The sequence below is a fragment of the Streptomyces sp. NPDC058326 genome (assembly GCF_042879855.1).
Lineage (GTDB): Bacteria > Actinomycetota > Actinomycetes > Streptomycetales > Streptomycetaceae > Streptomyces.
This window is the reverse complement of the sequence record NZ_JBHVZO010000003.1, coordinates 498,196-554,125: the sequence shown is the minus strand read 5'-3', so window position 1 is coordinate 554,125 and position 55,930 is coordinate 498,196. Positions and strand designations below refer to the sequence as shown.

Annotated in this window: 49 protein-coding genes and 1 tRNA gene (1 of these 50 cut by a window edge); 13 read left to right on the top strand and 37 right to left on the bottom strand. The window is 72.9% G+C overall.

Going from position 1 to position 55,930, the window contains the following annotated elements; genetic code table 11:
• Window positions 1-1,427, bottom strand: partial view of an aldehyde dehydrogenase family protein gene (locus ACFVYX_RS08205; protein WP_389680515.1) — the 5' portion only. The gene continues 31 nt to the left of window position 1, outside the view; only the first 1,427 of its 1,458 coding nucleotides appear in the window; its start codon is at window positions 1,425-1,427; its stop codon lies beyond the left edge, outside the window.
• Window positions 1,428-1,511: 84 nt separating this feature from the next.
• The gene (locus tag ACFVYX_RS08200; protein ID WP_389680514.1) at window positions 1,512-2,384 is read right to left on the bottom strand and encodes a helix-turn-helix domain-containing protein; all 873 of its coding nucleotides are present in this window, start codon (window positions 2,382-2,384) and stop codon (window positions 1,512-1,514) included.
• A 308-nt stretch (window positions 2,385-2,692) separates the two neighbouring features.
• On the opposite strand from ACFVYX_RS08200, the gene ACFVYX_RS08195 reads away from it, so the two are divergent.
• A complete protein-coding gene (locus tag ACFVYX_RS08195; protein WP_389680513.1) occupies window positions 2,693-3,190 on the top strand; it encodes an ATP-binding protein in 498 nt (165 codons plus the stop codon).
• A gap of 194 nt (window positions 3,191-3,384) precedes the next feature.
• On the opposite strand, the gene ACFVYX_RS08190 is transcribed toward ACFVYX_RS08195, so the two are convergent.
• Both ACFVYX_RS08190 and rpmG read right to left on the bottom strand, forming a co-directional pair.
• Window positions 3,385-3,597: a DUF397 domain-containing protein gene (locus tag ACFVYX_RS08190; RefSeq protein WP_173861569.1), complete on the bottom strand. Its 213-nt coding sequence runs from the start codon at window positions 3,595-3,597 to the stop codon at window positions 3,385-3,387.
• Window positions 3,598-3,799: 202 nt separating this feature from the next.
• The gene (rpmG, locus tag ACFVYX_RS08185) at window positions 3,800-3,964 is read right to left on the bottom strand and encodes a 50S ribosomal protein L33 (RefSeq protein ID WP_389680512.1); all 165 of its coding nucleotides are present in this window, start codon (window positions 3,962-3,964) and stop codon (window positions 3,800-3,802) included.
• A 63-nt stretch (window positions 3,965-4,027) separates the two neighbouring features.
• Between rpmG and rpmB the strand changes: the two genes are divergently transcribed.
• Together rpmB and rpsN are read left to right on the top strand one after the other, a co-directional pair.
• Window positions 4,028-4,264, top strand: coding sequence for a 50S ribosomal protein L28 (rpmB, locus tag ACFVYX_RS08180; RefSeq protein ID WP_389680511.1), 237 nt, complete (start codon window positions 4,028-4,030; stop codon window positions 4,262-4,264).
• Window positions 4,264-4,569: a 30S ribosomal protein S14 gene (rpsN, locus tag ACFVYX_RS08175; protein ID WP_389680510.1), complete on the top strand. Its 306-nt coding sequence runs from the start codon at window positions 4,264-4,266 to the stop codon at window positions 4,567-4,569. The genes rpmB and rpsN overlap by 1 nt, the downstream gene beginning before the upstream one ends.
• Window positions 4,570-4,704: 135 nt before the next feature.
• Here the strand turns inward: rpsN and ACFVYX_RS08170 are convergent, their stop codons facing one another.
• The 5 genes from ACFVYX_RS08170 to ACFVYX_RS08150 form a co-directional block, all read right to left on the bottom strand.
• On the bottom strand, window positions 4,705-5,487 hold the full coding sequence (locus tag ACFVYX_RS08170; RefSeq protein ID WP_389680509.1) for a hypothetical protein: 783 nt from the start codon (window positions 5,485-5,487) through the stop codon (window positions 4,705-4,707).
• On the bottom strand, window positions 5,484-6,038 hold the full coding sequence (locus tag ACFVYX_RS08165; RefSeq protein WP_389680508.1) for a SigE family RNA polymerase sigma factor: 555 nt from the start codon (window positions 6,036-6,038) through the stop codon (window positions 5,484-5,486). The genes ACFVYX_RS08170 and ACFVYX_RS08165 overlap by 4 nt, the downstream gene beginning before the upstream one ends.
• Before the next feature lie 187 nt (window positions 6,039-6,225).
• Window positions 6,226-6,834 carry a hypothetical protein gene (locus ACFVYX_RS08160; RefSeq protein ID WP_389680507.1) on the bottom strand — a complete coding sequence of 203 codons (609 nt, stop codon included), beginning with the start codon at window positions 6,832-6,834 and terminating at the stop codon, window positions 6,226-6,228.
• A 148-nt stretch (window positions 6,835-6,982) separates the two neighbouring features.
• A complete protein-coding gene (locus ACFVYX_RS08155; RefSeq protein ID WP_389680506.1) occupies window positions 6,983-8,725 on the bottom strand; it encodes an FUSC family protein in 1,743 nt (580 codons plus the stop codon).
• A gap of 185 nt (window positions 8,726-8,910) precedes the next feature.
• A complete protein-coding gene (locus tag ACFVYX_RS08150; protein ID WP_389680505.1) occupies window positions 8,911-10,044 on the bottom strand; it encodes a DUF2786 domain-containing protein in 1,134 nt (377 codons plus the stop codon).
• A gap of 154 nt (window positions 10,045-10,198) precedes the next feature.
• Between ACFVYX_RS08150 and ACFVYX_RS08145 the strand changes: the two genes are divergently transcribed.
• On the top strand, window positions 10,199-11,053 hold the full coding sequence (locus ACFVYX_RS08145; protein ID WP_389680504.1) for an ABC transporter ATP-binding protein: 855 nt from the start codon (window positions 10,199-10,201) through the stop codon (window positions 11,051-11,053).
• Window positions 11,047-13,221 (top strand): FtsX-like permease family protein, encoded by a 2,175-nt coding sequence (locus ACFVYX_RS08140; protein ID WP_389680503.1) that lies wholly within the window; start codon window positions 11,047-11,049, stop codon window positions 13,219-13,221. Before ACFVYX_RS08145 ends, ACFVYX_RS08140 begins: the two co-directional genes overlap by 7 nt.
• A gap of 236 nt (window positions 13,222-13,457) precedes the next feature.
• Here ACFVYX_RS08140 and ACFVYX_RS08135 read toward each other — a convergent pair whose 3' ends face one another.
• Together ACFVYX_RS08135 and ACFVYX_RS08130 are read right to left on the bottom strand one after the other, a co-directional pair.
• A complete protein-coding gene (locus tag ACFVYX_RS08135; RefSeq protein WP_389680502.1) occupies window positions 13,458-14,021 on the bottom strand; it encodes a GNAT family N-acetyltransferase in 564 nt (187 codons plus the stop codon).
• A 75-nt stretch (window positions 14,022-14,096) separates the two neighbouring features.
• On the bottom strand, window positions 14,097-15,026 hold the full coding sequence (locus ACFVYX_RS08130; RefSeq protein ID WP_389680501.1) for an NADP-dependent oxidoreductase: 930 nt from the start codon (window positions 15,024-15,026) through the stop codon (window positions 14,097-14,099).
• A 152-nt stretch (window positions 15,027-15,178) separates the two neighbouring features.
• Between ACFVYX_RS08130 and ACFVYX_RS08125 the strand changes: the two genes are divergently transcribed.
• Both ACFVYX_RS08125 and ACFVYX_RS08120 read left to right on the top strand, forming a co-directional pair.
• Window positions 15,179-16,423, top strand: a complete 1,245-nt coding sequence (locus ACFVYX_RS08125) for a LuxR C-terminal-related transcriptional regulator (protein ID WP_389680500.1) — start codon at window positions 15,179-15,181, stop codon at window positions 16,421-16,423.
• A gap of 149 nt (window positions 16,424-16,572) precedes the next feature.
• The gene (locus ACFVYX_RS08120; RefSeq protein WP_389680499.1) at window positions 16,573-18,264 is read left to right on the top strand and encodes a bifunctional 3'-5' exonuclease/DNA polymerase; all 1,692 of its coding nucleotides are present in this window, start codon (window positions 16,573-16,575) and stop codon (window positions 18,262-18,264) included.
• Window positions 18,265-18,348: 84 nt separating this feature from the next.
• Here ACFVYX_RS08120 and ACFVYX_RS08115 read toward each other — a convergent pair whose 3' ends face one another.
• Together ACFVYX_RS08115 and ACFVYX_RS08110 are read right to left on the bottom strand one after the other, a co-directional pair.
• Window positions 18,349-19,650, bottom strand: a complete 1,302-nt coding sequence (locus tag ACFVYX_RS08115) for a hypothetical protein (protein WP_389680498.1) — start codon at window positions 19,648-19,650, stop codon at window positions 18,349-18,351.
• 184 nt (window positions 19,651-19,834) lie between these two features.
• The gene (locus ACFVYX_RS08110) at window positions 19,835-20,344 is read right to left on the bottom strand and encodes a SigE family RNA polymerase sigma factor (protein WP_389680497.1); all 510 of its coding nucleotides are present in this window, start codon (window positions 20,342-20,344) and stop codon (window positions 19,835-19,837) included.
• Between the two features lie 151 nt (window positions 20,345-20,495).
• Between ACFVYX_RS08110 and ACFVYX_RS08105 the strand changes: the two genes are divergently transcribed.
• Complete coding sequence (locus ACFVYX_RS08105; protein WP_389680496.1) at window positions 20,496-20,888, top strand: DUF6479 family protein; 393 nt, start codon at window positions 20,496-20,498, stop codon at window positions 20,886-20,888.
• A 59-nt stretch (window positions 20,889-20,947) separates the two neighbouring features.
• Window positions 20,948-21,424, top strand: a complete 477-nt coding sequence (locus ACFVYX_RS08100) for a sigma factor-like helix-turn-helix DNA-binding protein (RefSeq protein ID WP_389680495.1) — start codon at window positions 20,948-20,950, stop codon at window positions 21,422-21,424.
• 162 nt (window positions 21,425-21,586) lie between these two features.
• Here the strand turns inward: ACFVYX_RS08100 and ACFVYX_RS08095 are convergent, their stop codons facing one another.
• The gene (locus ACFVYX_RS08095) at window positions 21,587-22,291 is read right to left on the bottom strand and encodes a pyridoxamine 5'-phosphate oxidase family protein (protein ID WP_389680494.1); all 705 of its coding nucleotides are present in this window, start codon (window positions 22,289-22,291) and stop codon (window positions 21,587-21,589) included.
• Window positions 22,292-22,657: 366 nt separating this feature from the next.
• Between ACFVYX_RS08095 and ACFVYX_RS08090 the strand changes: the two genes are divergently transcribed.
• Window positions 22,658-24,394: a DUF262 domain-containing protein gene (locus ACFVYX_RS08090; protein ID WP_389680493.1), complete on the top strand. Its 1,737-nt coding sequence runs from the start codon at window positions 22,658-22,660 to the stop codon at window positions 24,392-24,394.
• A 45-nt stretch (window positions 24,395-24,439) separates the two neighbouring features.
• Window positions 24,440-25,702: a type II toxin-antitoxin system HipA family toxin gene (locus ACFVYX_RS08085; RefSeq protein WP_389680492.1), complete on the top strand. Its 1,263-nt coding sequence runs from the start codon at window positions 24,440-24,442 to the stop codon at window positions 25,700-25,702.
• Between the two features lie 232 nt (window positions 25,703-25,934).
• On the opposite strand, the gene ACFVYX_RS08080 is transcribed toward ACFVYX_RS08085, so the two are convergent.
• The 15 genes from ACFVYX_RS08080 to ACFVYX_RS08010 all read right to left on the bottom strand — a co-directional run bounded on the left by ACFVYX_RS08080 (window position 25,935) and on the right by ACFVYX_RS08010 (window position 45,741).
• Window positions 25,935-26,008: transfer RNA gene (locus ACFVYX_RS08080), tRNA-Thr, on the bottom strand.
• An 85-nt stretch (window positions 26,009-26,093) separates the two neighbouring features.
• On the bottom strand, window positions 26,094-27,644 hold the full coding sequence (locus tag ACFVYX_RS08075) for an alpha/beta hydrolase (RefSeq protein ID WP_389680491.1): 1,551 nt from the start codon (window positions 27,642-27,644) through the stop codon (window positions 26,094-26,096).
• 64 nt (window positions 27,645-27,708) lie between these two features.
• The gene (locus ACFVYX_RS08070; RefSeq protein ID WP_389680490.1) at window positions 27,709-28,911 is read right to left on the bottom strand and encodes a DNA polymerase III subunit delta'; all 1,203 of its coding nucleotides are present in this window, start codon (window positions 28,909-28,911) and stop codon (window positions 27,709-27,711) included.
• A gap of 132 nt (window positions 28,912-29,043) precedes the next feature.
• The gene (gene tmk, locus ACFVYX_RS08065; RefSeq protein ID WP_389680489.1) at window positions 29,044-32,514 is read right to left on the bottom strand and encodes a dTMP kinase; all 3,471 of its coding nucleotides are present in this window, start codon (window positions 32,512-32,514) and stop codon (window positions 29,044-29,046) included.
• A 130-nt stretch (window positions 32,515-32,644) separates the two neighbouring features.
• A complete protein-coding gene (gene topA / locus ACFVYX_RS08060; protein WP_389680488.1) occupies window positions 32,645-35,491 on the bottom strand; it encodes a type I DNA topoisomerase in 2,847 nt (948 codons plus the stop codon).
• 226 nt (window positions 35,492-35,717) lie between these two features.
• Window positions 35,718-35,915 (bottom strand): hypothetical protein, encoded by a 198-nt coding sequence (locus ACFVYX_RS08055; protein ID WP_389680487.1) that lies wholly within the window; start codon window positions 35,913-35,915, stop codon window positions 35,718-35,720.
• A 159-nt stretch (window positions 35,916-36,074) separates the two neighbouring features.
• Window positions 36,075-36,866 carry an ABC transporter permease gene (locus tag ACFVYX_RS08050; protein ID WP_389680486.1) on the bottom strand — a complete coding sequence of 264 codons (792 nt, stop codon included), beginning with the start codon at window positions 36,864-36,866 and terminating at the stop codon, window positions 36,075-36,077.
• 50 nt (window positions 36,867-36,916) lie between these two features.
• Window positions 36,917-37,711 carry an ABC transporter permease gene (locus tag ACFVYX_RS08045; protein WP_389680485.1) on the bottom strand — a complete coding sequence of 265 codons (795 nt, stop codon included), beginning with the start codon at window positions 37,709-37,711 and terminating at the stop codon, window positions 36,917-36,919.
• Window positions 37,708-38,718 (bottom strand): ATP-binding cassette domain-containing protein, encoded by a 1,011-nt coding sequence (locus tag ACFVYX_RS08040; RefSeq protein WP_389680484.1) that lies wholly within the window; start codon window positions 38,716-38,718, stop codon window positions 37,708-37,710. The genes ACFVYX_RS08045 and ACFVYX_RS08040 overlap by 4 nt, the downstream gene beginning before the upstream one ends.
• Before the next feature lie 79 nt (window positions 38,719-38,797).
• On the bottom strand, window positions 38,798-39,802 hold the full coding sequence (locus ACFVYX_RS08035) for an ArsR/SmtB family transcription factor (RefSeq protein WP_389680483.1): 1,005 nt from the start codon (window positions 39,800-39,802) through the stop codon (window positions 38,798-38,800).
• The gene (locus ACFVYX_RS08030) at window positions 39,799-41,349 is read right to left on the bottom strand and encodes a methyltransferase (protein WP_389680482.1); all 1,551 of its coding nucleotides are present in this window, start codon (window positions 41,347-41,349) and stop codon (window positions 39,799-39,801) included. The genes ACFVYX_RS08035 and ACFVYX_RS08030 overlap by 4 nt, the downstream gene beginning before the upstream one ends.
• Window positions 41,350-41,437: 88 nt before the next feature.
• On the bottom strand, window positions 41,438-42,163 hold the full coding sequence (locus tag ACFVYX_RS08025; protein WP_389680481.1) for a small secreted protein: 726 nt from the start codon (window positions 42,161-42,163) through the stop codon (window positions 41,438-41,440).
• A 206-nt stretch (window positions 42,164-42,369) separates the two neighbouring features.
• Window positions 42,370-44,679 carry a sodium-translocating pyrophosphatase gene (locus ACFVYX_RS08020; protein WP_389680480.1) on the bottom strand — a complete coding sequence of 770 codons (2,310 nt, stop codon included), beginning with the start codon at window positions 44,677-44,679 and terminating at the stop codon, window positions 42,370-42,372.
• 234 nt (window positions 44,680-44,913) lie between these two features.
• Window positions 44,914-45,372, bottom strand: a complete 459-nt coding sequence (locus ACFVYX_RS08015) for an ATP-binding protein (RefSeq protein WP_389680479.1) — start codon at window positions 45,370-45,372, stop codon at window positions 44,914-44,916.
• Between the two features lie 15 nt (window positions 45,373-45,387).
• Window positions 45,388-45,741, bottom strand: a complete 354-nt coding sequence (locus ACFVYX_RS08010; RefSeq protein WP_015034520.1) for an STAS domain-containing protein — start codon at window positions 45,739-45,741, stop codon at window positions 45,388-45,390.
• Between the two features lie 80 nt (window positions 45,742-45,821).
• On the opposite strand from ACFVYX_RS08010, the gene ACFVYX_RS08005 reads away from it, so the two are divergent.
• Complete coding sequence (locus tag ACFVYX_RS08005) at window positions 45,822-48,356, top strand: DEAD/DEAH box helicase (protein ID WP_389680478.1); 2,535 nt, start codon at window positions 45,822-45,824, stop codon at window positions 48,354-48,356.
• Here ACFVYX_RS08005 and ACFVYX_RS08000 read toward each other — a convergent pair.
• The 7 genes from ACFVYX_RS08000 to ssd form a co-directional block, all read right to left on the bottom strand.
• Window positions 48,241-48,732, bottom strand: a complete 492-nt coding sequence (locus ACFVYX_RS08000) for an Rv3654c family TadE-like protein (RefSeq protein ID WP_389680477.1) — start codon at window positions 48,730-48,732, stop codon at window positions 48,241-48,243. The two genes, ACFVYX_RS08005 and ACFVYX_RS08000, sit on opposite strands and share 116 nt — an antisense overlap.
• Window positions 48,684-49,067, bottom strand: a complete 384-nt coding sequence (locus tag ACFVYX_RS07995; protein ID WP_389680476.1) for a TadE family type IV pilus minor pilin — start codon at window positions 49,065-49,067, stop codon at window positions 48,684-48,686. Before ACFVYX_RS07995 ends, ACFVYX_RS08000 begins: the two co-directional genes overlap by 49 nt.
• A complete protein-coding gene (locus ACFVYX_RS07990; RefSeq protein WP_389680475.1) occupies window positions 49,054-49,260 on the bottom strand; it encodes a DUF4244 domain-containing protein in 207 nt (68 codons plus the stop codon). Before ACFVYX_RS07990 ends, ACFVYX_RS07995 begins: the two co-directional genes overlap by 14 nt.
• A 126-nt stretch (window positions 49,261-49,386) precedes the next feature.
• Window positions 49,387-50,151: a type II secretion system F family protein gene (locus ACFVYX_RS07985; protein ID WP_389680474.1), complete on the bottom strand. Its 765-nt coding sequence runs from the start codon at window positions 50,149-50,151 to the stop codon at window positions 49,387-49,389.
• Complete coding sequence (locus tag ACFVYX_RS07980) at window positions 50,148-51,125, bottom strand: type II secretion system F family protein (RefSeq protein ID WP_389680473.1); 978 nt, start codon at window positions 51,123-51,125, stop codon at window positions 50,148-50,150. The genes ACFVYX_RS07985 and ACFVYX_RS07980 overlap by 4 nt, the downstream gene beginning before the upstream one ends.
• Window positions 51,119-52,294, bottom strand: coding sequence for a TadA family conjugal transfer-associated ATPase (locus ACFVYX_RS07975; RefSeq protein ID WP_389680472.1), 1,176 nt, complete (start codon window positions 52,292-52,294; stop codon window positions 51,119-51,121). The genes ACFVYX_RS07980 and ACFVYX_RS07975 overlap by 7 nt, the downstream gene beginning before the upstream one ends.
• The gene (gene ssd / locus ACFVYX_RS07970) at window positions 52,291-53,436 is read right to left on the bottom strand and encodes a septum site-determining protein Ssd (protein WP_389680471.1); all 1,146 of its coding nucleotides are present in this window, start codon (window positions 53,434-53,436) and stop codon (window positions 52,291-52,293) included. The genes ACFVYX_RS07975 and ssd overlap by 4 nt, the downstream gene beginning before the upstream one ends.
• 450 nt (window positions 53,437-53,886) lie before the next feature.
• Here ssd and ACFVYX_RS07965 point away from each other — a divergent pair, with 450 nt between their 5' ends.
• Window positions 53,887-54,753, top strand: a complete 867-nt coding sequence (locus ACFVYX_RS07965) for an HAD-IB family hydrolase (RefSeq protein ID WP_389680470.1) — start codon at window positions 53,887-53,889, stop codon at window positions 54,751-54,753.
• Window positions 54,754-55,103: 350 nt separating this feature from the next.
• Here the strand turns inward: ACFVYX_RS07965 and ACFVYX_RS07960 are convergent, their stop codons facing one another.
• Window positions 55,104-55,922, bottom strand: coding sequence for an oxidoreductase (locus tag ACFVYX_RS07960; RefSeq protein WP_389680469.1), 819 nt, complete (start codon window positions 55,920-55,922; stop codon window positions 55,104-55,106).
• Between the last annotated feature and the right edge of the window lie 8 nt (window positions 55,923-55,930).

Here is a 55,930-nt window from a genome sequence, read left to right as displayed (position 1 = left end):
ATCGAGATCCACTTCTGGGTGGTGAAGCTCTCCACCATCGCCTCGCCGTTGAGCCGCCCGACGCCCGAGTGCTTCTCGCCCCCGAAGGGCACGATCGGCTCGTCGTGCACGGTGCCGTCGTTGATGTGGATCATGCCGGTGTGGACGCGCTTGGCGAGCCGCACACCCCGCTCGATGTCCCCGGTGTGGACGGCGCCGCTGAGCCCGTACGGCGTGTCGTTGGCGATCCGTACCGCCTCCTCCTCACCGTCGAACGGAACGATCAGGGCGACCGGGCCGAAGATCTCCTGCTGCAGGACGGGGGCGTCCGGGGCGAAGCCGGTGAGGACGGACGGGGAGACGAGGTTGCCGTCCACCGTGCCGTGCAGCAGCGCCGTCGCGCCGGCCTCCACCGTCTGGTCGACGAGCGAGGAGACGGCCTCCGCCTGCTGGGAGTTGATGAGCGGACCGATGTGGGTGGCGGGGTCGGCCGGGTCGCCGACCCGCAGGGTCTTCACCTTCGCCACGAACTTCTCGGTGAACTCCTCCTCCAGGGTGCGGTCCACCAGGATGCGGTTGGCGGCCATGCAGACCTGACCCTGGTGGACGAAGCGGCTGAAGACGGCCGCGTCCACGGCGTAGTCGACGTCGGCATCGTCGAGGACGATCAGGGCGCTGTTCCCGCCGAGCTCCAGGACGGCGTGCTTGAAGTTCTGCGCGCAGACCGTGGCGACGTGACGGCCGACCTTGTCGGAGCCGGTGAAGGAGATGACCTTCGGGATCGGGTGGGTCAGGAGCGCGTCGCCGATCTCGGCGATGTCGGTGACGACGACGTTCAGCAGACCGGCGGGCAGCCCGGCCTCCTCCAGGACCTTGGCGACGAGGGTGCCGCCGCAGATCGGGGTGTTCTGGTGCGGCTTGAGGACCACCGCGTTGCCGAGGGCGAGCGCGGGCGCGACCGACTTGATCGAGAGGAGGAAGGGAAAGTTGAAAGGCGAGATGACGCCGACGACGCCGACCGGGACGCGGTAGACGCGGTTCTCCTTGCCGTCGACCGGGGACGGCAGGATGCGGCCCTCGGGACGCAGTGCCAGCTGCACCGCCTCGCGCAGGAACTCCTTGGCGAGGTGCAGCTCGAAGGCCGCCTTGAGACGGGTGCCGCCGAGCTCGGCGACGATCGTCTCGGCTATCTCCTCCTCGCGGTCCTCGACGATCCGCAGCGCGCGCTCGAAGACGAGCCGACGCGTGTACGGGTTGGTCTCGGCCCATGCCGCCTGGGCGCGCTCGGCGGCCCGGTAGGCGCGGTCGACCTCACCTGTGGTGGCGACGGTGATCGACGCGAGCTTCTCCCCGGTGTACGGGTTGAAGTCGATGATGTCCCACGAGCCGCTGCCGGGCTTCCACTCGCCGTCGATGTACTGGTGGGCCAGGTCGGTGAAGTGCGACATGGATCGAGACCCCTCTACCCGCTCTGTCTCTCTGCGATGACAGAAGTGACGCCGGAACTGATGTCACGTCATCGTACTGATGTGTCAGATGAGTTGGAGGAGTCCCCGGAGGAGGTCGCGGCTTTCGGCCGGATCCGGACCGTCCGCCTGGAGCCGCTCCATCACCCGCTGGTACTGGGCGACCTCCTCGCGCTTGTCGAGGTAGAGGGCGCTGGTCAGCTGTTCCAGGTAGACGATGTCGGAGAGGTCGGACTCGGGGAAGCGCAGCATCGTGAAGGCGCCGCTCTCGCCCGCGTGACCGCCGAAGCTGAAGGGCATGATCTGGAGTGTGACGCCCGGATGCTCGGAGACCTCGATGAGGTGCTTCAACTGACCGCGCATGACGGACCGGTCGCCGTAGGGCCGGCGCAGGGCGGCTTCGTCGAGGACGGCGTGGAACTGGGGGGCGCGCTCGGAGACGAGGACCTTCTGCCGTTCGAGACGGAGGGCGACCCGCCGGTCGATCTCGGCGCTCGGCGCGCCGGGCATGCCCCGGGTGACGACGGCCTGGGCGTACTCCTCGGTCTGCAACAGGCCGTGGACGAACTGCACTTCGTAGACCCGGATGAGGGAGGCGGCGCCTTCGAGCCCGATGTACGTCTGGAACCAGCCGGGCAGGACGTCGCCGAAGCTGTGCCACCAGCCGGCCACGTTGGCCTCGCGGGCAAGCCCGAGGAGCGAGCCGCGCTCGGCCTCGTCCCCGACCCCGTACAGCGTGAGCAGATCCTCGACGTCCCTGGCCTTGAAGCTCACCCGTCCCAACTCCATACGGCTGATCTTGGATTCGGACGCGCGGATCGAATACCCGGCCGCCTCACGGGTGATCCCGCGGGACTCGCGCAACCGCCTCAGCTGGGAGCCCAGCAGGATGCGCCGCACCACGCTCCCGCTCGCTCCGCTCGATTCGCCTGCGGTCACGGCTCTCAGCCTCCCCTTTACGGTGTCGAGCCCCCGTCGAGCCCCGGATTCTGCCACCAAACGCTTCAGCGCGTACACATTCGATTACGGAAAGGCGGCGACTTCCGGGCAGTCCCGGAAAGTTACCCGTAACCGCGCGGACGACTTATGCACAGATTAGGCGCGGGGACGGACAGGTCCGGCGCGTGCACGTGCATCTGCCCTTGCATCCAGTGGGCGCATTCGGAACCATGGACCCCGCGCAGCCGCGTACTCGTTCGTGTTGTCGTGTTGTCGCACCACAGTCGCGATTCCCGGGAGTGCCTCGCATGGGGACGAATGGATCGACCGTGCTCGAGCCGTTACGGCAGGGCCTTCCGCCGATCGATCCCGGCGCCGTCTCCACCTCCGCCTCCTGCGCCCTTCCCGCGCGGTACGAAGCCGTGCGCGGAGCCCGGAAGTTCACCAGCGCGACGCTGGACCGCTGGGAACTGACCGAACGGTTCGACGACGTCGCCCTGGTCGTCTCCGAGCTCGTCACCAACGCGCTGCGCCACGCGGTGCCCGCCGACGCGCCTCAGGAAGAGGGCCAGAACCCGCCGGTGCGGCTGCACCTGATGCGCTGGTCCTCGCGCCTCGTGTGCGCCGTGCGCGACCCGAGCCAGGAGAGCCCGGAGGCGCGCGGCGGCGAGGAGGACTTCGCCGCCGAGTCGGGGCGCGGTCTTTTCCTGGTGGACTCGTTCAGCGACAGCTGGGGCTGGCATCCACTCGCCGGCACACTGCGCGGCAAGGTGGTGTGGGCGCTGTTCCGGGTCGGACCGGAGTAGCCGACCGGCAGGACGCGGTGGCCGCGGTTCGTACGAAGAGAAGTGGCCGCGGCACGTACGAAGAGAGGCTGCCGCGGTACGTACGACGTGAAGGGCCGCGGGACGTACGACGAGAAGGGCCCGGGCGATACGCGCCCGGGCCCTTCTCGCTGCTCACACCTGATCGTCGACGGCCGTCACCGCCGCACCCGGAGTCACACCAGGTGGTCGAACTCCCCGTCCTTGACGCCCAGCAGGAGTGCCTCTATCTCCGCGGGCGTGTAGACGAGCGCGGGACCCTCGGGGTGGCGCGAGTTCCGTACGGCAACGTTTCCCCCCGGCAGTTTGGCGAACTCCACGCAGGACCCCTGGGAGTTGCTGTGCCGGCTCTTCTGCCACACGACGCCTCGCAGCTCCGTCGCCGCCATGCCGTTGTACGCGCGATGCGCATGATGCACTGGTAGCTCCCCGAGATGCTTGGTGCAGGTATCAACTTCCTCGGATCATAGCTGTGTTCATATGGCCAATGCATGAGCAGATGCACGTGCACGCGGGGTGGCGTAGCGGCTACGCGACTCAGCGTGCGACCGCCCTCCCCACAGAGGAGGACGGCGAATCCCACGCGCTGGTTCAGCGCTCCTCGCGGAATTCCACGTGCCGGCGGACGACCGGGTCGAACTTGCGCAGAGTGAGGCGGTCGGGGTCGTTGCGGCGGTTCTTGCGGGTGACATAGGTGAAGCCGGTGCCGGCGATGGACCGGAGCTTGATGACGGGGCGGAGTTCGTTGCGTGCCATGGTGTGTAGAGTAAATGAAAATGGTTCCCATTTCCAATGTCTTGACGGAGAGGTAGGTCACCCGTGTCCGCCCACTGCCAGCTGACCGGAGCACGCCCCGGATTCGGCAACCGGATCTCGCACTCCCACCGGCGCAGCTCTCGCCGCTTCGACCCCAACATCCAGCAGAAGCGCTACTGGCTCCCCGGCGAGGGCCGGTACGTCCGGCTCACCCTCAGCGCCCGCGCGATCAAGACCGTCGACGTGATCGGCGTCGAGGCCGCCGTGGCCCGTATCCGGGCACGTGGAGGGAAGGTCTGATGGCCAAGCGCAGCAAGATCGCACGCAACGAGCACCGGAAGACGATCGTGGCGCGGTACGCCGAGCGGCGCGCCGAGCTCAAGGAGGTCATCCGCCGCCCCGGCACCCCGGCCGCAGAGCGGGAGGCGGCGGTACGGGAACTGAGCCGCCAGCCCCGGGACGCCAGCGCCACCCGGGTCCGCAACCGCGACGCCGTCGACGGCCGGCCCCGGGGCCACCTGCGGAAGTTCGGCCTCTCCCGGGTCCGGGTCAGGGGGCAGGCGCACGCGGGATACCTGCCGGGGGTGCGCAAGGCCTCGTGGTGAGGGCCCGCGGAAGGGCGGCGGGCGGCTCGCTCCCCCGGGAAGGGCGGCTGACGGCTCGCGCCCCCGGGAAGGGCGGCCGCGGCTGACGGCTCGCTCCTTCCCGCGCCCCGCAGGCCGGCCGGAGGGCCCCCCGGGTCAGCCGGGCAGTTCGGCGAGGAGCTTGCCCGCGCGGTCGTACAGCGCGAGGCCGGCGTCCTGGTCCTCCGGCCGGGTGTACGCGTACCAGACACCCCAGCCCGGCCGGCCCGGCAGTTCGAGCAGGGTGGCGACGGTCCTGCGGCCCCCCGCGCTCGTCAGCTCGACGCGTCCCGCCGAACGGGTGCCGTAGTAGAGGCCCGAGTGGAAGACCTGAGTCGCGTCGCCCTCGCTCTGGTGGTTCACTCCGGGCTTGGCCGTGTCGACGTTGCCGTCGGTGACGCTGCGGACGTTCTCGTAACCGTCCGGCCCCGTCCAGTGCTTGCCCTCCTCCGTCAGCCAGACCGTCCAGCCCTTCCCCGCGTTCACCCGCTCGCCGGAGGCCACCACCCGGACCGGGGTGGGGGCCGGGGGCGGGTCCTGGATCGGCGGCGTGGCAGACGCCAGAGTCGGGACGGCGGACGGCGGGACGGCGACGGGGGCAGGGACCGGCGGGGCCGGGCGTACGGGCGTCAGGGCCACGACCGCTGCCACCACCGTCGCGACCGCGAGCACCGAGAACGCCGACACGACGGTCGTACGGCGCCTCCGGCGCGCGCGGCCGGCCCGCCGGACGGCCGCCAGCGGCACCGGGCCCGGGGTGACGTCGAGCGCGGCCCGCATGAACGCCGCGCGCACATCGGCCTCGTCGGGGCCGTGGGCCGGGGCGGGCTCCGGCGGGGGGGCGGAAGCGTGGCGGGGGGCGGCGGGGTCGGGGGGTGACGTCGGGGTGGCGGGGGTCATCGTCGGGCTCCGGAGGGGGAGGGCAGCGGCGGGGCGGTGGCGGTGGCGAGCCCGGGGTGGGCGCGCAGGGCCGCCAGACCGCGCCGGGCATGGGTCTTGACCGTGCCGATCGAGCAGTTGAGCACGCTCGCGATCTCCAGCTCGGTCAGATCCTCCCAGTAGCGGAGCACCATGACCGCCCGCTGCCGGACAGTGAGGTCCGCCAAGGCCGCCAGGAGCGACGCGCGTTGTTCGACCGTCTCGGCATGACCCGCGGAGGTGTGACGGGCCGAGTCGGGCAGTACCGGCGTCAGCAGATGGACGACCCGCTTCCGGCGGAGCCGGCTGAGGTTGTTGTTGATCAGCGCCCGGCGTACGTAGAGGTCGATCTCCCCGCGGGGAACCTTCCGCCACCGTCCGTACACCTTGGCCAGTGTCGTCTGCACCAGGTCCTCGGCCTCATGGAAGTCCCCGGTCAGGAGCTGAGCCGTACGCACCAGACGCGGCCAGGCGGCGACGGCGAACTCGGCGAAGCCGTCGTCGTCGGTGGCGGTGACGGGCTTGTGCGGCACGGTGTCGGACCTCGCGATCGATGGGTCGGTGAGGGCTTCGGGTTCGGTGACGGCTTCGGGTTGGATGTCGGCTTCGGTGACGGCTTCGGGTGGGGTGTCGGCTTCGGGTTCGGTGTCAGGAGGGGGGTGGCGGGGCCCGCCCCGTGCCGGGCCCCGCCACGTCCGTGTCCCTCCGGTGAGCCGAGGATCAGCCGCCGGCCGGGATGTCGAAGCCCGGCAGCTCGGCGAGGAGCTTGCCCGAGCGGTCGTACAGTGCGACGCCGAGGCCGCCGTCCTGGTTGCTCTCCGACGGCCCGGTGTGGGCGTACCAGACGCCCCAGTCGGGACGGCCGGGCAGCGCGATGAGGGTGGCGACCGTCTTGTGGCCCTCGGCGTCGGTCAGTTCGACGCGGCCCGCGTCACGCGTGCCGTAGTAGAGGCCCGAGTGGAAGACGCCCGTCCCGTCCCCCTCGCTCTGGTGGCTCACGCCGGGCTGGGAGCGGTCGATGTTGCCGTCGACCACGCTGCGGAAGTTCTCGTAACCGTCCGGTCCGGTCCAGTGCTTGCCCTCCCTCGTCAGCCACACGGTGTACCCCTGGCCGGCGTCCACGCGCTCTCCGGGACGAACGGTGAGGACCGGGCTCGGGGCGGGCGTGACGGCCTTGACCGGGGTGACCTTCGCGGAAGCGGCCTCCGCCGGGGCCGGTGCGGCGGGCCGGGACGCGGCGGAGGTCTCGGTGGACGCCCCCACGGCCGAGGGAGCCGCGAACACCGCCGCGGCCACGACGCCGGCCGCGGCGAGCAGGTACTTCTTCATCCGGTTGCTCCTGGGATCGGTGGTTCGGTGACTCGGTGTCTCCCTGGGCCGCGAGCGAACGTCCGCGGCCCTCACCCCTTCCAACTCCCGTTCCGACCCGTCCGGATGACGTGTCCGCCCCATCGGTGCCGGACCGGACGTGCCCGGCTCACCGCGCGCGCGTGGAGTCCGTCAGCGCCGTCGTGACCTCGTCCAGGGCCTCCAGGAGCAGCGCGGCGCCCTTGTGCAGCAGGAAGTGGTCCGGCGGGTCGGCCGACCAGACGTCCAGAGTCTCGCGCAGGTCGTCCCAGTGCGGCGCCCTGCGCTCCCGTACCTCCTTCGCGCCCCGTTCCGTCGCCCGGCGGAGGGACTCGGCGAGGGCCGCGGCGGCAGGCACCGGCGGAGCACCGCGTTCCGGCAGGTGTGCCTCCATGAGCATCGCCACCCGCCCGAACTCCGCGAGCGCGTGGTCGGCCTGCTCCGCCGCCGCGTGCGAGAGGCCCCGGTGCCGTACCGGTTCGTGCGTGGCGCGGTCCACCGCCTCCTGCCATGCGACCCGGGCCTCGCGGGTGTTCAGGAGCGCCTCCCGTACGTCGGGGCTGCCCGTCCCCGCCGGGTCGGCGTACCACGCGGTGACGACGGCCGCGTACCGGCCGACCGCCGCCAGCCAGTCCGCGAGCCGGCCCCGCAGCCGGGGGGTCTCCCAGGCCGGGTAGACGGCGTACGCCAGCATCGCGAGGAGCCCGCCGAGCAGGGTCAGCGTCACCCGGTCCCGTACGGTCTGGGTCAGGCCCGCGCCCTCCATGCCGAGCAGGAACACGACGTACGCGGCGACGAAGACCTGACCTGCCGCGTATCCCGTCCGCATCAGCAGGTACATCGCGAAGGCGCACACCACCGCGAGCGCCGCCGACAGGTACGTGCCCGGGTGGGCGAACCGCACGACCGCCGTGGCCAGGGCCACCCCGACCAGCGTGCCGCCGAACCGCGCCACCGAGCGCGCGTACGTCTGCGAGAAGTCCGGGGTGCGCAGGGCGGCGACGGCGGGTGGAGGGAGGACGACCGGTTCGCCGTGCCGGATCGCGTGCGCCGCGGCGTCCAGGACCGCGCCGGCGGCCGCGAGCAGCTCCCGCACCCGTTCCCGCTCCGGGCCCTCCTCCGGTACGCCGACGGCCGGATCGGCGAGGGAGGCGAGTACCGGACGGATGCGCTCCGCGAGCCCTCGCGCCCCGTGCAGCTCCGCCGGGCGGCGGCGGGCCTGGCCCGGCGTCACGGCGGCCGCGCTGCGGGCCGTCATCAGCGGTACGGGATCGAACGGCGCCACCGGGTCATGGCGGAGGCGGCGCGCGTAGTCGGCCTCGGCGGCGAGCGCGTCCGCGAGGGCGTCGCGCTGGGCGCCCCAGCGGCGGACCGGGAGGAGGACGACCAGGGCGGCCTGGACGACACCGCCCGCGAAGATCATGACGGCGTGGCCTGCGGCGGTCGCGACCGAGGTGGGGAGGGTGACCGTCACCAGCATGATGGCCACGTTGGAGGAGGCGATGATGCCGGCGGTGGGGCCGGCCGCCCAGAGAAGGCCGGACAGGAACGTCCAGGCGAGCAGCAGGGCGAGGAAGAGGCCGTCGTGGGCGCCCGTGAGGTAGCCGAAGAAGGTCGACACGGCGAGGCTGGCACCGGACGCGAGGGCGAGGGTGGGACGGGGGCGCCAGGAACGCTGGAAGGTGGCGATGGCCGCCTGGAAGGCGCCGAAGGCGGAGGAGGCGGCGACGGCGGGGCCGAAGAGAGCGAGCGAGAAGCCGACGACGAGGGCGAGACCGAGGGCGGCGCGGGCGGCGATGACGGGGTCGAGCCGCCGCCGCTCGACGGTGAGCCCGGAGCGGGCGGTCTCCCTCAAGGCCCGGAGCCAGCTCATGGCCCGAGCGTATCCGCGATCGGGACATAAACGGCCATTTTCCCGCCCTGCCGCCGGGCCCGGCGGCAGGCGGCGCCGCCACGCTCCCGTACGGCTCTGTTCCCCCTACGCGACTGTCCCCCTATCCGCCTGCTCCCCTTACGCGACTGCCCCCTACCCGCCTGTCCCTCTACCCGCCTCTCCCTCTACCCGCTCTGGCCCCGCAGCCCTCGTCGTCCCGGGTGCAGGCCGGCCCTGTCCGCCGCCGACGCGCCGTGCGTCCAGCCCTCCTCGTCCCAGGCCGCACGCACCCGCGTGGCGCGGGTTTCCGGGAAGAGTTCGTCCGTGCGGGTGGTGACCGCGAGGTCGCGGGAGGCGAGGGCCGGGAGGAGGGTCGGGGTCTCGGCGGAGACCCGCCGGGACGTCGCCGAGAGGCGCGCCCCGAGCCGGTTCGCGTACGCGAGGAGGAAGGACTGCCGGAAGGACTTGGTGCGCTTGCGCCCGCCCGCCCGCTGCTCCGCCTCCGCCCGCGTCATCGCCGCCGTGCCCTGCACGAGCAGCGACGTGTACAGCAGCTCCACCGGGTCGAGGTCCGCCTCGAAGCCGATCACCGTGGAGAAGCCGTACGTCTCGTTCCAGACGGCCCGGCAGTGGTTCGCCGTCGCCACCGCGTCGAGCAGGATCGCCTTCGCCTGTTCGTACGGCGGTTCCACGCCGATCCTGATCGCCCCAGGTGTCTCCGGCGACGGCGCGCCCGCCGCGAGCGTCACCTCGTCCAGGCTGTGGCGGGCCATCAGCTCCTGGGCCTTGGCGGTGAGCGCCTCCGCCTCCTCCGGGTATCCGGTCGCCTCCGCCTTCGCGAGCAGCGCCCTGATCCGGGTGAGCATCCGGGGCTCCCCGGCCGCCGCCGGCGGCAGTGCCTCGCCGGGGGCGGGGCCGACCGCGTCCAGGCGCGGCAGCCGGACCAGGAGCCGGTAGAGCTCCAGAACGGTCGTCGCGTACGAGAACCGGTCCGTCGGCCGGCCGGGGGAGGCGTCGAGCTCGTCGAGCTGGGCCTGCCAGCGGCGCGGCAGCGTCCCGTACCGGGCCGTCTCGCCCAGGACCAGGGCGGTGAGGACCCGGAGGTGTTCGTCCGACAGGTCCCGGCGGGCCATCCGGACGATGTCCGCCGGCTGCCAGCCCCGCGTCCACAGCGTCCGGACGAACTCCTCGCCGCGGCGGACCAGCTCGGCGTCCGTGCCGGGATCGGCGGCCAGCAGCGACGCCGCCGTGTCGAGCGACCCGTCGTCGCTCGCGTACAGCGCCTCGAAGGCCTTGTCGATGGTGGTGCCGGTGCTCACGCCGCGCCTTTCGTGTCCCTGGTGCCTCTGGTGACCTTGTCAGCTTGTCCTCTCACGATGGTCTCAGCCGTACCTGAGGGGTAGGGCCAGGCCTACCTTCCGGACGCCCGGCAGTGGTCGTGATCGGCGGCGGCCGAAACGGTTCGCTTGAGCCATGACCACGACCACCGCCGCCACCACCGCCGCAGCCGCGTCCCTCGCAGCCGTACGGCTCCGGGGGCTCACCCGGCACCACCGGGACGTCCGCGCCCTCGACGGCGTCGACCTCGACTTCCCCACCGGGACCTTCACCGCCGTGATGGGGCCTTCGGGGTCCGGCAAGTCCACCCTGCTGCAGTGCGCGGCCGGCCTCGACCGGCCCACCGCCGGACGGGTGGAGGTCGGCGGCACCGCGCTCGAAGGGCTGAGCGAGCGGCGCCTGACCCTGTTGCGGCGGGACCGCATCGGCTTCGTCTTCCAGTCCTTCAACCTGCTGCCGTCCCTGACGGCCGCGCAGAACGTGGCCCTGCCCCTCCGGCTCGCCGGCCGTCGTCCGTCCCGCACCGAGGTCCGGGAGGCACTGGCCCGCGTCGGGCTCGCGGGGCGGGAGCGGCACCGGCCCGGCGAGCTCTCCGGCGGACAGCGGCAACGGGTCGCGATCGCCCGCGCGTTGATCACCCGGCCCGCCGTCCTCTTCGGCGACGAGCCGACGGGCGCGCTCGACTCGACGACGAGCCGCGAGGTGCTCGACATGCTGCGGGAGCTGGTCGACCGGGACGGTCAGACGATCGTGATGGTCACCCACGACCCGGTGGCCGCGGCCCGCGCGGACCGGGTGGTGTTCCTGGTGGACGGCCGCGTGGCGGGCGAGCTGCCCTCCCCGACGGCGGAAACGGTCGCGGCGCGGATGACGGCGCTGGAGACGGGGTCGGGGCGGGGGTCCCCGCTGGAGGCCGCTCCGGCCGGCGCGGCCGACGCGGCCACCGCTGTCAGCGCGGCCGACACTGCCGACGGGAGGCTCTCTTGCTGACCGTCGTCCTGTCCGGGCTCCGGGCCCGCTGGGCATCCTTCCTCGGCGGTTTCGTCGCCCTCGCCCTCGGCGTCGGGCTGGTCACCACCATGGGGCTCGGTCTCTCCGCCACCTTTCACGCGCCCGAGCGTTCTCCCCAGCGGTTCGCCTCCTCGCCCGTCGTGGTGCAGGGCCAGGACCGGCTGACGCTCGACGTGCGGCGCGGGCCCCGTACCGTCTCCGTGGCGCAGCGGCTCGATCGTCCACAGCCTGTGGACAGCGAAGTGCTCCGCGAGCTCCGCGCCCGCTGGACCGTCACGACCACGGCCGGAACCACGCCCGGCGGAGCTGCGTCAGGCAGAGCCACCTCAGCCGGATCGGCCTCCGCCGGGCCCGACGCCGTAGGCGTCGACGCCCCCGCCGCCGAGGTACGCGCGCTCGTCGGCGACCGCGCCCGGGTCCTCACCGGCGACGACCGGCGGCTCGCCGACCCCGGTCCCGAGCGGGACGCCGAAGCGCTCGTCGCCCTCAACGCCCTCCTCGGCACCTCCGGCGGCGTCACCGCCTTCGTCTCGGTCTTCGTCGTCGCCTCCACCTTCGCGTTCGCCGTGGCGCTGCGCCGCCGCGAGTTCGGGCTGCTCAGGACCGCCGGAGCCACCCCCGGCCAGATCCGCAGGCTCCTCCTCGCCGAGGCCGCGGCCCTCGGCGTGCTCGCCTCCGCCGCCGGCTGCGCGCTCGGCGCCCTGGGCGCCCCCCTGCTCGCCAGGACCCTCGTCGACGGAGGTCTGGCACCCGAGTGGTTCACGGCCGGCGGGGCGGTCTGGCCCTTCCACGCCGCGTTCTGGACGGGGGTGACCGTCGCCCTCGCCGGGGCGGTCGCCGCGTCCCGGCGCGCCGGGAAGGTCGGTCCGGCGGCGGCGCTCCGCGAGGCGGACGTCGACGCCGACGCTCTGCCCCTCGGCCGTGCCCTGCTCGGCACGGGACTCCTCCTGGCCGGCCTCGGGCTCCTCGTCTGGACGTGTGCCACCGATCCGTCCGCGCTGCTCAAGCGGAAGACGTACACGACGCTTCCGATGCTCCTGATCACCGGCGTCGCCCTGCTCTCCCCGCTGCTCGTCCGGCCCGTGGCCCGGCTGCTGCGACTGCGGGGTGCCGTGGGGACGCTGGTACGGGAGAACAGCGCGGCCTCCGTACGCCGTACGGCCGCCGTCGCCGCTCCCGTCCTCGTGACCGTGGCGCTCGCCGGGACGCTCTTCGGCTCGGCCACGAGCGTCACGAAGGCGAAGGGGGCCGAGGCCCGGGAGCAGACGACGGCACGGTACGTCGCGTCCGGCGCGGGCCTGAAGCCGGTGACGGCGCCGCCCGGGGCGGTCGTGTCCGCGAGCGGGGCGACCTCCCTCTTCGTACGGGACGGGGCCGAGGCCGTCGTGAAGTACGGGGCACGGGCGATCACCGACCCGGCTGCCTTCGCCGACCTCGCCCGGCTTCCCGTGGTCGCCGGCGACCTGCGGGACCTCGACGACCGGTCGATCGTCGTCAACGAGGAGTTCGGGCGGCGCCGGGTGGGCGAGACCGTCGAGGTCTGGCGCGCGGACGGGACCGGTCCGGTACGGCTCCGGGTGGCGGCCGTCCTCGCGCTGGGGACGGGCGACAACGGGCCGTACGTCACCCGGGCGAACGCCCCCGGCTCCGCCCCCGACCGGATCGAGGCACGGGGCGGCGGCACGGCCACGGCGCGGGTCCTGGAGGCGAGCGGCGGCACCGTCAGGACCGCCGACGCGTGGGCCGCGGCCGGCCGTGCGTCGACCGGGAGCCCGCAGACCCGGCTCGGCCTGCTCCTCGTCCTCGGCATCGCCCTCGTCTACACGGTGATCGGCCTGGCCAACACCCTGCTCATGGCGACCTCCGTACGCGGTGGGGAGCTGTCCTCGCTGCGGCTCGCCGGAGCCACCCGGGCCCAGATCCTGCGGATCGTGACGGGCGAGGCGACGCTCGCGGTCGCGATCGGAACGGTGCTCGGCCTCACGGTGACCGCCCTGGTCCTGGGCACCCTGGGCGCGGGCCTGGCCGCCCTGTCCGCGCCGGTGGCACTGGCCCTTCCCTGGGGCACGGTCGGCGCGGCGGCGGGAGTGTGCGCGACGGTCGCGATCGCCGCGTCGGCCCTTCCCGCGTGGCGCCTGACGCGCTGAGCGGCGAAGGTGGACGGACGGGGCGGTGACCGGGGTCGGAGCCGGGTCACCGCCCCGCCCGCCTGCGCGGCGTGCCCGTGGCTTCTCGGCGCCGCCCGCGTCGGCCAACCCGTACCGCCTTCACACCGCCTCGTACCCGCCCCCGGCGCGCGACCCTCAGACCACTGCGCGACCCTCAGGCCCCGGGCGCGCCACCTCAGGCCACTGTGCGCCACCTCAGGCCCCGGCGCGCCTCCTCAGGCCCCTGCCGCCTTCGCCGCCCTCCACTCCGGTGCGAGGACCGACCAGATCTCCTCGTCGTGGCACCTGCCCCGGTAGGGGTAACTCTCCTTCAGGACCGCGTCCCTGCTCATGCCGAGCCGTCGGGCCACGGCGATGCTGGGCTCGTTGTCGGAGGACACCACCCACTCCACCCGGTGGATCCCCCGTACCTCGATCGCCCAGTCGATGAGCATCCGCGCCGCCCGGGTCACCAGCCCCTTGCCGACACCCGCCGGCTCCAGCCAGCAGCCCGCCTCGGCCGTGCCGTCGCGGGTGTCCAGCTTCCGGAGGATCACCGCGCCGACAAGGGTGCCGTCGGACCAGATCCCGTGGATGCGGCCCGTGTCGGTTGCCGTCTTCTCCGCGTACAGCCGGAGGAAGGCGCGGCTCGACTCCAGGTCGGTGACGACGTCGGGGAGTCCGTTGCGGGCGCCGATGAACTCACGTCCACGGTCCATGTGGGCCAGGAACTCCTCGGCCTGCCACGGTTCGAGCGGGCGCAGCTCCGCGCCTGCGTCCCCCAGGGGTATCGCGTACATCTCATCGCCTTCCACGGTCGGAGCCGGCACCCACGGCGGAGGGATCCTCTCACCTCTCCGCCGCGCCCGCCGGGGTCACGGGACGAGGACCAGCTTGCCCCGCACATGGCCCGACTCGCTCAACTCCTGGGCGCGCGCGGCCTCCTTCAGCGGCATCGTGTCGGCGAGCCGGACCGCGAGGGTGCCCTCCGCCGCCTGCCGGGCGTGGGCCGTGAGCCCGGCCCGTACGGCGTCCGGGTCGCCCGGAACCCCGGAGAAGGCGATCCCGTACTCCGCCGCGTCCGTCGCCGCGATCGTCGCGATCCGCTCCTTCCGCGCCACCCCCTCCCCGCCCAGGAGCTCGATCGCGACCGGCAGCACGCCGTGTCCCGCCGCGTCGAAGACCGCGTCGACGCCGTCGGGGGCGGCGGCACGGATCCGGTCGGCGAGGCCGTCCCCGTACGCCACCGGGATCGCGCCGAGTCCGCGCAGATACGCGTGGTTGGACTCGGACGCGCTGCCGATCACCGTGATCCCCGCCGCGACGGCGAGCTGGACGCCCACCGAGCCGACGACACCCGCCGCGCCGTGCAGGAACAGCGTCTCGCCCTCCCGTACGCCGATCAGGTCCAGGACCCGCTGTGCCGTCTCCGCCGCCACGGGGAGGCTCGCGGCGGCCGCCCAGGAGAGACCGGCGGGCTTGGGGACGACGATGCCGGCGATGGCATATGCGGCGTAGGCGCCGGTCTTCGTCCAGCCGAGGACCTCGTCGCCGACGGCCAGGCCGGTGACGCCCTCGCCCAGCCCGTCCACGGTGCCGGCGAACTCCAGGCCCGGGACGGCCGGGAAGGTCGTCGGGTAGAACGCCTCGACCCAGCCGTAACGGCGCTTCCAGTCCACCGGGTTGACCCCGACGGCCGCCACCTTGACGCGCACCTCGCCGGGACCGGGCTGCGGTACGGCGACTCCGGTCGTGTGGCGCAGCACCTCGGGGCCGCCGAACTCCTCGTACACGATCGCTTCCATCTCGGCCTCCACTGCCGCCCGTTCACATCTGCCGCTCTTCGACGTGATCAAGACTGGGCCCCCGGGCACCCGCTTCCCGCCCTCCCAACGGCCAGTCGCACCTACCCGAAAGACCAGCCTGGGCCTGCCCCTCCCCGCGTAGGCTCGGCCGCATGGACGCGCTCACGCTGGCCACCGCGTACGAGATCATCCGGCAGCCGCTCGGGGAGATCCTCCCCGAGGTCTCGGCGGCCCTCGCACCCCTCGTCCCCCACGTGGACGCGGCCGAACTCTCCACCCACTGCGCCCACTCACCCTTCAAGGCACTCGGCGGTACGGAGCTGCTGACGGCCGCCGAACTGGCGCCGCTGCTCGCGGCGGGCGTGCCCGGGAGCCCCTGGCAGGGCACGGCGACGATCGGCGGCCGGGAGCGTGAGGTGGTCGCCGTCACGAGTCACGCGACCGTACGCGGGGCCGTGCTCGTGCTCGTAAGGGAGGACGGCGCCGCCCCCGTGGAGGAGGCCGCGCTCACCGTGGCGCAGGCCCTGTGGGACCTGGTGTCCAGCCACTTCGACCGGTTCGCGACGGAGGCCCTGCCGGGCGCCCTGGCCCGTTCGCGGGCGGCGGCCGATACCCGGGCACGGGTGATCGCGGAGCTCACCACCTCGCACTCGGCGGCGCTCTCCGGTGTCCTCGGGGTGCTGCGGAGCCGCGCCCTCGACGACACGACGGCCCGGACGACCGCGACCGACCTGGCCGCCACCGCGCTGATCGAGATGCGGGCGGAGCAGCGGCGGGACCGGGCGCTCGCGGAGGAGCCCGCCCAGGACGCCTTCGAGCGGCTCGCCGGCGAACTGCGGCCGATGCTGCGGCACAGCCAGATCCGGCTCGACCTGGGCGCCCCGGATTCCGACCGGTCGCTCGCGGCGGACGTGGCGCACAGCGCGCGGGCGATCGTCCGGTCGCTGCTCCTGGTCGTGCTGGAACAGGATTCGGTGCGGCGGATCCACGTCGGCTGGCAGCTGACCGAACACGAACTGCGGGCGTCGGTGCGGGACGACGGGGCGGGCGCGCTCGCCCCCTGCGACCTGGGGGCGGGCACGGTCCGCGACCGGCTCGACGTGCTCGGCGGGCGGCTCGACATGGACGCCGTCCCCGGCTGGGGCACCACGATCACGGCGGTGATCCCGCTGGCGGCTCCGGCCACACCGGTCGAGGCGGCGCACCCGCTGGCCGGCCTCGGCGCACGGGAGGTGGAGGTCCTGCGGCACCTGGCCCTCGGTCACCGCAACCGGCGGATCGCCGAGGAGCTGCACATCAGCGAGTCGACGGTGAAGTTCCACGTCGCGAACATCCTGAACAAACTGGACGTCGGTTCGCGGGGCGAGGCGGCGGCCCTGTTCCACGCGGCGGCGTAGGTCGCCCCCGGCCTGACGCGACCGGGCACGAGCGCAGGGGTCCGGCAAGCGGCACTCCCAGGCGCGAGCGCGGGGCCCCGCACAGGGCGCCGGACCGTCCGCGGCCCGGCTCCCGGGCGCTGTCAGTGGCGGGTGCCAGACTCGTACCCATGAGCGAGAGGTGGGCGCTGGCGGCCGAGGCCGAGGGGGACGGGGCACTGCTCGTCCCCCTCGGCCCGGACGGGCTGCCCGCCGCCGGGGTACGGCGCGAACCGGACCTGGTCGCGGCCGTACGGGCGCGGCCCGAGGTGACCCGCTGGGTGTGGCGGTCGACGCCCGAGGTGTACCCCCGGCTGCTCGCCGCCGGAGTGCGGGTCGAGCGGTGTTACGACATGGAGGACGCCGAGCAGCTGCTCCTGGGCCACGAGGGCCGGCTCGGCGAGCCGCGTTCGGCGGCGGCGGCCTGGGCACGCCTGCGGAACGGCCCGGTGCCGCCCGATCCGCCGCAGCGCGGCGCCGAGCCCGGTTCGCAGGATTCGCTCTTCGAGCCGCGCCCGGTGGTCTCCGTCCCCTTCGACGGCCTCCTGGCGGTGTACGCGGAGCAGTTGCGCCGCCACGACCGGACGGAGCACCCGGGCAGGATGCGGCTGCTCACGGCCGCCGAGTCGGCGGGGATGCTGGTGGCGGCCGAGATGCACCGGTCGGGGCTGCCGTGGCGGGCGGACGTGCACCGGGACCTGCTGCGCGAGCTGCTCGGCGAGCGGTACGCGGGCGGGGGCGAGCCGCGCCGTCTCGCGGAGCTGGCGGACGAGGTGTCCGCGGCCTTCGGCCGCCGGGTCCGGCCGGACCTGCCCGCCGATGTGGTGAAGGCCTTCGCGCAGGCCGGTGTCCGGCTGAGATCCACGCGCCGCTGGGAGCTCGAGGAGCTGGACCATCCGGCGGTGAAGCCGCTGATCGCGTACAAGAAGCTGTACCGGATCTGGACCGCGCACGGCTGGTCGTGGCTCCAGGACTGGGTGCGGGACGGGCGTTTCCGGCCGGAGTACCTGCCGGGCGGCACGGTCAGCGGGCGCTGGACGACCAACGGCGGCGGGGCCCTGCAGATCCCGAAGGTGATCCGGCGGGCGGTGGTCGCGGACCCGGGTTGGCGCCTGGTGGTGGCCGACGCCGACCAGATGGAGCCGCGGGTGCTGGCCGCGATCTCCCGGGACCCGGGTCTGATGGAGGTGGCGGGACACCCCGACGACCTCTACACCCGGCTCTCGGACCGGGCCTTCTCCGGCGACCGCGACCACGCCAAGATCGCGCTCCTGGGCGCGATCTACGGGCAGACGAGCGGTGACGGCCTGAAGAACCTGGCGGCGCTGCGGCGCCGCTTCCCGCGCGCGGTGGCGTACGTCGACGATGCGGCGAAGGCGGGCGAGGAGGGCCGGCTCGTGCGGACCTGGCTGGGCAGGACCAGTCCCCGGGCGGTGGGCGCGGGCGAGGACGAGGAGGCCGGCCTGCCGCAGGAGGGTGGTGAACCGACGTCGGAGGAGAGCGAGTTCGTCCCTGGCTACGCCTCGGGGAACGCGCGGGCGAGGGGCCGGTTCACCCGTAACTTCGTGGTGCAGGGCAGCGCGGCCGACTGGGCGCTGCTGATGCTGGCGGCGCTGCGACGGTCCCTCGCGGGGATGCGGGCGGAGCTGGTGTTCTTCCAGCACGACGAGGTGATCGTGCACTGCCCGGCGGAGGAGGCGGAGGCGGTCACGGAGGCGATCCGGGGCGCCGGGGACGAGGCGGGGCGGATCGCGTTCGGGGAGACGCCGGTGCGGTTCCCGTTCACGACGGCCACGGTCGAGCGGTACGCGGACGCCAAGTAGACGGCTCCGGAAGCGCGCCACATGGCCGCGGCGGTACGGGGGCGGTGGCGCCCGCCTCCCGTACCGCCGCGTCTCGTCCTCCGGCTACTTCCGGGGGATCTTCGCCCACTGGGGGCTCAGTGCGAGCGTCTTCAGCTGCTCCATCGTCAGCGCGGGTTCGGCGCGCGTGGCGGCCTCGTGCTGGGCGCCGGTGTTGAAGGCGGAGACGACGACCCGGAAGCCGTCCGGCGTGATGGTGTCCGCCGTCCACCAGACGACGCCCGCGCCGCCCTTCTCACCGGGCTGCTGGGTGAGCTTCACCATGCGGCCGTCGGGCAGCGTGGTGACGTCCCCGCTGCCGAAGAGGTCGCCGATCACGTCCGACATGTTCGGCTGGACGTTGATCCCGATGAAGCTCTTCCCCTTGCCGTCGTCGACGACGGCGAAGGCGTCGCCGTCGTCACCTCCCTTGTCGACGACCGTGAGGCCCTGGGGCAGGAGGGAGCGCAGGGTGGCCTGCATGGCGGCTCCGCCGGGCACGGCCGGCGGCTGATGGACGCCGGCGCCGCCGGGCCTCTTCGGCCCGGCGGGGAGCTGCTTCAGGTACGGGAGCCAGGCGTCGGCGGTGACCAGGGCCTTCAGCTGGGCGGGGCTGAAGGGCGGGTTGTCACGGCTGATCGTGCCGCCCTTCTCGGCGTCGGCGTTGTACTCGGTCGCGTCGACGAGGAAGCCGTCCTTGGTGAGCAGGACCGCCCGCCACTGCTTGGTCTCCTCGCGCTTGTCGGGGTACACGTACCCCTGGAAGACCATCAGCCGTGCCCCGTTCGACAGTCGCTCGCTCACGCAGCTGTCGTGGGGGACGAAGACCTTCGAGGGGCAGGTCACCTGGTCGGCGCCCGCCTCACCGGTGCCGGAGGCACGGTGGAGACCGACGGTGACGCCCGCCCTGCCGTTGCCGTCGTCGTAGACGCCCCCGACGGACTGGCCCGCTCCGTCGAGGTCGTCGATCTCCCATGTGCCCGCGGGGGTGTGGGCCTTGAGGACGGCGGCGAGGTCCTTGACCGGGATCCGGGCCTGGACCGGCTTGTTCGTCGTGGGCGCGGGCCGCTCCGTGGCGGAGGTCGGCTTGGGGGTCCTGGGGGCGGCGGCCACGGAGGTTTGATCGGGCCCGCCGGCGGGTGAGAGCAGCGAGCCGCCGTACGCCCCGCCGATGCCGACGGCGGCGAGCGCGAGGACTCCGCCGGTCACCGCGAGGCGGCGGCGGACCAGGCGGCGCCGGCCGCGCTGGAGCCCGCCCGCGACCAGCTCACGCCGGTCGCCGACGGCGAAGCCGTCGCCGGTGCGGCGCAGGACCGCGCCGAGCTCCTCCTCGAATCCCTCGTGCTGGGGGTCTGCGTTCTGGGGCATGTCGAATTCACCGTCTCCGGTTGTGGTGGGTGGCAGAAAGGCGCGGGTGCCCCGGCTGTCGGCGGTCGCCGGAGCAGCCGGCTGACGACGGACAGCGAACGGGGAACAGCGGTCGGTGGAGCACTCTCGGCAGGCGTGGGACCTGTCAGCAGAGGTGAGGAGCTGTCGGCGGGCGCGGAAGCTGTCAGCGGGTGGCGAACTCGGTGAGGCTGCCGCCGAGCAACTGCCGCAGTTTCCCGAGCGCCCGCACGGAGCGGGTGCGTACCGCCGCGGAGCTGACGTGCAGGGCCTCGGCGGTCTCCTCGATGCTGCGGTCCTCCCAGTACCGCAGCACCACGACCGCCCGGTCCTTGGGTGCGAGTCCGGCCAGCGCGTCGAGCAGCGCGATCCGGAGCGCCGGGTCCTCGCCGGTGTCGGGGGCGCGGTCGGGCAGCTCGCCGAGCGGGCGCTCGGTGGCGGAGCGGCGGCGCCGGTGGCTGAGGAACGTGCGGACGAGCACGGTCTGGGCGTACGCGGCGGGGTTGCCGATCCGTGCCATGCGGCCCCACAGGGCGTACATGCGGCCGAGCGTCTCCTGGGTGAGGTCTTCGGCGAGATGGGTGTCCCCGCTGGTCAGCAGGCATGCCGACCGGAACAGATGGCCCGTACGTGCGGAGGCGAACTCCTGGAACTCGTCCGCGCGGGACTTTCTCATACCCCTCCTTTCCGTCGCGGTCACGGGGTGTGGTCGCCGTACACCTCATTGACGCGGCGGGGGTACGCAAATGTTTCAGCGCCTGTTCAAGAATTTCCGGAGGAACGCCCTCCGACGCATCCAAAGAAGTGGAATCGGGTAATCCCCTTGTATGAACACTCTCAGCGCAGCCCAGACCATGGCCGCGGGAGTCTGGCAGTCAGGCCTCGGGCAGTTCCTCGCCGGGCTCGTCGTCGTCTTCGTACTGATCGCGGCCGTGTGGCTCGGGTTCCGGGTCCGCGACCGTGAGCCTCGTCCGCCCAAGCCGGACGAACAGCCGCACCGGCCGGAGACCGAGCGGCCGCCCGGTGAGGTGTCCGAGTACCGCAGGCCGGCCGAGATGCCGCAGACGGACGGCGAACACCGGCTCATGCCGTACCAGCTCAAGAACTCGGGTACGTCCGGTACGGAAACGTCACCCGACCCGCCGTCCGAGGAGAAGCGCAAGTGGGGCGGGATCTCCAGCGGAGGCTTCGGAAGCGGAGGCACGGGCCACGGCGACTGACCGCGGTACCTGCCCGGCGCGGACCGGCCGAGACACCTGCCTGACGGAGGTCGTACCCCGTGGCTGACGAACACGTCCCCACCGGCCCTGACGCCCTCTTCGAGCGCCATCGCCCGCTGCTGCGGGCGATGGCGCACCGCCTGCTCGGCACGTTCCCGGAGGCCGAGGAGGCGGTGGAGGACGCGAGGAGGGCCTGGCACCGGCCGGACGATCCGACGACCGCCCTGGCGAGGGAGTGCCTGACCCGGCTCCGGGCACGGGAGGCGCACCGCGCCCGCCCCTGGGATCCGCGGGCCGCGGCACACGGCGCACAGGAATCCCCGCCACAGCGGCCCCCGGCACTCCTGGACCGGCTGACGCCCGGCCTGACGCCTCCCGAGCGGCTGGCGTTCGTCCTGCACGACGAGTTCGAGGTCCCGTACGAGCGGATCGCCCCCGCGCTGGGTCACACACCGGTGGCGGCCCGCCGGCTCGCCGCCCGGGCGCGGCACCGGCTGCAGGCGGCCGAGGAGATGCCCGAACGGGATGTGGCGTGACAGCGGGAGGGCCGAGGCTGTCGGCGCCAGGGCGGGGAGAGCCCTGGTGGACGGAGGGCGGGCCCGGCCCGGGGGCAGGAGAAGACCTGGTCCTTGAGGGCCGGCTGACCGCCGTGGACGCCCTGTCCGCCAACGATCACCTGGAGCACCTGGACCTGCGGCTCACTCCCCCAGGACCCGCCCCGCACGCGAGGCCACATGGGCGGGCGGCGCGAGATCCGCAGGAAGCAGGGGGTCGGTGACCGGCTCGCCGAAGGTGGTCACGACCGGCAGCACGCCCGCCCACAGACCGAGCGCCGCGTCCTCGGAGTCACCGTCGTCGGGCGGGCCGCTCCGGGTCTTCACCGACGCCTCGGTCAGATCGAGCGCGAGGACGGCGGTCGCGGCCAGCTCCTTACGGCTGGGCTGCCGCACGTACTCCCACTGGCCCGGGGAGCTCTGCTCGGTGAGCGCCCGCAGACCGCGCAGCTTCTCCTCCGGGTCGGTCACAAGCCGGGGTATGCCGTAGACCATCGCGCAGCGGTAGTTGACCCCGTGCTCGAAGACGGAGCGGGCGAGGACGAGCCCGTCGACATGGGTGACGGTGACGCAGACGGTGGTGTCCGGGGCCTGGACCAAGCTGCGGCTGGCGACCGAACCGTGCAGGTAGAGCATGTCGCCGTCCACGCCGTACGCGGTGGGCACGACCATCGTCGTACCGTCGACGGGAACGCCGAGGTGACAGAGAAAGCCGGCCGCGAGCACGGCGTCCAGGTCGGCCCGCCGGTGGCTCCCCTTCTCCCGCATCCGCCGCAGCCGGGTCCGACCGGTGACGGCAAGCTCCCCCTCGCCCGTCGGTCCGCCGGTGGCCTCTGTGGTGCTGCTCATGCTGCCCTCTCGTTCCGCGTACCGGTTGCAGCTGGAGTTGTACGGCGTCCCGCCCCACCCCCGCCACCCCCGCCCACCTGTCGGAACAAGGGGGCCCACCAAGGAAGTCGGACCGCACCGCCACCCACCGTCCCCGGACCCGGGACTCCCCCGCGAACCTCGCGGCACAGCCCCTCGGACTCCCGCCGGACACCGTCCCGGGGCCTGCGGCTCGCTGCCCTCCCGTTCGACATCCCCTCGGCGACGAGGAGCCGGCTGGGCCCATGAGCGGGCAAACCACCGGACCTGCCGGCGCGGAGATGGAACAATTGCCCTGCCGCAGGTCGCATCCGATCGAGATCACCCCACATGCCCTTGGAGGCATCCATGACGACGACCAGCCCCGGGGGACTCGAGGCACAGCCCACTGCCACCACTTACGAGCTGGGGGACTTGATCCCGCTGGCGTGGGGCGGTCGCATCCGTGTGCCCCACTTCCAGCGCGACTTCCGCTGGCAGAGCCAGGATGTCCTGCGTCTCTTCGACAGCATCGTCAAGGGCTACCCCATCGGCAACCTGCTGTTGTGGGTGCGCAGGCAGCAGGCGGAGGAGTTCATGCTGGGCCGGCTCCGGCTGGCGGCGCCCGCGCACGACGAGTCGCTCTGGGTCGTGGACGGGCAGCAGCGCCTGACGAGCCTGGCCAACGCCCTGAGCACCGAGGGCCACCCTTACAAGCCCTTCAACGTGTTCTACGACCTGGCCGCGAAGGAGTTCGTGGAGAGCCCGCAGACTCTGGAGCCCCACCACATCGCCCTTCCCGTGCTGTTCGATCTGAAGAAGCTGCTCAGCTGGTTCCGGACCGACGGTTTGACTGCTTCCGAGTACTTCGACGAGGCCGAGCGGGTGGCCACCACGCTTCGGCAGTACAAGGTCCCCGCGTACCTCGTGCGACAGGACGACAGGGCCGTCCTCACCGACATTTTCGACCGGATGAACAACTTCGGCCGCAAGCTGAACCGTGGCGAGATCTTCTCCGCGCTGTACTCGGGCGAGGAGAAGGGGGCTGACGAACGTCTGACGCTGGCCAGGATCTCGGACAACGTCGCGGCCCGAACCGGCTTCGGCAGCATTGACAGCGGCACCGTGCTCGCGTCGGTGCTGGCTCGGCGCGGCCCGGATCCCATGCGGGACATTCGTGTGGAATTCTCCGTGACGGGGCGCCGCACACAGTCGGAGTTCCCTGACGAGGACGAGCCGACGGCGTTCTCCCAGGGTGAGGAGGCCATGGTCCGAGCAGTCAACTTCCTGATCCAGGAAGCCGGCGTGCCCCACATCTCCTTGCTGCCCTATCGGGCCCTGCTCGTGACTCTGACGCGCTTCTACGCCCACTTCCCCCATCCGCGGCCCAACAATCTCCGCTTGCTCCGGCGGCTGTACTGGCGGCTCTCGCTCGTCGGACCCATGGTCTTCAGAGGAAGTTTCACCCAGTTCAGCCGCACGCTCGGCGGGAAGATCCGGCCCGACGACGAGGAGGGGTCTCTCCGCGCCATGCTGGCCACCATCTCCGACGCGAGCCCCGTGCTGCCCAGCGCTGACCGCTTCCGCACCAACGAGGCAACGACGAAGATCATCCTGAGCGCCTGGTGGTCTCTGGGACCCCGCTCGCTCACCACGGGCGAAGTCCTGGACGCGCAGAGCCTCAATGCCCTGCTGGAACAGGACAGGACCGCGGCGAACGCTGCCCCGATGATCTACCCGCGGATCAAGGACGCGAGGTCGAGGCTGTCGCCCGCAAATCGGCTGTTCCTGCCCACGAGCGTGGACCCCGTTTCCGAGCTCCCGGCCGCCATCGCAAGGCAGCCGCTCGACATCGACGACGAGACCTGGGACGCCGTACTCACCTCTCACCAGCTCGACCGTGATGTCGCCGCCCTGGCGGATCGGGATCGCGACGCCTTCCTGGCAACCCGTCAGGAACGCATCCGTGAGCAGTTGAACGACTTCATCCACCGCATGGCGGAGTGGGCCTATGAGGACACTCCCTCGTTGGACGCGTTGGATCTCGACGACGAGTTCGACGATCTGGAAGAAGACGACGTACCTCGCGTCCCCGAAGGGTACTGACCGTCAGATCAGCAGCCGCCACCCAGCGAAACGGACCACCCCACGATGGCCACCCCTTCTGAGATCTTCTACGCGGTTCTCCTCCACGGACGGCGCATCGGGACGCTGTGCCAGAAGGGTGACTACACCCGCTTCGTGATGAACAACCACTACTTGGAGGACCCGCAGCGATTCGTCCTCGGCCTGCGGTTCGAGGAAAACCTCAAAGCACCGTACGCGTCCGCCCTGCGGCTCCCCAAATGGTTCTCCAACCTGCTCCCCGAAGGCCCCCTGCGCGAATGGATTGCCGACGCCCGGGGCGTGTCCCTCGACCGAGAGATGGAACTGCTGGCACAGGTCGGCCATGACCTGCCGGGAGCCGTCCAGGTGCTGCGAGCAGAAGGACCGGAAGACGGCTGGGAGTGGCAGGACCCGTCGACGGGTGGGGAGCAGTCTTCCGAGGGAGAGGGGAACCGCTCCCCCTGGCGCTTCTCCCTGGCGGGGGTAGCCCTGAAGTTCTCCATGCTTGCGCACGGCGACCGGCTGACGGTGCCGGCCGCCGGAGAGGTCGGCGACTGGCTGGTCAAGTTCCCCGACTACAGACATGCGGACGTGCCGCGCAACGAGTTTGCGATGATGTCCCTCGCCAAGTCGGTCGGCATCGATGTGCCCGACGTACGTCTGCTCCATCGCGACCAGCTCGAAGGGCTGCCCGACCGCATGTGGCCCAACGCCGAGGAGTGGGCATATGCCGTACGGCGCTTCGATCGCGCCACGGACGGCAGCCGGTCACGGATTCACATCGAGGACTTCGCACAGGTGCGGGACAAGTACCCGCAGGACAAATATCTCTCGACCTTCGAGACCGTCGCAGCGATTTCGTATCGAGGCCAGGACGTGGACGCCCTTCGCGAGGCAGCACGCCGGATCGCGTTCTCCGTCGCCGTCGGGAACGGCGACGCCCATCTGAAGAACTGGTCCCTCATCTATCGCGATGGCCGCACCCCCGCGCTGTCACCGGTGTACGACCTCGTGTCGACGGTGCCCTACACCCCGCGCGACGAACTGGAAGACCTGGGAATGAAGTTCGGCGGCAGCAAGGACTTCGCCAGGGTGAAGCTTTCCGCGTTCGAGCGACTCGAAGGCACATTGGATCGAAAATTCGGTGTCTTCGGCGCCCATCTCGCAGCTACGGCGGAAGATACGGTCCGCGCTGTCCGAGAGAACTGGCCCGCCCACGAGGAAACCCTTTCGGCCAATGCCCCGCTCCGTGCCACGGTGGGTTCCTGGATCTCCGAAACCACGGCCCGCCTCCTCGGCAAGCCTTGATCAGACGCTGCATGATCCTCGGCTCGCCGGTGCCTGCCCGGGAGGAAGGGCACTCTCATCTGCATGCAGAGGACTGAAGCCACGCCCTGCCCCGGCTCCGGCGAGCCAAGCCCCCCGTGGCCGAGACCACAGGGAGATCACGGACAGCGGGGCGGCCCGTCGGATGCTCCGGCGTCGTATTCGGGCATGAAAAAGCCCCAGGTCACGGCGAGTGAGTCCTGGGGCTGATCCGAGCCGCCTTCGGGATTCGAACCCGAGACCTACGCATTACGAGTGCGTTGCTCTGGCCAACTGAGCTAAGGCGGCTTGCCGTGCAGACCCATGTTGGGTGCAGCAGCGCCGCCAAGTCTACACAGTTTCCCGGGGTGCTCCGACCACCCCCGGATCATGGCTATGAGCAGCGCTTTCCGTCCTGCGGAGCGGTGCCTTCCAGGAGGTAGGTGTTGATCGCCGTGTCGATGCAGTCGCTGCCCCGGCCGTACGCGGTGTGGCCGTCGCCCTCGTAGGTCAGGAGGGTGCCGGAGGAGAGCTGGCCGGCGAGGGACTGGGCCCACTTGTACGGGGTGGCCGGGTCGCGGGTGGTGCCGACGACCAGGATCGGGGCGGCGCCCTCGGCGGTGATGCGGTGGGGGCGGCCGGTGGGCCGGGTCGGCCAGGAGGTGCAGTTGAGGGCCGCCCAGGCGAGGCCCTTGCCGAAGACCGGGGACGCCTTCTCGAAGGACGGGACGGCCTTCTGGACGTCGGCGGGGCCCGTGTAGGCGGGCGGCAGGTCCAGGCAGTTCACGGCGGCGTTGGCGGACATGAGGTTGGCGTACGTGCCGTCCGCCTCACGCTCGTAGTAGCTGTCGGCCAGCGCGAGGAGGCCCGAGCCCTCGCCGCCGATCGCCCGGGTGAGGGCCTCGCGCAGCTGGGGCCAGGCGCCCTCGTCGTACATCGCCGCGATCACGCCGGTGGTGGCGAGCGACTCGCCGAGCGGGCGGCTCTCGCCGGTGGGCACGGGCTCGGCGTCCACGTCGCGGAAGAACTTCTTCAACGCCTCGCCCGCGGCCTCGACCGAGCCGGTGCCCAGGGGGCAGTCCGGCTGCCGCACGCAGTCGGCGGCGAAGGCCCGGAAGGAGGTCTCGAAGCCGGCGGTCTGGTCGCGGTTCAGGTCGATCGCCGGCAGCGAGGGGTCCATCGCCCCGTCGAGGACGAGGCGGCCGACCCGGTCCGGGAAGAGTTCCGCGTAGGTGGCGCCGAGGAAGGTGCCGTACGACGCCCCCACGTAGCTGAGCTTCGCGTCGCCGAGCACCGCCCGCAGGACGTCCATGTCGCGGGCCGTCTCGACGGTGGAGACGTGCGGCAGGATCTTCCCCGAGCGCTTCTCGCAGCCCGCCGCGAACTCCTTGAAGGCGGCGCTCAGCGCGTTGACCTCCGCCCTGTCGTCGGGCGTCTGGTCGACCTGCGTGTACGTGTCCATCCGCGGGCCCGTCAGACACTCGACGGGCTCGCTGCGGGCGACACCGCGCGGGTCCACGGCCACCATGTCGTAGCGGGCGCGGACGGGTGCGGGGTAGCCGATGCCCGCGTACCCCTGGAGGTAGCCGACGGCGGAGCCGCCGGGGCCGCCCGGGTTGACGAGGAGCGAACCGAGCCGCTTGCCGGGGCCGGTCGCCCGGACGCGGGAGACGGCCAGCTCGATCTCGCCCCCGTCCGGCTTCGCGTAGTCGAGCGGGGCGCGCAGGGTGGCGCACTGGAAGCCCGCGACTCCGCAGTCACGCCAGGTCAGCCTCTGGGCGTAGAACTTCTTCAGCGCCCCGGCGTCCGCCGACGCCGAGGGGGCCGACCGGGCCGCCGTGGTGCGGGACGCCGCCGCGTCGCCTCCGCCCGTGCAGCCGGAGAGGATCAGCCCGGCGGCCGCGAGGGCCGTGGCGGACGTACGGAGCAAGCGCCTGGAGTCCATTCCCGGAGCGTATCCGGACCGGCACACATCGTGTCCAATCGTGCCGTGTCCCCTCGTCGCCGGGTCAGCCCCGCAGCGCCAGGGTCATGGCCTCCACGGCGAGCAGCGGTGCCACGTTCCGGTCGAGGGCCTCGCGGCAGGCCAGGGTCGCCTCGATACGGCGGAGGGTCCGCTCCGGGGTGGTGTCGCGGGCGATCCGCTCCAGCGCGTCCCGCACGTCCGCGTTGGCGATGGCCGAGCGCGAGCGCAGCTGGAGGGCGAGTACGTCGCGGTAGAAGCCGGTCAGGTCGCTGAGCGCGAGGTCCAGGCTGTCGATCTGCGTCCGCTTCTTCCGCCGCTTCTGGTCGGCCTCCAGGTCCTTCATCACACCGGCCGTGCCGCGCGGCAGCCGCCCCCCGGGGCCCACACCGAGAGCCGCTTTCAGCTCTTCCGTCTCCTTGGAGTCGGCCTCCTCCGCCACCTGGTTGGCGTCCTCCGTCGCCGTGTCGATCAGCTCCTGGGCCGCCTTCAGACAACCGCCGACGTCGTCGATCCGCAGCGGCACCTTGAGGACGGCGGCTCTGCGCGCGCGGGCCCGCTCGTCGGTGGCGAGCCGCCGGGCCCGGTCGATGTGCCCCTGGGTGGCCCGAGCGGCGGCGTGGGCCGTCTCCGGTTCGATGCCGTCGCGCCGTACGAGCACGTCGGCGACCGCGTCCACCGGGGGCGTCCGGAGGTTCAGGTGGCGGCAGCGGGAGCGGATCGTGGGCAGCACGTCCTCGATCGAGGACGCGCAGAGCAGCCAGACGGTGCGGGGCGCGGGCTCCTCCACGGCCTTCAGGACCGCGTTGGCCGACTTCTCGTTCAGCCGCTCGGCGTCGGCCACGAGGATGACCTGCCAGCGGCCGTTCGCCGGCGCCGTGTAGGACTTGCGGACGGTGTCGCGCATGTCCTCGACCCGGACGACGGCACCGACCGCGGTGACCGTGGTGATGTCGGCGTGGGTGCCGACGAGTGCCGTGTGACAGCCGGTGCAGAACCCACAGCCCGGCGCGCCGCCGTGCGCCCGGTCGGGGCTCACGCACTGCAGCGCGGCGGCGAACGCCCGCGCCGCGGTCTTCACCCCGGATCCCGGCGGACCGGTGAAGAGCCACGCGTGGGTCATCTGCGACGCCTCGGGCTCGGGCTCTCCTGCGGCATGGGCCGTGACGAACGCGTCGGCGTCCCGCGCGGCGGCGGCGAGCTGCTCCTCGACACGCGTCTGTCCGACCAGGTCGTCCCATACGGCCATGTCTGCCCCTCCTCAGGTACGCCCTCCATTGTGGGGCAGTCCTCTGACAAGCCCCGCCGGACGGCGGAGGGGCCCGTCTCCGGAGCGATCAGGGCGCCCGGTGCGGGCCGGCCGGCCCGCACCGGGCGGCGGTCAGCGGCGGCGCCGGGGGCTCTCGCCCTCGTCGTCGTGCGGGCCGAACAGCTCGTCCGCCAGCGTCGGCAGGTCGTCGAGCGGGGTCTCCTCGGCCCAGTCGGAGCGGCTGCGCGGCCGGCCGTTCTCGTCGAGCTGGGGCAGCTCACGGGTCCGGTCGTTGGCCCCGTGCCGATCCTCGCGCGCGTCCCGGAAGATGCCCTGCGGGACCCGGCCGGTGGGGTCGGACGCCGGGGTGTCCCGTACGGGAGGGAGGACGGCGGTCGCCTCGGTGTCCCGTACGGGGGGCAGAACGGCGGTCTCGTCGGCGCCGCGCTCCTCACTGACCTGGGGCAGGACGGCCGTCTCGGCCTCCGGCTCCGGGAGCTTCACGATCGGCGTGGCCACGGTGACCTCGTCGGGCGAGACGGTGGGCGCGTCATCGGCACGAGAGTCCGTACGCGGGTCCGCACGCGGATCCGTACGCGGGTCCGCAGGCGATGCCTTGCGCGGGTCCGGCTTCGAGAAGTCCGGCTTCACGATCGGGGTCGCGACGGTGACCTCGTTCGCGGACTCCTCAGCCGCACGCGCGGCGCGAGCGGCCTGCTCGGCAGCCGCCTTCTCGGCCGCCACCCGCTCGGCCGCGGCCCGCTCGACGGCGGCCTTCTCCGCCACCGCCCGCTCGGCAGCCGCCTTCTCCTCGGCGGCCACCTTCGCCGCGGCCGCCTGCTCCGCCGCCTTCTTCTCGGCCGCGGCCCGCTCCCGGGCAGCCTTCGCCGCCTCGGCCCGCCGCACCGCGGCCTGCTCGGCAGCGGCCCGTTCGGCCGCCGCGCGCTCCGCCGCGGCCTTGGCGGCGGCCTCGGCCGCGACCTTCTCCGCGGCCGCCTTCGCCGCGGCTTCCTCCGCCGCCTTCGCGGCCGCGGCGGCCTCGGCCATCCGGCGGGCCTCCTCGGCCCGGAGCAGGGCCTCTTCCGCCTTGCGCTGCTTCTCCAGGCGACGTTCCTCCGCCTCGGCCCGCAGCCGGGCCTCCTCCTCGGCCTCCTTGCGGAGTCGTTCCTGCTCCTCCGCGCGGGCCTTCTCCTCGGCGGCGAGCCTCCTGCGCTCCTCCTCGGCGGCGGCCTCGGCGGCGAGCCGGGCCTCCTCGGCCTTCCGCCGGGCCTCCTCCGCCTGCCGTTCGGCCTCCAGACGGCGCGCCTCTTCCTCCTCGCGCCGCTTGCGCTCCTCCTCCTCGGCGCGCAGCTTGGCGAGCTGCTCCTGGCGCTCGCGCTCCAGGCGCTCCTCCTCGGCCTTGCGGGCGGCTTCCTCCTCCGCCCGGCGGCGCGCCTCCTCCTCGGCCTTCCTGCGGGCCTCCTCGACGGCCTTCACCTCGGCCTCGGAGAGCGGCAGCATCCGGTCGAGCCGGTGGCGTACGACGGTGGTGACGGCCTCGGGCTCCTGACCGGCGTCGACGACGAGGTAGCGGCTGGGGTCGGCGGCGGCGAGGGCGAGGAATCCGGCCCGTACGCGCGCGTGGAACTCGGGCGGCTCGGACTCCAGGCGGTCGGGCGCCTCGGTGAAGCGTTCCCGCGCGGTCTCCGGGGAGACGTCGAGGACGACGGTCAGGTGCGGTACGAGTCCGTCCGTGGCCCAGCGTGAGATGCGGGAGATCTCGGTCGGGGACAGGTCACGGCCCGCGCCCTGGTAGGCCACCGACGAGTCGATGTACCGGTCGGAGAGGACGATGGCGCCCCGCTCCAGGGCCGGCCGGACCAGGGAGTCGACGTGTTCGGCGCGGTCGGCCGCGTACAGCAGGGCCTCGGCGCGGTTGGAGAGCCCGGCCGACGACACGTCGAGGAGGATCGAGCGGAGCCGCTTGCCGATCGGGGTGGCGCCGGGTTCGCGGGTGACGACGACCTCGTGGCCCTTGGCGCGGATCCACTCGGCGAGCGCCTCGATCTGGGTGGACTTGCCGGCCCCGTCGCCGCCTTCGAGGGCGATGAAGAAGCCGGTCGCGGAGGGCGCCTGCGCCGGGTCGGAGCCGCGCAGCGCGTCGCGCAGGTCGCGGCGGAGCGGGACGCCCGCCCGGTCGTCGGTCTTCGCGAGGACGAGCGCGGCGACGGGCAGCAGCAGGGCGCCGATCAGCGCGAGGGTGAAGGCGGCGCCGCCGTGCGCGAGGACGAGGTCGCCGGAGGCGAGGCGGTGCGGGCCGATCGCGGCGGCGAGCAGCGGGGCGGCGAGCGCGCCGATGCCCATGCCGACGCGGGCGGCGGCCTGGAGGTGCTCGGTGGTCCGGTCCCTGCGGGGCTCCTCGGTCTCCTGGTCGACGAGGGTGTGGCCGGTGTTCGCGGCGACTCCGGCCGCGTATCCGGCGAGGACGGCGAGGAGCAGCACGGTCGCCGTGTCCGGCACCAGGCCCATCGCGATCAGGGCGACGCCGGTGACGGCGGTCGCGAGGGCGAGGAGCCGGCGCCGGGACAGCACGGGCAGGACGGAGCCCGCGGTGCGGATGCCGACGGCGGTGGCACCGCTGAGCGCGAGGATCAGCAGGGCGTACGTGACGGGGCCGCCGCCCAGGTCGAAGGCGTGGAGGACGGCGACGGACGCGGCGGCGGCGATGGCCCCGGCGACGGTGGCGCAGGTCAGGACCAGCGGCTGCAGGGCTCCGGTGCGGCCCTTCTCCGCGGCCGGCCGGCGCAGACCCTCCAGGGGCGAACGGGGCCTGGGCGTCTCCCCGCCGGGCAGCGTCAGCGCGTACAGGACGGTGACGGAGGCGGCGAAGAGTCCGGCGGCGACGTACGAGCCGAGGGCGGCCTGGTGCTGGGAGAACCAGTCGAGTCCGACGCCGAGCAGCTTGCCGACGAGGGTGGCGACGAGCAGCACGGCGGCGGCGGCCGGGGCGGCGAGGAAGCCGGTGCGCTGGGAGAGCCGGCGCAGCGCGCCGAGGTGGTCGGGCAGCGGTCGTACCGCCCCGCCCTCGATCGGCGGCGCGGGCAGCAGCGCGGGGGCGGCGCCTTCACGGCTGATCGTCCAGAGGCGCTCGGCGGCGCCCGCGACGAAGACGGTGCCGAGCAGGTACCAGAGGGCGCTGCCGGGGACCCACTCGATCCACAGGGGTGCGATGACGAGCAGCGCGATCCGGACACCGTCGGCGCCGATCATGGTCCAGCGCCGGTCGAGTGCGCCGCCGGGCCCGGTGAGCGCGGTCAGCGGTCCGAGGAGGACGGCCCCGAAGAGGACCGAGGCCAGCAGGCGCGTGCCGACGACGGCGGCCACGGCGAAGGCCGCGCCCCGCTCACCCCCTCCGAGCGCGCCCTCGGAGACGGCCGCCTGGAGGCCGAGGAGGACGAGGACCAGGAGAGCGAGGGCGTCACCGGTGCTGCCGGCGAGGTGCGCGCTCCACAGCCGGCGCAGCGGCTGATGGCGCAACAGGGCGCGTACGGCACGCTCCCTCGAATCCGCGACGAGTGCGGCGTCGGAATCGCCGAGGCGGTCTGGCTGCTCTGCTCGCGTCATCCGTCCACCCTATCCGGACGGCCCGGGCCGCAGCGGCCTGCGCCCGAACATCCGGACGAGCCTGTGACAGGACGAACGGTGGGGGTGGAGGAACCCGCCTCCACCCCCACCGTTCACGTTCCCGGGAGGACTACTCCGGCTTCGCCGCCGCGGTCTTCTTGGCGGCGGTCGTCTTCGCCGCCGTCTTCTTCGCGGCCGTGGTCTTGGCGGCGGTGGTCTTCTTCGCCGCCGTCTTCGTGGCCGTCTTCTTCGCGGTCGTCTTCTTGGCCGTGGTGGTCTTCTTGGCCGGGGCCTTCTTGGCGGTCTTCTTCGCCGGTCCCTTGGCCCGCTTCTCGGCGAGGAGCTCGTACCCGCGCTCCGGCGTGATCGTCTCCACGCTGTCGTCGGTCCGCAGGGTGGCGTTGGTCTCGCCGTCCGTCACGTACGGGCCGAAGCGCCCGTCCTTGACGACCACGGGCTTCTCGCTGACCGGGTCGGTGCCCAGCTCCTTCAGCGGCGGCTTGGCCGCGGCCCGGCCCCGCTGCTTCGGCTGGGCGTAGATCGCCAGCGCCTCTTCGAGGGTGATGGTGAAGAGCTGTTCCTCGTCGGTGAGCGACCGCGAGTCCGTGCCCTTCTTCAGGTACGGGCCGTAGCGGCCGTTCTGCGCGGTGATCTCGACGCCCTCGGCGTCCGCGCCGACGACCCGGGGCAGGGACATCAGCCGGAGCGCGTCCTCCAGGGTGACGGTGTCGAGGGTCATCGACTTGAAGAGGGAGGCCGTGCGCGGCTTCACCGCGTTCTTGCCGGTCTTCGGGGTGCCCTCGGGCAGGATCTCGGTGACGTACGGGCCGTAGCGACCGTCCTTCGCGACGATCTGGTGCCCGGTGGCCGGGTCGGCGCCCAGCTCGAAGTCACCGCTCGGCTTGGCGAGCAGCTCCTCGGCGAGCTCGACGGTCAGCTCGTCGGGCGCGAGGTCCTCGGGGACGTCGGCCCGCTGGTGGCCCTCGGCCTCCTTCTCGCCGCGCTCGACGTACGGGCCGTAGCGGCCGACGCGCAGCACGATGTCGTTGCCGACGGGGAAGGAGGAGATCTCGCGGGCGTCGATGGCGCCGAGGTCGGTGACGAGTTCCTTGAGGCCACCGAGGTGGTCGCCGTCGCCGTTCCCGGCGTCCGCGGCGCCGCCGGAGGCGGCCTTGCCCTCCTCGGCACCGAAGTAGAAGCGCTTCAGCCACGGCACGGACTGGGCCTCGCCGCGTGCGATGCGGTCGAGGTCGTCCTCCATCCTGGCGGTGAAGTCGTAGTCGACGAGCCGCCCGAAGTGCTTCTCCAGGAGGTTGACGACGGCGAAGCTCAGGAAGGACGGCACGAGCGCCGTGCCCTTCTTGAAGACGTAGCCGCGGTCGAGGATGGTGCCGATGATCGACGCGTACGTCGACGGGCGGCCGATCTCGCGCTCTTCGAGCTCCTTGACCAGGGAGGCCTCGGTGTAGCGGGCCGGCGGCTTGGTCGCGTGGCCGTCCGCGGTGATCTCGTCGGCGGTCAGCGCGTCGCCCTGGGCGACCTGCGGCAGGCGCCGCTCGCGGTCGTCGAGCTCCGCGTTCGGGTCGTCGGCGCCTTCGACGTACGCCTTCATGAAGCCGTGGAAGGTGATCGTCTTGCCGGACGCGCTGAACTCGGCGTCCCGGCCGTCGGCGGCGCGGCCGCCGATCTTCACGGTGACGGAGTTGCCGGTCGCGTCCTTCATCTGGGAAGCGACGGTCCGCTTCCAGATGAGCTCGTAGAGCCGGAACTGGTCGCCGGTCAGGCCGGTCTCCGCCGGGGTGCGGAAACGATCACCCGAAGGCCGGATCGCCTCGTGCGCCTCCTGCGCGTTCTTGACCTTGCCCGCGTAGACGCGCGGCTTCTCCGGCAGGTAGTCGGCGCCGTACAGCTGCGTGACCTGCGCCCGCGCCGCCGCGACGGCGGTGTCGGACAGGATCGTGGAGTCCGTACGCATGTAGGTGATGAAGCCGTTCTCGTACAGCTTCTGCGCCACCTGCATGGTCGCCTTCGCACCGAAGCCCAGCTTGCGGCTCGCCTCCTGCTGGAGGGTGGTGGTCCGGAAGGGGGCGTACGGGGAGCGGCGGTACGGCTTCGACTCGACCGAACGCACGGAGAACGCGGTGTCGGCGAGCGCGGCGGCCAGTGCCCGGGCGTTCGCCTCGTCCAGGTGGAGTACGGCCTCGCTCTTCAGGCGGCCGTCGGCGCCGAAGTCACGGCCCTGCGCCACCCGCTTGCCGTCGACCGCCGCGAGGCGCGCGACCAGCTGGGACGGGTCCGAGGCGTCACCGGAGCGGCCGGTGCCGAAGGTGCCGGTGAGGTCCCAGTACTCGGCGGAACGGAAGGCGATGCGCTCGCGCTCCCGCTCGACGACGAGCCGGGTGGCGACGGACTGCACGCGGCCGGCGGAGAGCCGCGGCATGACCTTCTTCCACAGGACCGGCGAGACCTCGTAGCCGTACAGCCGGTCGAGGATGCGGCGGGTCTCCTGGGCGTCGACCATGCGCTGGTTCAGCTCGCGCGGGTTGGCGACGGCCTCGCGGATCGCGTCCTTGGTGATCTCGTGGAAGACCATCCGGTGGACCGGGACCTTGGGCTTCAGGACTTCCTGGAGGTGCCACGCGATGGCCTCGCCCTCGCGGTCCTCATCGGTGGCGAGGTAGAGCTCGTCGGATTCGGCGAGGAGCTCCTTGAGCTTCCTGACCTGTGCCTTCTTGTCGGCGTTGACGACGTAGATGGGCTGGAAGTCGTGCTCGACGTCGACTCCGAGGCGGCGCACCTCACCGGTGTACTTCTCGGGCACCTCGGCGGCGCCGCTGGGGAGGTCTCGGATGTGCCCGACACTCGCCTCGACGACGTAGCCCGGGCCGAGGTAACCCTTGATCGTCTTCGCCTTGGCAGGCGACTCGACGATGACGAGTCGGCGGCCGCCGTGTGCGGCTTCGCTGGTCGGGGACAACTTCGCTCTTCTCTCCGGATCGACACTCTCTTGGCACGTACGGCGCTGGCACGCACGGCAGCGGCACGGACGGTGACGCTCCCGTCGCTGCGGAGTGTGACGGTACAACCCGCCCCCGTGTCAAACGGCGAAAGCCCGCAACGGCCACTCGAACGGTAACCCGAGTCCTGGCATTCCTGCCGCCCGGAGTCCCGGTCGGGCGGGGCGGGGCGTCCGCGCCGGAGGTTCAGAGCCTGCCGAAGCACCAGACGCCGAGGACGAGAGAGGCGGCGCCGAAGAGACCCGTCAGCGCGACCGCGGTCCCCGGGGCGACCCCGTACGCGACGGGCTCGCGGTGCATCGCCCGCACCGTGGTCCACAGCAGCAGCGCGCCTCCGAACAGCGTGAACGCCGCCCCCGCGAAAATCGCCGGCCCGCTCTCCATGCCCGTACCCCGTTCCGTCCACGTGCGGTGTTCGTCTCCCGGAGCCGAGGCTGACACCTCCGGGCGTCCTCGGCGCGAATTCCGGGTGAACGACGCGGGCAGTCCCGTACGGGTTCACGAAGATGGCCGGTAGTGACCAGCCCCTCACCTTCTCTTTCGTCACATCGTGTCGAGCGTGGCCCGGCGGCGGCTGCCCCGCTCGAAGACGCCGAGCAGGACCACGGCGAGCAGCGCCCAGCCTCCGCCCACCGCGAGCTCCGCCCCGAGCACGGCCCCGTCCAGTCCGTCACCCGCGGTCAGCCCGCGCGCCGCGTCCGCCGCGTGCGTGAGCGGCAGCAGCTCACCGGCGGTACGCATCCACTCCGGCAGCGTCTCCCGGGGCACGGCGGCTCCGGTCAGCAGGAGCAGTCCCGAACTGGCCACGTTCGACACCAGGAACACGTCACGGAAGCGGAGCCCGAGCGCGCCCAGGGCGAGCCCGAAGGCCGAGCAGGCGCCCGCCGCGACGAGCAGCACCAGACCGAGACCGGGCAGCGCCCCGGCGGACACGGGCAGCCCGAGGACGAGGGCGGCGACGGTGAGGACGAAGGCACTGACGAACAGCCCGTTGAGGACGTACGGGACGGCTCGTCCGATCCACAGCGGGACCCGGTGCCGGGGCGAGAGCAGGACGGCGCCGAGCGTGCCGTACCGGCGCTCGTTGGCGACGGCCATCGTGCCGCCGTACACGCAAGAGGCGGAAGCTGCGAGGACGGCGTTCCCCACGAGATGGAAACGGTCGTCGGCGACCCCGAGTTCCCGGCCGAGGTAGACGAAGAAGAAAACCTGGAGCAGCGGCCCGACCAGCAGGGTTCCGACGAACATGGGCGGCGTGGTCCAGTTGAACAGGGCCCGGTAGGAGAGCGCGCCGCCGACGACGACGAGCCGCGCGGTGCCGCGGAAACGGAACATGTCTCTCTGGCCCTTCAACATGTCTCTGTGACCTTTCGGGGGGAGGGTTCTCAGGTGAGGGCGACGGTGGCCGCGGCGCGCGCCCTGCGCTCCACACGGCCGAGGACGAGAACGGCGGCGAGGGCGTATCCGGCCCCGAGCGCGACCGCGGTGAACAGCGGTGTGACCACGTCCCCGCCGGAGGTCGCCGCGTGCACGGCCCGCGCGCCCCAGGTCGTGGGCAGCGCCCAGGAGACCGGGTGGGTCCAGGCCGGCAGCACGGTGACGGGAACGAGCAGCCCGGACAGCAGCCAGACCGGGGTGTCGAGCGGGTTGGCCAGCGCGTTGGCGTTGCGCAGCAGGACGAAGGTGGCGGCGAGCAGCAGCCCCGTCATGCCGAGCGCGAGGACGCAGACCGGGACGGCGACCAGGAAGAGCAGCGGGTGCGCGAAGTCGAGCGGCACGTCGAAGAGCAGCACGCCCCACAGGAGCGTCGCGCCCATCGCGTAGGTGCCGATGACGGCGGTCGCGAGGGTGATCGGCAGCAGGACCAGCGCGAGCGGTGTCGGCGCGACCACCAGGGTCTCCAGGGTGCCGAGCCAGCGCTGGTTCTGCACGGCGCCGCCCGAGCCGAAGAGCACCGAGCCCCAGATGCCCATGAGTCCGGCCCCGACGGAGGCGGTGAGCAGCCGTTCGGGGTCTCCGGCGGCCCGGAACAGATAAACGGCGAGGGTCGCGTAGACGAGCGGGACGAGGACGGCGAAGGTGATCTCGATCGGGGAGCGCGACATGTACGAGACATGGGTCCGCACCCCGACGAGGACGAGTCTCGGAACGCGCTTCAGGACGGCGGTACGGGAGCTCACGCCGGCGCCACCTCCCCGACGGCGCTGCCGGCCGTCGCGGCCTCCTCCACGATCGTGATGTACGCGTCCTCCAGGGACGGTTCGCGGCTGGTGACCCGGCCGATCCGCACGCCGTCGAGCGCGGCCAGGACCGGCCCGTGCAGCTCGGCGGCCCCGCGCCCGGTCTGCACCGTGACGCTCTGGAGCGCGCCCCGGTCCTCGGCGGACACGCCCCGCACGCCCGGTAGCCGCCGCAGCCGGTCGAGCCGCTCCTCGTCCACCCCGTAGGCCTCTATCTCCAGCACGTCCCGTTCCCGCACCCGGGACTTCAGGCTGTCGGGAGTGCCGAGGGCGCGGATCCGGCCGCCCGCGATGACGGCGATCCGGTCGCAGAGCTCGTCCGCCTCTGCCATGTAGTGGGTGGTGAGAAGGACGGTCGTACCGGCCGCCGCCAGGTCGCCGACCGTGCGGCGCAGGTCACGGGCGGCGACGGGGTCGACGCCGATGGACGGCTCGTCGAGGAAGAGGACGTCGGGACGGTGCAGCAGCCCGCGGGCGATGTGGAGGCGTTGCCGCATCCCACGCGAGTACTCCTCGACGCGCTCCCTCTCCCGTCCCACGAGGCCCACCAGTTCCAGCAGTTCGGCGATGCGCCGTTTCTGGTCGCGGGCCTCGACCCCGTACAGCTCGGCGAAGTAGCGCAGGTTGTCGAGCGCGGAGAGCCGGTCGTACAGGCCCCGGTCACCGCCGAAGACGTACCCGATGCGACGGCGTACGGCCACGGGGTCACGGGCCACGTCGTGTCCGAACACCCGTGCCGTGCCGGAGGTCGGCAGGAGCAGGGTGTTCAGCATCTTGATCGTGGTGGTCTTCCCCGCTCCGTTGGGCCCGAGGAGGCCGAAGAGCTCCCCCGGCGCCACCTCGAAGGTGACCCCCCGCACGGCCTGCGTCTCGGTCCGCCGGGACTTCCGCCACCCGGTCCTGCTGGTGAAGGTGCGGCGCAGCGCGTCCGCCTCGATTGCGAGCATGCGCCGGACGGTAGGGACCGCGGGAGGGACCGGGCCATCGATTCGGGCGCCCCCGAATCGTCGGCCCCGGCCCCTCCCGTCAGGCGACCGCCTTGAGGACGTCCTCGCCCGTGAGCAGCGCGAGCAGCGAACGCCCGGTGTCCGTCAGCTGGTAGTACACGGAACGCCCGACGCGGTGCCGGGTGACCACCCCGGCCTCGGAGAGGACCGACAGGTGCTCGGAGACCGTGCTGGGCGCGAGTCCCAGCCGGTCGGCGAGCCCGGCCGTGGTCAGCGGCCCGCCGAGCTCGCGCAGGACCGCCGCCCGGCCCCGGCCCAGCATCAGTCCGAGCCGGTCCTCGGCGACGGGCTCGGGCGGTTCGCGCAGCGCGCCGGCGCCCCGGGCCTGGAAGCTGACCGCGAAGACCTCGGGGTCGTCCGTCGAGTACAGCCGGCAGCCCTCGGCGAAGACCAGCGGCACCAGGACGAGCCGCCGCTCCCCCGGCGCGTACGCGGCGTCGATGTGCTTGGTCAGCTCGAGTACGGGCGGGCGCCACCGGCCCCGGGTCTCCAGGCCGGCGAACAGCGCGTCGACGCCCTCCGTCGCGAACGTCCGTGCCCGGACGAGCACTTCGTCCTCGACGAGCCTCCGCATCGTCGGCCAGTACGGCTCGATCGCGCCCTCCCAGTAGGCCGCGTACGCGTCGGCGAGCGCCGCGCAGGCCGCCTCAGGGTCCTTCAGGTACGGCTGCACGAACGGCGCGTCGGCCATGCCGGGATAGCAGACGGCCACCTGGGCGCGTACGAACTCGGGGTCGGTGGCCCGCAGCGCGGCCAGCTCCTCGTGGACGTGGACCGTGCCGAAGGGCCGGGGCAGCAGGAAGTCGGAGACGTCGAGCCGCCCCTCGGCGAAAAGGTCCCACAGCGGCCGGAGCCGGTCGTCCTCCCGCCACACCTCCCGCGCCTGACCGACCCACTCCTGGTACGGCCAGGAGGGGCGCCGTCGCGGCAGCGCGAGGTGCATGGAGCAGAAGGCGTCCCGCAGCGGACTGATCGCGATCCGGGTCGCCCCGAGCGAGGCCTCGTCCAGCTCGATCCGAATCAAGCGCCGTACTCCTCGGGCGTCTCCTCCCCGGCGGGCAGCAGGAAGCCCTCCTCCACGAGCAGCCGGATCGCCTGCGGCATGCGGTCCCGCAGGACGACCGGGTCCTCACCCATGAGCTGACCGATCGCGTCCAGGATGCGGCCCGCGCTGAGGGTGCCGTCACACACCCCGGCGAACCCGGCGCCGACGTGGTCGACCTTGGTGGCGCGGCGCATGCCCCGGTTCTGCCGGAGCACGACGTGCTCGGGGTCCTCGGCGCCCGGCAGCCCGACCTGCTCCTGCACCACCTCGGGAGCGAGCGTGAACCGGTCGGCGAGCAGGGCGGCGTCGTCGTGGCCGCGCAGATAGTCCTGGCGCTCGAAGTGGGCGCGGACGGTGGGGCCGAGGGGCTGCTCGACGGGGTGCGGCCACTCCTCGATGACGATCGACGGCTCGACGGCCCCGGAGGCCACGGCCTCGTTCCGCCGGATCGTGATCCAGCCGAAGCCCACCGCGCGCGTCTTGAGGGCCTCGAACTCGTCGAGCCAGCGCCCGTACGCCACCCGGTACGCGTCCGGGTCACCGCGGTGGTCGCCGCTGTCCCGCAGCCACAGCTCGGCGTACTGGGTGACGTCCTGGACCTCGCGCTGCACGATCCAGGCGTCGCAGCCCGCGGGCACCCAGGACCGCAGCCGCTCCTGCCACTCCTCGCCCTCGACGTGCTGCCAGTTGGCGAGGAACTGGGCGTATCCGCCGTCGTTGAGCCGCTCGCCCGCCTGCTGGACGAGCGTGCGGCACAGGTCGTCGCCGCCCATCCCGCCGTCCCGGTAGGTGAGCCGGGCGCCGGGGGAGATCACGAACGGCGGGTTGGAGACGATCAGGTCGTACGTGTCGCCGTCGACCGGCTCGAACAGCGAGCCCGCGAGCAGCTCCGCCTCCCGGGCGCCGGAGAGGGCGAGCGTCAGCCGGGTGAAGTCCAGGGCGCGCGGGTTGAGGTCGGTCGCGGTGACCAGGGTGGCGTGCTGGGCGGCGTGCAGTGCCTGGATGCCCGAGCCGGTGCCGAGGTCGAGCGCGGCGGACACCGGCGTACGGACGGTGATGCCGGCGAGCGTGGTGGAGGCGCCGCCGACCCCGAGGACGACGCCCTCGGCCTTCTTCCCGATGCCTCCGGCGCCGCCGACGGCGCAGCCCAGGTCGGAGACGATGAACCAGTCCTCGCCGTCCGGACCGCCGTACGGCCGGACGTCGACCGTCGCGGACACGATGTCGTCCTCGCGGACCACCCAGCCGTCGGCGAGGGCCTCCTCCAGCGGGAGCGCGGCGGCGGCCCGCTCGTACCCGACCGCCTTCTGGAGGAGGAAGAGCCGGACGAGGGTCTCCAGTGGCGAGTCGCCGCGCGTGGCGCGCAGGGCGGGCACGGTCTCGCTGCGGGCGAGCGCCGCGTAGGCCGGGGCGCCGAGCAGGTCGAGCAGGCCGTCGGCGGTGAAGTCGGCGGCGAGCAGGGCCTCGCGCAGACGGGCGGCGTGCGCGGGCACCGGGAGGCGGAGGGGCAGGCTGGTCGTACTCACCACCCCATTGTGACCGCCGCCACCGACATCGGGGCGGGCGACCCGGCGGCGGCCGCCGGATCGACGGCCCGCGCCCCGGTCCTCGCGCCTACTCCGCGCTCTTGCTCGCCGAGGTCTTCTTGCTCGGCTTGGTCGAGGTCTTCCCCGAGGGCTCGGAGTCCGTGCCCTCGTCGGAGCCCGCGTCCGAGCCCGCGTCGGAGCCCTTGTCCGAGTCCGAGGACGTGGAGCCCGGCTTCGGGGAGGCGGAGCCGGACGCCTTCGGCGGGGTCGAGGCCGTGGGCTTCTGGCAGCCGGGCTGCTTGGCCATGGCCTGGCCCAGCTCGCCCTCCTCCAGCTTGGACAGCGCGTTCTGGTCCATCTTCTCGATCCGGGTCAGACCGTCGGCGACGCCCTGGAGGCCGTCCGCGAACTTCTGCTGGTTCGTCGGGTCCAGCGCGTCGACCTGCTTCTTGAGCCCCTCGTACGCCACCGCGGTGGCGTTGAGCTCCTTGATCGCGTCCTGCTGGATCTTCTGGCCGTTCTCGACGGGCGGGGCCCCGGCGCCCTCGACGGCCTTGGCCAGCGCCCGGTCGGCGTTGGCGATGTCCTGGAACGCCTTCGAGTCGGCGGCCTGGATCTCGGCCGGCTTGCTGTCGGCGGCCGTCGAGATGATGATCTGGTGGGCGTCGGCCCGCTTCTGGATCTGAGGCTTCGCCTGGTCGCAGAACGTCTTCGCCCAGTCCCCCACCTTGTCACCCTCGTCGTCGCTGCAACCGGACAGCGCGAGCACCAGTACCGCGCCGCCGGACAGTGCGGCCGCAAGCTTCTTGTTCACCGGATCGGTCCCTTCCAAGGCTCTCGGCCCCGGAACATACACGCCGAACGGGCTACTTCCACCTTTCGTACGACGGATTCACCCCGGATTGCAGTCTTTTGAACCAAGGGAGACACCTCACACCCACCCTCGAAACACATGGGAATGAGACGGACGCCACGTCAGCGGAGCCCCCTTGAGGAAGACCCACAGCAGGCGAGCCTCCGTCAGGAGACCGTCACCGAACGCCTCTTGGAGACCCGTACGGCGGCGATGACCACGAGCAGCGCGATCCCCGCCACCGCCGCACGCAGCCCCGCGCTGGCGTCACCCCCGTAGCTGAACCGCACGACCGCCGGAGCGATCAGCAGCGCCACCAGGTTCATCACCTTCAGGAGCGGGTTGATCGCCGGTCCCGCCGTGTCCTTGAAGGGATCTCCGACCGTGTCCCCGATGACGGTCGCCTCGTGCGCCTCGCTGCCCTTGCCGCCGTGGTTCCCGTCCTCGACCAGCTTCTTCGCGTTGTCCCAGGCACCGCCGGAGTTGGCGAGGAAGACCGCCATCAGCGCGCCCGTCCCGATCGCTCCGGCCAGGTACGAGCCGAGGGCGCCGACACCGAGCGCGAAACCGACCGCGATCGGGGCCAGCACGGCGAGCAGCCCGGGCGTGGCGAGTTCGCGCAGCGCGTCCTTGGTGCAGATGTCGACGACCCGCCCGTACTCGGGCTTCTCGGTGCCGCTCATGATCCCGGGATGCTCACGGAACTGCCGCCGCACCTCGTACACCACGGACCCCGCCGACCGGGACACCGCGTTGATCGCGAGCCCCGAGAAGAGGAAGACGACCGCCGCGCCGAGGATCAGACCGAAGAGGTTGTTGGGCTGTGAGATGTCCATGGAGAGCGTCAGCTCGTCCGCCTTCGCGCCGACCTCGGCGACCGAGGTCGCGATGGCGTCCCGGTACGAGCCGAACAGCGCCGAGGCGGCCAGGACGGCGGTGGCGATGGCGATGCCCTTGGTGATGGCCTTGGTCGTGTTGCCGACGGCGTCCAGGTCGGTGAGGACCTGCGCTCCCGCGCCCCGGACGTCCCCGGACATCTCCGCGATGCCCTGGGCGTTGTCGGCGACCGGGCCGAAGGTGTCCATGGCGACGATCACGCCGACCGTGGTGAGCAGACCGGTACCGGCGAGGGCGACGGCGAAGAGCGCCAGCGTGATCGACGTACCGCCGAGCAGGAACGCCCCGTAGACGGTGAGCCCGATCAGGAGGGCCGTGTAGACGGCGGACTCCATGCCGAGGGCCACGCCCGCGAGGACGACGGTCGCGGGGCCGGTGAGCGAGGACTTGCCGATGTCCTTGACCGGACGCCGGCTCGTCTCCGTGAAATAGCCGGTGAGCTGCTGGATGAGGGCGGCGAGGACGATGCCGAGGGCGACGGCGACCAGGGCGAGGACCCGGGGGTCGCCGGCGTGGTCGTTGATGCCCGGCTCGGTGACGCCCTCGAGCTCGGCGTACGAGGACGGCAGGTACACGAAGGCGGCGACGGCGACGCCGACGAGCGAGATCACCGCCGAGACGAGGAACCCGCGGTTGATCGCGCTCATCCCGCCGCGGTCGGCGCGCCGGGGTGAGACCGCGAAGATTCCGATGACCGCGGTGACCACACCGATCGCGGGCACGATCAGGGGGAACGCGAGGCCGTGATCGCCGAAGGCCGCCTTGCCGAGGATCAGCGCGGCGACCAGGGTCACCGCGTACGACTCGAAGAGGTCGGCGGCCATTCCCGCGCAGTCGCCGACGTTGTCGCCCACGTTGTCGGCGATCGTGGCCGCGTTGCGCGGGTCGTCCTCGGGGATGCCCTGCTCGACCTTGCCGACCAGGTCGGCGCCGACGTCGGCGGCCTTGGTGAAGATGCCGCCGCCGACCCGCATGAACATGGCGATGAGCGCGGCGCCCAGTCCGAATCCCTCGAGGACCTTGGGCGCGTCGGCGGCGTAGACGAGGACGACACAGACCGCGCCGAGCAGTCCGAGGCCGACCGTGCACATCCCGACGACCCCGCCGGTGCGGAAGGCGATCCGCATGGCCCGGTGCGCCACCTCGGTCAGGCTCTTCTCCGGTTCGCCCGCCGCCGGGGTGGCTTCCCTGGCCGCCGCGGTGACCCGCACGTTGGCGCGTACGGCGAGCCGCATGCCGATGTATCCGGTGGCCGCCGAGAAAAGCGCTCCCACCAGGAAGAACAGGGAGCGTCCCGCGCGCTGCGACCAGTTGTCCGCGGGCAGCAGCATCAGCAGGAAGAACACGGCGGCCGCGAAGACGGCGACGGTCCGCAGCTGCCGCGCGAGGTAGGCGTTGGCCCCTTCCTGCACGGCAGCGGCGATCTCCCGCATCCTCTCGGTGCCCTCACCGGCGGCGAGCACCTGGCGGACGAGGAGTCGCGCGACGACCAGCGCGGCGAGGGCGACGGCGCCGACGACGATCACGATCGTCCGGTTCCCGCTCGTGAGCACCGCCGCGGCGAGGGAAGTGGGGTCCATGGGGACGGATCATAGGGAGACGAACCGGAACATATGGGGATGCCGGAGGCCACCCGCGCGGATGCACCCATCGGAACCAGCGCGACGATCGGAACGACCGCGCCATCGGAGCCGGCGCGCGGTCAGAGCCGGCGTGCCATCGGAGCCGGCGAGCGGTCGGAGCCGGCGCAGCGAGAAGAGGCCCTGCCGGAGCAGGGCCTCTTCTCGTGCTGTCTCATGCTCAGCGTGTACGGGTCAGGACAGGACGTCCGCCGAACTCACCGGCCAGGTCATCCGGATCGTGCCGCCGGCCTCACCGGCGCTCACCTCGACATCGTCGACGAGCCCGCGGATCACCGCCAGCCCCATCTCGTCCTCACCGTCGGCGTCGTCGAAGTCCTCGGCCGGGGCCGCGGACCGCGCACCGGGGACACCGGCGGCATCGGCCGCCGCCACCCCCGCACCGGGCACCTCGTCGCCGACCTCGATGGAGAACGTCTTCTCCTCCTCGGTCAGCACCACCCTGATGGGGGTCGTGACGTCGTTGCTGCGGTGCAGCCCGACGGCACGGGAACAGGCTTCACCGACAGCGAGACGCACCTCGTCGAGGACCGCCTCGTCCACACCGGCCCGGCGCGCCACCGCGGCCGCCACCAGGCGGGCCGTACGGACGTGCTCGGGCTGAGCGCTGAAGCGGAGTTCAACGGTGGCCATGCGAACCCCCTGGGCTCAGTCGACGGCGTTGACGGCCTCGTCGACCGAGGTGTGGATCGGGAACACCTTGGTGAGACCCGTGATCCGGAAAATCTTCAGAATGCGCTCCTGGTTGCAGACCAGACGCAGCGAGCCCTCATGCGCGCGAACGCGCTTCAGACCACCGACGAGCACACCGAGGCCCGTGGAGTCGAGGAAGTCCACGCCCTCCATGTCGACGACCAGGTGGTAGCTGCCGTCGTTCACCAACTCGACCAACTGCTCGCGCAGCTTGGGCGCGGTATACACATCAATCTCGCCACCGACCTCGACGACCGTACGGTCACCACCAGCGCCGGACACATTGCGAGTCGACAGGGACAGGTCCACGGATCCTCCAGCACCTTGCTATCGAACGATCGTCCCCCGGGGTCTCCCGGACGGAGTCAGAGAACTGATCGTCAGCCGCGATGGCATTCAATCACTTACCAGCAGCCATGCACGACGCCTTGGAAGCATTGTCCGTCATGGCAGTGACACACTCGGTGCCGATGGCCAAGAAACACCGCCCCAGTCGTCCAGCCGGGGACATGGGCAACCGACCCTCCCCGGGCATGGTCCTCGACCGACTCTCGTCGGGCGAGAGCCGGGCCGCGCGCATCACTCATACGGAGCACATGCCCGCCCGGGAGGGCCGTCATGCCGTCTGGCCGCACCGCATCCGTCCGGAGGTGATCGCGGCGATCGAGGCGGCCGGGATCGAGCACCCCTGGGCCCACCAGGCGGAGGCCGCCGAGCACGCGCTCGACGGCGAGTCCGTGGTGATCGCCACCGGCACCGCCTCGGGCAAGTCGCTGGCCTACCTCGCCCCGGTCCTCAGCACCCTCCTGGACGGCGCGGAGGCCCCCAACGGTCGCGGCGCCACCGCGCTCTACCTCTCGCCCACCAAGGCCCTCGCCGCCGACCAGCGCCGTGCCGTGCGGGAGCTGGCCGCCCCGCTCGGCAACCGGATCCGCCCCGCCGTCTACGACGGCGACACCCCGGTCGAGGAACGCGAATGGGTCCGGCAGTACGCGAACTACGTCCTCACCAACCCCGACATGCTGCACCGGGGCGTGCTCCCCTCCCACCCCAGGTGGGCCTCCTTCCTGCGCTCCCTGCGCTACGTCGTGATCGACGAGTGCCACACCTACCGGGGCGTCTTCGGCTCACACGTCGCCCAGGTGCTGCGGCGACTGCGCCGGCTCTGTGCCCGGTACGGCTCCGAGCCGGTCTTCCTCCTCGCCTCCGCCACCTCCGCCGACCCGGCCGTGGCCGCCGGCCGCCTCACCGGCCTGCCGGTCACCGAGGTCTCCGACGACGCCTCACCGCGCGGCGAGCTGGTCTTCGCCCTCTGGGAACCGCCGCTGACCGAACTGCGCGGCGAGCGCGGCGCGCCCGTGCGCCGTACCGCCACCGCCGAGACAGCGGACCTGCTGACCGACCTGACCCGGCAGGGTGTCCGCTCGGTCGCCTTCGTCCGCTCCCGGCGCGGCGCCGAACTGATCTCGGTGATCGCCCAGGAACGCCTCGCCGAGACCGACCGCGCCCTCGCCCGCCGCGTCGCCGCCTACCGGGGCGGCTACCTGCCCGAGGAGCGCCGGGCCCTGGAGCGGGCCCTGCACTCCGGCGAGCTCCTCGGTCTCGCCGCCACGACCGCCCTGGAGCTGGGCGTCGACGTCTCGGGCCTGGACGCGGTCCTGATCGCCGGCTATCCGGGCACACGGGCCTCCCTCTGGCAGCAGGCGGGCCGCGCCGGCCGATCCGGCGAGGGCGCCCTCGCCATCCTGATCGCGCGCGACGACCCGCTGGACACCTTCCTGGTCCACCACCCGGAGGCGATCTTCGACCAGCCGGTCGAGTCGACCGTCCTCGACCCCGACAACCCCTACGTCCTCGCCCCCCATCTGTGCGCCGCCGCCGCGGAGCTCCCGCTGACCGAACCGGACCTGGCGCTCTTCGGACCTGCCGTCGCCGAGCTGCTGCCCCAGCTGGAGGGCGCCGGTCTGCTGCGCCGCCGCTCCACCGGCTGGTACTGGACCCGCCGCGAGCGGGCCGCCGACCTCACCGACATCCGGGGCGGTGGCGGAAGCCCCGTCCGGATCGTGGAGGCCGGTACCGGCCGGCTGCTCGGCACCGTCGACGAGGCCGCCTCCCACACCGCTGTCCACGAGGGCGCCGTCCACCTCCACCAGGGCCGCACCTATCTGGTGCGGGAGCTCGACCTCAAGGACTCCGTGGCCCTCGTGGAGGAGGCCGCCCCGCCGTACTCCACCACCGCCCGCGACACCACCTCCATCGCCGTACTCGACACCGACACCGAGATCCCCTGGGGAGCCGGCCGCCTCTGTTACGGCTCCGTCGAGGTCACCAACCAGGTCGTCTCCTTCCTGCGCCGCAGGCTGATCACGGGCGAGGTGCTCGGCGAGTCCAAGCTCGACCTGCCGCCCCGCACCCTGCGCACCAGGGCCGTGTGGTGGACGGTCACCGAGGACCAGCTCGACGCCGCCCGGATCACCCCGGAGATCCTCGGGGGCGCCCTGCACGCCGCCGAACACGCCTCCATCGGCATGCTGCCGCTGTTCGCCACCTGCGACCGCTGGGACATCGGCGGCGTCTCCGTACCGCTGCACCCGGACACCCTGCTGCCGACCGTCTTCGTGTACGACGGCCACCCGGGGGGCGCGGGCTTCGCCGAGCGCGCCTTCCACACGGCCCGAGCCTGGCTGACGGCCACCCGGGAGGCCATCGCCTCCTGCGAGTGCGAGGCCGGCTGTCCCTCCTGCATCCAGTCCCCGAAGTGCGGCAACGGCAACGATCCGCTCCACAAGCGGGGCGCGGTACGCCTCCTCACGGAGATCCTCCGGGAAGCGCCGCAGATCCTCCCAGAGGCCCCGGAGACTCCGGCGGCCCCGGGGGTTCAGGGGCCCCCGGAGCCGGCCCCGCAGGCCCCGCCCGCGACCTGACCTCCGGCCGGTAGGGGCCGCGCACGACGCGGGCCGTCACCTCGGCGACCTCACCCCGTACCGCGCACCTCACCAGCTCCGCGCGCTGCGCCGCCGCCACCCGGGAGGCGGCGGCGCACGCCTCGACCTCGCCCCACAGCGCCCGGTCGGCGGCGGCGAGTGCGGCCAGGTCGGCGGCCCCACCGGCCCGGTGCCGGGCCGCCACGGCCTGGCCGAGCGCGAGCACCGCCGCGAACACCACGCACAGCGCACAGGCCGCGAACGCCACCCACACGGTCGCCGCGCCCCGGTCGGACCGGCAGGCGCCCCCGGCCGGGGCCGCCCCGGTCACGGTGGACCCCCGATCTCCGGCCCCCCGATCGCGCCGCCGACCCATGTGTCCTCCGCGAGGGCCGCCGCGTCCGCCCGCAGGGTGAGCCCCAGGCCCCGGGGGCCCGGCGCGGCGGCTTCCACCGTCACCCGCCAGAGCTCCCCCGACCGTGTCACCGCCACCCGGGCGTCCTCGGGCGCGGCGGACCGTGCGGCCGCCTCGGCGGCTGCCACCGGCTCGGAGCGGGCCACTGCCCGTGCCCCGGCGCGGGCCGCGTCCACACACCGGATCTGCGCGGCGGCCGTGGCCAGCGCCCAGAGCAGCGTCACCGTGAACAGTGCGAGGACGGGCAGCACCATCGCCGCCTCCACAGTCACGAACCCCCGGTCAGAACGACGCATCGAGCGCCTTCCCGATCACCGACTCGAGTGCTCCCGAGACCGCCTCACTGGTCACGATCTTGTACAGGACCGCGGCGAAGCCGGCCGCGGCGATCGTCCCGACCGCGTACTCGGACGTGGTCATCCCCGCGTCGCCTCGCGCGGCCTCCCGGCGCCTCCGCCACCCACCGCACACCATCGCCTTGCCTGCCATGCCGACCTCCTCGAATCGTCGTGTCTCGTTGTTTCTCGCCGTGTACTGCTCGGCCTCGTGTCCTGCTCGGCCTGTCGTGTCCTGCCGTGTCCTGCCGTGTCCTGCCGCGCACCGTCGTGCTCGCCGTCATCCGTCGAGAAGTCCCGTCGCGAGGCCGATCACCACCGGGGCCACCCCCACCGCCAGGAAGGCGGGCAGGAAGCAGAGCCCCACGGGCGCGCTGATCAGCACCTGCGCCCGGCGTGCCCGGGCCTCCGCCGCGCGGGCGCGGGCCGACCGCAGCGCTGCCGCGTGCCGGGCGACGCCCTCCGCCGCCGGCGCACCCGAGGAACCGGCCCGCTCCATGCAGCGGGCAAGCCCCGCGGCGCCCGGTATCACGCCGAACCTCCGCCACACCTCGGCCGGTTCGCCACCGAGCCGTAGTTCCGCCGCCGTACGGGTCAGGCGCTCGCCCAGCGGGCCGCCCAGGGACCGGCCGACGGCCTCCGCCGCCTCCGCGGGCCCGGCTCCCGCCGAGGCGCAGGCCGCCAACAGATCGGCGGCGAGCGGTAGATGGCGTGCCGCCTCCTCGCCCTCGGCCGGCGAAGCGGCTCTCCTCCCCGCCGCACGCCTCACCCCGGCCGCCACCAGGACACCGGCGAACAGACCGCCGAACGCCCCGAACAGCACCCAGCCGAGACCGAACGCCCCGACGGGCGCCGCCCACTTCCCCGCCCACCCCCGCAGCCCTCGGCGGGCCTTCTGGGGCCGTGGCGCCGGTGCCGGGAAGAGGCCTCCCAGGCGCCGCCGCATCCCCCGCTCGCGCCGTCCGTACGCCACCGACCGGACAGCCTGCACGCAGCAGAGCAGTGCCAGGACCACAAGGCCCGCCAGTCGCCACGCCTCGGTCACGCCCGCTCCCCTCCTCGTACGATCCGTGCGGCCCACCACAGTCCGGCCGCTTCCAGAGCCCCGCCCACGACGAGGCAGCCCAGGCCGGCCGGGGTGTGCAGCAGCACCCGCAGCGGGTCGGCACCCAGCGCCGCGCCGAGGGCCACCCCGGCCACCGGGAGCACCGCGAGCACCGCCACCGTGGCCCAGGCACCGGCCAGTTCGGCCCGCAGCCGCTCCCGCTGCTCGCGGTGGCCCCGCAGGGCCGCTTCAAGCCTGTCGAGCCCGGCGGCCAGGCCCGCGCCACCGTCGACGGCCACCTGCCAGCAGGCCGCCATGCCCGCGAGTCCCTCGGCACCGTCCTGCCCCGAGGCCCTTCGCAGCGCGTCCGGCACGTCCCCGCCGAACCGGGCCGCCGCGAGCACCGATGCCTCCTCGCCGCCCAGCGCGCCCGTCTCCCTGGCCGCGAAAGCCAAGGCCTGCGCGGGCTGCCAACCGGCTCTCAGCTCCCCCACGACCGCCCCGCACAGGGCCGCCACCCGCTCGGCCAGCGCCTCGCGTTCCTTCCGGCGCTCGGCCGCCCGCAGCCGCCGGCCCACCAGCGGCACCGCGACCGCCCCCGCCACGAGCGGCAACGGCGACTGCCCGAGCAGCGCGAGGACCCCCGCCACCGGCAGACACAGCCACGCGCGCCGTCCGCGCGCCACCGCCCACCACCGCGCGACCGCCTCCGACCACGCCCCGCCCAGACCACCCAGGCCACCGAGACGGCCGAGACCGCCGAGACCGCCGAGACCGCCGACCGCATGAAAGCCGCCGAAGGCGCCACGGGTGCCTGTCGTGCCGCGGGCGCCGCGCTCGCCCCCTACGAACACGGCCCGTGCCCTGCCCGCTCCGCGCCGCCGTTCGACAGCCCACCCCAGCGCCAGACCCGCGCAGAGCGCCGCCGCCCCGTGGGCCACGGCCCGTACCGCCACCGGATCCACCGTCACCACGCTTCCCCTCCGATCAGCGACCGCAGCCGCTCCCAGCCCCGCTCCCGCTCGAACCCGGTCGCACTCCACCGGAGCGCGGGAACCGTCCGTACGAGGCCGTCCCGGTCCCGCTCCAGGACGTGCACCTCGGCGATCCGCCGCCGCCCTTCCCGGTCCCGGGCGACGTGCAGCACGACCGAGAGACCGGCTCCCAGCTGGCTGTGCAGGGCGGCCCGGTCGAGCCCGGCCGCCGTCCCCAGGGCCTCCAGCCGCGCGGGGACGTCCGCCGCCGTGTTGGCGTGGACCGTCCCCGAGCCGCCTTCGTGGCCCGTGTTGAGGGCGGCCAGCAGGTCCACGGCCTCGCCGCCCCGGACCTCGCCGACCACCAGCCGGTCGGGGCGCATCCGCAGCGCCTGGCGGACCAGGTCCCGCAGGGTCACCAGACCGGCGCCCTCCTGGTTCGCGGGCCGTGCCTCGAGGCGCACCACATGAGGGTGGTCGGGCCGCAGTTCCGCCGAGTCCTCGGCGAGGACGATCCGCTCCCGCTCTCCCACCAGGCCGAGCAGGGAGGCGAGCAGGGTGGTCTTCCCCGTCCCCGTGCCACCACTGACCAGGTACGACACCCGGGCGTCGATCAGCGCGCGCAGGATGGGGGCGCCGCCCGGCGGCACCGTGCCCGCCGCCGCGAGCTCGTCCAGGGTGAAGGCGCGGGGCCGCACGACCCGCAGCGACAGGCAGGTCGAGCCGACCGCCACCGGGGGCAGCACGGCATGCATCCGGGTGCCGTCGGGCAGCCGCGCGTCCACCCAGGGCCGCGCGTCGTCGAGCCTGCGTCCGGCCACCGCCGCGAGCCGTTGGGCGAGCCTGCGCACCGCCGCCGTGTCGGGGAAGGACACAGGGGCCCGCTCGAGCCCGGCGCCCCGGTCCACCCACACCCGGTCGGGCGCCGAGACCAGGACGTCGGTGACGGCGGGGTCGGCGAGCAGCGGTTCGAGCGGACCCGTGCCGATCAGCTCGCACCTCAACTCCTCCGCCGCGCCCAGCACTTCCGCGTCGCCGAGCAACCGCCCCTGGGCACGCAGCGCCGCCGCCACCCGCGCCGGGGTGGGGTCGGAGCCGGTGGCCGCGAGGCGCTGCCGCACGGCGTCGAGCAGCCCCGCGCCGCCACCCGCGCTTCCCGCCCCGGTCATGCCGCACCGCCGGGGCCCAGGGCGCACGCCCAGAAGGCGTCGCAGAACCGTCCGAGCGGGCCACGGGGCTCGGCGCCCGGCGGTACGCCCGCGTCCTGGTCGGCCACGATCCCGGGGTCGTAGGGGAGTTCACCGGCCAGCGGCAGCCGCAGCGCGTCGGCGACCCAGCACTCGTCGAGTCCCGCCGCGTACGGTCCGCGGACCACGGCCCGCAGGTCACTTACGCTCAGGGAGAGGGCCGAGGCCACCCGGTGGGCCGCCGCGACGGCCCTCAACTCCCCCGGCACCACGATCAGTCCGAGGTCGAGCTGGGCCAGGGCCTCGGTGGTCGCCGCGTCGCTTCCGCGGGGCAGGTCGACCACCACGACACCGCCACGGCGGCGGGCCGCGGCCAGCACGGACCGGACGGCCTCGGGCGGGACGGGTGCCGTGGGCTCCCGGCCCCAGCTGAGCACCCGGACCCCCCGCAGGAACGGCAGGGACTCCTCAAGCGCTCCGCCGGCCAGACGGCCCTTCGAGGCGGCGAAGTCGGGCCACCGTCTGCCCTCCTCGCGTTCGCCACCGAGCAACACGTCGAGCCCCCCGCCGAGCGGGTCGCCGTCGACAAGCAGGGTGCGCCGCCCGGTCCGCGCGGCGCCGAGCGCGAGGCCGCACGCGAGGGTGGAGGCTCCGGCGCCCCCTCGCCCGCCGACCACCCCGACGGTCAGCGCCTGCCGGCCCACGCCTTCGGCCGCGTCGGCGATGCGGTCGACGAGGAGACCTTCCGCGTCCGGCAGCCGCAGCACGCTCTCCGCGCCGATCTCGACGGCCAGTCGCCATACCTCCGGATCGTCCCGGTCGCGGCTGACGAGGAGGGTCCCCGGGCGGCGCGCCGCTCCCCGGCAGCGGGCCGCGGCGTCGTCGCCGACGAGGACGAGCGGCGGGTCGGTCCAGCTCGCCCGTCGCTCCGGCACCCGGTGGTGCACCTCGGGCTCGACTCCGGCCGCGGCGCACAGCCGCAGCAGGTCGTCGAGCAGGCCGAGGTCCTCCGTGACGATCAGCGGGCCCGTGCGGCGCGGCTCGTCGCAGCCGGGCAGTGCCGCCCGGCTCGGCGGCGAAGTCGGCGCCGTCCCCCTGACCCCGGAAGTCCTGGATGCCTCCATGACACCCACCCCTCTCGTGATTCCTGCCGTTCGCGAACTTCGCGACAGGAATCACCGTGGGGCCGTGCCGGGAATCCTGGAGATCTCACCGAAAAACTGGGGATATCCGAAGCCCTGTGAATATCTTCGTCACTCCCCCTGGGACTGTCCGGAGCGCAGCCCGGCGGTTACCGTGAGTGAGGAATCGAGAGCGCGGCCGGGCATCGGTCGCGGCGCGGCCTCAGGCCGGGAGGAAGGGAGCGGACGATGTCTCACAGCGCCAAAACGGCTCCGGACATGCGACGACCCCCGCCGGGGGGGAGAGCGGGGGTCGTCTTTCCGGCCGACTCGGGGGGGGAGGAGCCGGACCGGGTTAGCACGGTCGCGAACGATCCGTGACTTCCATGGTGTACCCGAGAGCCTTCTCAGGCAAACCCACGCGCCCCAGCGTACGCCGAATGGCGGGCACCTATGCTCTGGCTTGTGGAAAACCACTCCTTGCCGCGCACAGCCGCCTTCTTTGACCTGGACAAGACGGTCATTGCGAAGTCCTCGACGCTGACCTTCAGCAAGTCCTTCTACCGGGGCGGACTGATCAGCCGCCGCGCCGCCCTGCGGACGGCCTACATCCAGTTCGTCTTCCTGGCGGGCGGGGCCGATCACGACCAGATGGAGCGGATGCGCGAATATCTTTCCGCGCTCTGCAAAGGCTGGAACGTCGCCCAGGTGAAGGAGCTCGTCGCCGAGACCCTTCACGACCTCATCGACCCGATCATCTATGACGAGGCGGCCTCCCTCATCGAGGAGCACCACGCCGCCGGCCGTGACGTCGTGATCGTCTCGACCTCCGGCGCCGAGGTCGTCGAGCCGATCGGCGAGATGCTCGGGGCCGACCGCGTCGTCGCCACCCGCATGGTGGTCGGCGAGGACGGCTGCTTCACCGGTGAGGTGGAGTACTACGCCTACGGACCGACCAAGGCCGAGGCGGTCCGGGAGCTGGCGAAGTCGGAGGGCTACGACCTCTCGCGCTGCTACGCCTACAGCGATTCGGCGACCGACGTCCCCATGCTGGAGGCCGTCGGCCACCCGTACGCGGTCAATCCCGACCGGGCGCTGCGCCGCGAGGCCGCGGCCCGGGAATGGCCGGTTCTCGCCTTCGAGAAGCCGGTACGGCTCAAGCAGCGGCTGCCCGGATTCCGGATGCCGCCACGGCCCACGCTCGTCGCTGCGGCGGCCGTCGGTGCGGCGGCCGTCGGGGCCGGACTCGTCTGGTACGTATCCCGTCGCCGTCAGGCCGCTCTCGCCCATCGGATCGCGGATGACTTTGCCCGAATTTGAGCAATGAGCAGAGAAGTGGAGCCAGCACTTTCGCTTCCACGCAGACAGGAGTAGAAAGGAATCAGGCCCGCGAGACCGAGGACATCCGAGAGGATCACCTGTTGAGCATGAAGGCCCCACGGACCTAGCACTGAAACCGGGCACCCACGCGACGTCGACCCGTCGATTACGGGCCAGCCGCACCAGGCCAAGGGCAAAGTTCCCGGCCTGATGGGCACATATCGAGGACGCTTGGTAACTGGGTGGACGTGCCAGCGGCGGTACCAGAACTGGTACCGCCGCAACCCTGTTCCGGGCCATTTCCCGGCCCGGCCCTTCTCAGGCCCCGTCCGTCCCGGGCCCGGCCCTTCTCAGGCCGCGCCGCGCTGAAGCGCCTCACAGACGGCGGTCGACTCGCGGACACCCAGCTCGACCGAGCGCCCGCAGTGCGCGATCCAGCCGCCCACACCCTCAGGGGTCCCCGACAGGTACCCCTCGAACGCGGCGAGATACGCGGCGCGCCCCTGCTCCGCGTGGCCGACCTCCGCCGGGCAGATCGCCTTGGGGTCGAGACCGCTGCCGACCAGCGCGATCCGCTCCGCCGCCCGCGCCACCAGCCCGTTGTACGAGGTGAAAGGGCGCAGCGCGAGCAGTTCGCCGTGCACGACGGCGGCCGTCACGAGCGCTGGGGCGTCGCCCCCCGCGACGATCAGCTCGGCGAGTCCGTCGAGCCGTCCCGCGACCTCGGCGGGGGACGGCGGCGGGGTCTCGATGAGCGGTTCGTCGACCGCCTCGCCTTCCAGCCGGGGCCGGCCCACCGATTCGCCCGGTTCGCCCTCGGCGACCAGGTGGAGCCGGGCGAGCACCCGCAGCGGAGACTGGCGCCAGATGGAGAGCAGCTGCCCGGCCTCGGCGCCGAGCCGCAGGGCGGCGCCGACCGTGCGGGCCTCGGGATCCGCGCCGAAGTCGGTGCGTCGGCGGACCTCTTCCAGGGCCCAGTCGGCACCGGAGAGGGCGGCCGAGCCACGGGCGCCGCGCAGGGCCGCCTCGGATGAGATCTCGTTGCTGCGGCGGCGCATCACACGGTGGCCGTAGACCCGGTCGACGGCCTTGCGTACGGAGTCCACCGCGTCGGCGACGCCCGGCAGGGAGCCGAGGGCGGCCAAGGGGTCAGAGGCGTGCGTACTCATAGGTAGGG

Excerpts from the sequence above, each read along its gene's own strand:
- ACFVYX_RS08195 (WP_389680513.1), top strand. The coding sequence starts at position 2,693 with ATGGGGACGAATGGATCGACCGTGCTCGAGCCGTTACGGCAGGGCCTT.
- ACFVYX_RS08190 (WP_173861569.1), bottom strand. The coding sequence starts at position 3,597 with ATGGCGGCGACGGAGCTGCGAGGCGTCGTGTGGCAGAAGAGCCGGCAC.
- rpmG (WP_389680512.1), bottom strand. The coding sequence starts at position 3,964 with ATGGCACGCAACGAACTCCGCCCCGTCATCAAGCTCCGGTCCATCGCC.
- rpsN (WP_389680510.1), top strand. The coding sequence starts at position 4,264 with ATGGCCAAGCGCAGCAAGATCGCACGCAACGAGCACCGGAAGACGATC.
- ACFVYX_RS08170 (WP_389680509.1), bottom strand. The coding sequence starts at position 5,487 with ATGACCCCCGCCACCCCGACGTCACCCCCCGACCCCGCCGCCCCCCGC.
- ACFVYX_RS08160 (WP_389680507.1), bottom strand. The coding sequence starts at position 6,834 with ATGAAGAAGTACCTGCTCGCCGCGGCCGGCGTCGTGGCCGCGGCGGTG.
- ACFVYX_RS08155 (WP_389680506.1), bottom strand. The coding sequence starts at position 8,725 with ATGAGCTGGCTCCGGGCCTTGAGGGAGACCGCCCGCTCCGGGCTCACC.
- ACFVYX_RS08145 (WP_389680504.1), top strand. The coding sequence starts at position 10,199 with ATGACCACGACCACCGCCGCCACCACCGCCGCAGCCGCGTCCCTCGCA.
- ACFVYX_RS08135 (WP_389680502.1), bottom strand. The coding sequence starts at position 14,021 with ATGTACGCGATACCCCTGGGGGACGCAGGCGCGGAGCTGCGCCCGCTC.
- ACFVYX_RS08130 (WP_389680501.1), bottom strand. The coding sequence starts at position 15,026 with ATGGAAGCGATCGTGTACGAGGAGTTCGGCGGCCCCGAGGTGCTGCGC.
- ACFVYX_RS08125 (WP_389680500.1), top strand. The coding sequence starts at position 15,179 with ATGGACGCGCTCACGCTGGCCACCGCGTACGAGATCATCCGGCAGCCG.
- ACFVYX_RS08120 (WP_389680499.1), top strand. The coding sequence starts at position 16,573 with ATGAGCGAGAGGTGGGCGCTGGCGGCCGAGGCCGAGGGGGACGGGGCA.
- ACFVYX_RS08115 (WP_389680498.1), bottom strand. The coding sequence starts at position 19,650 with ATGCCCCAGAACGCAGACCCCCAGCACGAGGGATTCGAGGAGGAGCTC.
- ACFVYX_RS08110 (WP_389680497.1), bottom strand. The coding sequence starts at position 20,344 with ATGAGAAAGTCCCGCGCGGACGAGTTCCAGGAGTTCGCCTCCGCACGT.
- ACFVYX_RS08105 (WP_389680496.1), top strand. The coding sequence starts at position 20,496 with ATGAACACTCTCAGCGCAGCCCAGACCATGGCCGCGGGAGTCTGGCAG.
- ACFVYX_RS08095 (WP_389680494.1), bottom strand. The coding sequence starts at position 22,291 with ATGAGCAGCACCACAGAGGCCACCGGCGGACCGACGGGCGAGGGGGAG.
- ACFVYX_RS08090 (WP_389680493.1), top strand. The coding sequence starts at position 22,658 with ATGACGACGACCAGCCCCGGGGGACTCGAGGCACAGCCCACTGCCACC.
- ACFVYX_RS08085 (WP_389680492.1), top strand. The coding sequence starts at position 24,440 with ATGGCCACCCCTTCTGAGATCTTCTACGCGGTTCTCCTCCACGGACGG.
- ACFVYX_RS08075 (WP_389680491.1), bottom strand. The coding sequence starts at position 27,644 with ATGGACTCCAGGCGCTTGCTCCGTACGTCCGCCACGGCCCTCGCGGCC.
- ACFVYX_RS08070 (WP_389680490.1), bottom strand. The coding sequence starts at position 28,911 with ATGGCCGTATGGGACGACCTGGTCGGACAGACGCGTGTCGAGGAGCAG.
- tmk (WP_389680489.1), bottom strand. The coding sequence starts at position 32,514 with ATGACGCGAGCAGAGCAGCCAGACCGCCTCGGCGATTCCGACGCCGCA.
- ACFVYX_RS08055 (WP_389680487.1), bottom strand. The coding sequence starts at position 35,915 with ATGGAGAGCGGGCCGGCGATTTTCGCGGGGGCGGCGTTCACGCTGTTC.
- ACFVYX_RS08050 (WP_389680486.1), bottom strand. The coding sequence starts at position 36,866 with ATGTTCCGTTTCCGCGGCACCGCGCGGCTCGTCGTCGTCGGCGGCGCG.
- ACFVYX_RS08040 (WP_389680484.1), bottom strand. The coding sequence starts at position 38,718 with ATGCTCGCAATCGAGGCGGACGCGCTGCGCCGCACCTTCACCAGCAGG.
- ACFVYX_RS08020 (WP_389680480.1), bottom strand. The coding sequence starts at position 44,679 with ATGGACCCCACTTCCCTCGCCGCGGCGGTGCTCACGAGCGGGAACCGG.
- ACFVYX_RS08015 (WP_389680479.1), bottom strand. The coding sequence starts at position 45,372 with ATGGCCACCGTTGAACTCCGCTTCAGCGCTCAGCCCGAGCACGTCCGT.
- ACFVYX_RS08005 (WP_389680478.1), top strand. The coding sequence starts at position 45,822 with ATGGCATTCAATCACTTACCAGCAGCCATGCACGACGCCTTGGAAGCA.
- ACFVYX_RS08000 (WP_389680477.1), bottom strand. The coding sequence starts at position 48,732 with ATGGGTCGGCGGCGCGATCGGGGGGCCGGAGATCGGGGGTCCACCGTG.
- ACFVYX_RS07995 (WP_389680476.1), bottom strand. The coding sequence starts at position 49,067 with ATGCGTCGTTCTGACCGGGGGTTCGTGACTGTGGAGGCGGCGATGGTG.
- ACFVYX_RS07990 (WP_389680475.1), bottom strand. The coding sequence starts at position 49,260 with ATGGCAGGCAAGGCGATGGTGTGCGGTGGGTGGCGGAGGCGCCGGGAG.
- ACFVYX_RS07975 (WP_389680472.1), bottom strand. The coding sequence starts at position 52,294 with ATGACCGGGGCGGGAAGCGCGGGTGGCGGCGCGGGGCTGCTCGACGCC.
- ssd (WP_389680471.1), bottom strand. The coding sequence starts at position 53,436 with ATGGAGGCATCCAGGACTTCCGGGGTCAGGGGGACGGCGCCGACTTCG.
- ACFVYX_RS07965 (WP_389680470.1), top strand. The coding sequence starts at position 53,887 with ATGCTCTGGCTTGTGGAAAACCACTCCTTGCCGCGCACAGCCGCCTTC.
- ACFVYX_RS07960 (WP_389680469.1), bottom strand. The coding sequence starts at position 55,922 with ATGAGTACGCACGCCTCTGACCCCTTGGCCGCCCTCGGCTCCCTGCCG.